Annotated in this window: 54 protein-coding genes and 2 pseudogenes (2 of these 56 only partly in view); 20 read left to right on the top strand and 36 right to left on the bottom strand. The window is 57.7% G+C overall.

What is annotated here, in order from left to right:
• The 4 genes in view from arnT to RYA97_RS06910 are tightly spaced (at most 26 nt apart) and all read left to right on the top strand, a layout consistent with a single transcriptional unit that may run on beyond the window.
• Positions 1-1,614, top strand: the 3' portion of a protein-coding gene (gene arnT / locus RYA97_RS06925) for a lipid IV(A) 4-amino-4-deoxy-L-arabinosyltransferase (protein WP_005743715.1). 36 nt of this gene lie to the left of the window's left edge; only the last 1,614 of its 1,650 coding nucleotides appear in the window; its start codon lies off the left edge, out of view; its stop codon occupies positions 1,612-1,614.
• The gene (gene arnE / locus RYA97_RS06920) at positions 1,611-1,955 is read left to right on the top strand and encodes a 4-amino-4-deoxy-L-arabinose-phosphoundecaprenol flippase subunit ArnE (protein WP_005743716.1); all 345 of its coding nucleotides are present in this window, start codon (positions 1,611-1,613) and stop codon (positions 1,953-1,955) included. The genes arnT and arnE overlap by 4 nt, the downstream gene beginning before the upstream one ends.
• 26 nt (positions 1,956-1,981) lie before the next feature.
• Entirely contained in the window at positions 1,982-2,386 is a 405-nt protein-coding gene (gene arnF, locus RYA97_RS06915; RefSeq protein ID WP_005777154.1) for a 4-amino-4-deoxy-L-arabinose-phosphoundecaprenol flippase subunit ArnF, read from the top strand.
• A complete protein-coding gene (locus RYA97_RS06910; RefSeq protein ID WP_005743718.1) occupies positions 2,364-3,758 on the top strand; it encodes a UDP-glucose dehydrogenase family protein in 1,395 nt (464 codons plus the stop codon). The genes arnF and RYA97_RS06910 overlap by 23 nt, the downstream gene beginning before the upstream one ends.
• A gap of 34 nt (positions 3,759-3,792) precedes the next feature.
• On the opposite strand, the gene RYA97_RS06905 is transcribed toward RYA97_RS06910, so the two are convergent.
• Both RYA97_RS06905 and RYA97_RS06900 read right to left on the bottom strand, forming a co-directional pair.
• Positions 3,793-5,280, bottom strand: a complete 1,488-nt coding sequence (locus tag RYA97_RS06905; protein WP_005743719.1) for an ArnT family glycosyltransferase — start codon at positions 5,278-5,280, stop codon at positions 3,793-3,795.
• A gap of 182 nt (positions 5,281-5,462) precedes the next feature.
• Positions 5,463-6,143 (bottom strand): histidine phosphatase family protein, encoded by a 681-nt coding sequence (locus RYA97_RS06900; protein WP_225231424.1) that lies wholly within the window; start codon positions 6,141-6,143, stop codon positions 5,463-5,465.
• Between the two features lie 259 nt (positions 6,144-6,402).
• Here RYA97_RS06900 and RYA97_RS06895 point away from each other — a divergent pair, with 259 nt between their 5' ends.
• A complete protein-coding gene (locus RYA97_RS06895) occupies positions 6,403-7,206 on the top strand; it encodes a phosphatase PAP2 family protein (RefSeq protein ID WP_316892022.1) in 804 nt (267 codons plus the stop codon).
• Between the two features lie 263 nt (positions 7,207-7,469).
• Here the strand turns inward: RYA97_RS06895 and RYA97_RS06890 are convergent, their stop codons facing one another.
• The 5 genes and pseudogenes from RYA97_RS06890 to RYA97_RS06870 form a co-directional block, all read right to left on the bottom strand.
• Positions 7,470-8,489 (bottom strand): hypothetical protein, encoded by a 1,020-nt coding sequence (locus RYA97_RS06890; protein WP_002553498.1) that lies wholly within the window; start codon positions 8,487-8,489, stop codon positions 7,470-7,472.
• A 373-nt stretch (positions 8,490-8,862) separates the two neighbouring features.
• Complete coding sequence (locus RYA97_RS06885) at positions 8,863-10,467, bottom strand: hybrid sensor histidine kinase/response regulator (protein WP_005777149.1); 1,605 nt, start codon at positions 10,465-10,467, stop codon at positions 8,863-8,865.
• A gap of 126 nt (positions 10,468-10,593) precedes the next feature.
• Positions 10,594-11,751, bottom strand: a complete 1,158-nt coding sequence (locus RYA97_RS06880) for a hypothetical protein (protein WP_005743722.1) — start codon at positions 11,749-11,751, stop codon at positions 10,594-10,596.
• Positions 11,752-11,753: 2 nt separating this feature from the next.
• Entirely contained in the window at positions 11,754-12,935 is a 1,182-nt protein-coding gene (gene glf / locus RYA97_RS06875) for a UDP-galactopyranose mutase (RefSeq protein ID WP_316892021.1), read from the bottom strand.
• Positions 12,923-14,112: pseudogene (locus RYA97_RS06870) on the bottom strand (glycosyltransferase family 1 protein). Before RYA97_RS06870 ends, glf begins: the two are co-directional and overlap by 13 nt.
• A gap of 414 nt (positions 14,113-14,526) precedes the next feature.
• On the opposite strand from RYA97_RS06870, the pseudogene galE reads away from it, so the two are divergent.
• Positions 14,527-15,560, top strand: a pseudogene (gene galE, locus RYA97_RS06865) (UDP-glucose 4-epimerase GalE).
• Between the two features lie 57 nt (positions 15,561-15,617).
• Here galE and RYA97_RS06860 read toward each other — a convergent pair.
• Both RYA97_RS06860 and RYA97_RS06855 read right to left on the bottom strand, forming a co-directional pair.
• A complete protein-coding gene (locus RYA97_RS06860; protein ID WP_002553494.1) occupies positions 15,618-16,166 on the bottom strand; it encodes a cupin domain-containing protein in 549 nt (182 codons plus the stop codon).
• 127 nt (positions 16,167-16,293) lie between these two features.
• Entirely contained in the window at positions 16,294-17,049 is a 756-nt protein-coding gene (locus RYA97_RS06855) for a gamma-glutamyl-gamma-aminobutyrate hydrolase family protein (protein WP_005777144.1), read from the bottom strand.
• A gap of 127 nt (positions 17,050-17,176) precedes the next feature.
• Here RYA97_RS06855 and RYA97_RS06850 point away from each other — a divergent pair, with 127 nt between their 5' ends.
• The 3 genes from RYA97_RS06850 (at position 17,177) to RYA97_RS06840 (ending at position 20,300) form a co-directional block, all read left to right on the top strand.
• Complete coding sequence (locus RYA97_RS06850; RefSeq protein ID WP_016981700.1) at positions 17,177-18,064, top strand: LysR family transcriptional regulator; 888 nt, start codon at positions 17,177-17,179, stop codon at positions 18,062-18,064.
• Positions 18,065-18,211: 147 nt separating this feature from the next.
• Positions 18,212-19,276 (top strand): aromatic ring-hydroxylating oxygenase subunit alpha, encoded by a 1,065-nt coding sequence (locus tag RYA97_RS06845; RefSeq protein WP_005777138.1) that lies wholly within the window; start codon positions 18,212-18,214, stop codon positions 19,274-19,276.
• A 73-nt stretch (positions 19,277-19,349) separates the two neighbouring features.
• The gene (locus RYA97_RS06840) at positions 19,350-20,300 is read left to right on the top strand and encodes a PDR/VanB family oxidoreductase (protein ID WP_005777137.1); all 951 of its coding nucleotides are present in this window, start codon (positions 19,350-19,352) and stop codon (positions 20,298-20,300) included.
• Here the strand turns inward: RYA97_RS06840 and RYA97_RS06835 are convergent, their stop codons facing one another.
• Positions 20,301-21,011: a GntR family transcriptional regulator gene (locus RYA97_RS06835; RefSeq protein WP_005777136.1), complete on the bottom strand. Its 711-nt coding sequence runs from the start codon at positions 21,009-21,011 to the stop codon at positions 20,301-20,303.
• A gap of 73 nt (positions 21,012-21,084) precedes the next feature.
• On the bottom strand, positions 21,085-23,055 hold the full coding sequence (locus RYA97_RS06830; protein WP_005743733.1) for a putative bifunctional diguanylate cyclase/phosphodiesterase: 1,971 nt from the start codon (positions 23,053-23,055) through the stop codon (positions 21,085-21,087).
• 247 nt (positions 23,056-23,302) lie between these two features.
• Between RYA97_RS06830 and RYA97_RS06825 the strand changes: the two genes are divergently transcribed.
• On the top strand, positions 23,303-24,301 hold the full coding sequence (locus tag RYA97_RS06825) for a nucleoside hydrolase (RefSeq protein WP_005743734.1): 999 nt from the start codon (positions 23,303-23,305) through the stop codon (positions 24,299-24,301).
• 18 nt (positions 24,302-24,319) lie between these two features.
• On the opposite strand, the gene RYA97_RS06820 is transcribed toward RYA97_RS06825, so the two are convergent.
• Positions 24,320-25,012 (bottom strand): hypothetical protein, encoded by a 693-nt coding sequence (locus RYA97_RS06820; protein ID WP_002553487.1) that lies wholly within the window; start codon positions 25,010-25,012, stop codon positions 24,320-24,322.
• Between the two features lie 138 nt (positions 25,013-25,150).
• On the bottom strand, positions 25,151-26,050 hold the full coding sequence (locus RYA97_RS06815; RefSeq protein ID WP_019741535.1) for a LysR substrate-binding domain-containing protein: 900 nt from the start codon (positions 26,048-26,050) through the stop codon (positions 25,151-25,153).
• A 138-nt stretch (positions 26,051-26,188) separates the two neighbouring features.
• Here RYA97_RS06815 and RYA97_RS06810 point away from each other — a divergent pair, with 138 nt between their 5' ends.
• Positions 26,189-27,532 (top strand): MFS transporter, encoded by a 1,344-nt coding sequence (locus RYA97_RS06810; protein ID WP_046834930.1) that lies wholly within the window; start codon positions 26,189-26,191, stop codon positions 27,530-27,532.
• A gap of 18 nt (positions 27,533-27,550) precedes the next feature.
• Positions 27,551-28,825 (top strand): glucarate dehydratase family protein, encoded by a 1,275-nt coding sequence (locus RYA97_RS06805; RefSeq protein ID WP_005743738.1) that lies wholly within the window; start codon positions 27,551-27,553, stop codon positions 28,823-28,825.
• A 16-nt stretch (positions 28,826-28,841) separates the two neighbouring features.
• Here RYA97_RS06805 and RYA97_RS06800 read toward each other — a convergent pair whose 3' ends face one another.
• The 13 genes from RYA97_RS06800 to nac form a co-directional block, all read right to left on the bottom strand.
• Positions 28,842-30,506: an intermembrane transport protein PqiB gene (locus RYA97_RS06800; protein WP_316892020.1), complete on the bottom strand. Its 1,665-nt coding sequence runs from the start codon at positions 30,504-30,506 to the stop codon at positions 28,842-28,844.
• 106 nt (positions 30,507-30,612) lie between these two features.
• Entirely contained in the window at positions 30,613-31,446 is an 834-nt protein-coding gene (locus RYA97_RS06795) for an ABC transporter substrate-binding protein (RefSeq protein ID WP_002553482.1), read from the bottom strand.
• A gap of 51 nt (positions 31,447-31,497) precedes the next feature.
• Positions 31,498-32,226: an amino acid ABC transporter ATP-binding protein gene (locus RYA97_RS06790; protein ID WP_005731847.1), complete on the bottom strand. Its 729-nt coding sequence runs from the start codon at positions 32,224-32,226 to the stop codon at positions 31,498-31,500.
• Between the two features lie 19 nt (positions 32,227-32,245).
• The gene (locus RYA97_RS06785; RefSeq protein WP_316892019.1) at positions 32,246-32,986 is read right to left on the bottom strand and encodes an amino acid ABC transporter permease; all 741 of its coding nucleotides are present in this window, start codon (positions 32,984-32,986) and stop codon (positions 32,246-32,248) included.
• A 6-nt stretch (positions 32,987-32,992) separates the two neighbouring features.
• Positions 32,993-33,694 carry an amino acid ABC transporter permease gene (locus RYA97_RS06780; protein ID WP_002553479.1) on the bottom strand — a complete coding sequence of 234 codons (702 nt, stop codon included), beginning with the start codon at positions 33,692-33,694 and terminating at the stop codon, positions 32,993-32,995.
• 121 nt (positions 33,695-33,815) lie between these two features.
• The gene (locus tag RYA97_RS06775; RefSeq protein WP_005731845.1) at positions 33,816-34,568 is read right to left on the bottom strand and encodes an SDR family oxidoreductase; all 753 of its coding nucleotides are present in this window, start codon (positions 34,566-34,568) and stop codon (positions 33,816-33,818) included.
• A 127-nt stretch (positions 34,569-34,695) separates the two neighbouring features.
• Entirely contained in the window at positions 34,696-35,466 is a 771-nt protein-coding gene (locus RYA97_RS06770; RefSeq protein WP_316892018.1) for a 5-oxoprolinase subunit PxpA, read from the bottom strand.
• A 4-nt stretch (positions 35,467-35,470) separates the two neighbouring features.
• The gene (locus RYA97_RS06765) at positions 35,471-35,878 is read right to left on the bottom strand and encodes a biotin/lipoyl-containing protein (RefSeq protein ID WP_316892017.1); all 408 of its coding nucleotides are present in this window, start codon (positions 35,876-35,878) and stop codon (positions 35,471-35,473) included.
• Positions 35,878-36,849 (bottom strand): biotin-dependent carboxyltransferase family protein, encoded by a 972-nt coding sequence (locus RYA97_RS06760; RefSeq protein WP_002553476.1) that lies wholly within the window; start codon positions 36,847-36,849, stop codon positions 35,878-35,880. The genes RYA97_RS06765 and RYA97_RS06760 overlap by 1 nt, the downstream gene beginning before the upstream one ends.
• Positions 36,846-37,511 carry a 5-oxoprolinase subunit PxpB gene (pxpB, locus tag RYA97_RS06755; protein WP_005731840.1) on the bottom strand — a complete coding sequence of 222 codons (666 nt, stop codon included), beginning with the start codon at positions 37,509-37,511 and terminating at the stop codon, positions 36,846-36,848. Before pxpB ends, RYA97_RS06760 begins: the two co-directional genes overlap by 4 nt.
• Positions 37,508-38,860, bottom strand: a complete 1,353-nt coding sequence (gene accC / locus RYA97_RS06750; RefSeq protein ID WP_316892016.1) for an acetyl-CoA carboxylase biotin carboxylase subunit — start codon at positions 38,858-38,860, stop codon at positions 37,508-37,510. Before accC ends, pxpB begins: the two co-directional genes overlap by 4 nt.
• Positions 38,861-38,914: 54 nt before the next feature.
• Complete coding sequence (locus RYA97_RS06745; protein WP_002553473.1) at positions 38,915-39,361, bottom strand: acetyl-CoA carboxylase biotin carboxyl carrier protein; 447 nt, start codon at positions 39,359-39,361, stop codon at positions 38,915-38,917.
• Between the two features lie 115 nt (positions 39,362-39,476).
• The gene (nac, locus tag RYA97_RS06740) at positions 39,477-40,388 is read right to left on the bottom strand and encodes a nitrogen assimilation transcriptional regulator NAC (RefSeq protein ID WP_010207353.1); all 912 of its coding nucleotides are present in this window, start codon (positions 40,386-40,388) and stop codon (positions 39,477-39,479) included.
• A 276-nt stretch (positions 40,389-40,664) separates the two neighbouring features.
• On the opposite strand from nac, the gene RYA97_RS06735 reads away from it, so the two are divergent.
• From RYA97_RS06735 to RYA97_RS06720, 4 genes are all read left to right on the top strand, one after another.
• Complete coding sequence (locus tag RYA97_RS06735; protein ID WP_044318788.1) at positions 40,665-41,873, top strand: aspartate transaminase; 1,209 nt, start codon at positions 40,665-40,667, stop codon at positions 41,871-41,873.
• Positions 41,845-43,443: an MFS transporter gene (locus RYA97_RS06730; protein ID WP_316886138.1), complete on the top strand. Its 1,599-nt coding sequence runs from the start codon at positions 41,845-41,847 to the stop codon at positions 43,441-43,443. The genes RYA97_RS06735 and RYA97_RS06730 overlap by 29 nt, the downstream gene beginning before the upstream one ends.
• A gap of 72 nt (positions 43,444-43,515) precedes the next feature.
• Positions 43,516-44,847 (top strand): OprD family porin, encoded by a 1,332-nt coding sequence (locus tag RYA97_RS06725; protein ID WP_316886024.1) that lies wholly within the window; start codon positions 43,516-43,518, stop codon positions 44,845-44,847.
• Positions 44,848-44,973: 126 nt separating this feature from the next.
• The gene (locus RYA97_RS06720; RefSeq protein ID WP_016981675.1) at positions 44,974-45,447 is read left to right on the top strand and encodes a hypothetical protein; all 474 of its coding nucleotides are present in this window, start codon (positions 44,974-44,976) and stop codon (positions 45,445-45,447) included.
• Positions 45,448-45,543: 96 nt separating this feature from the next.
• Here RYA97_RS06720 and RYA97_RS06715 read toward each other — a convergent pair whose 3' ends face one another.
• Together RYA97_RS06715 and RYA97_RS06710 are read right to left on the bottom strand one after the other, a co-directional pair.
• Positions 45,544-45,852, bottom strand: coding sequence for a putative quinol monooxygenase (locus RYA97_RS06715; RefSeq protein WP_316886019.1), 309 nt, complete (start codon positions 45,850-45,852; stop codon positions 45,544-45,546).
• Positions 45,853-45,878: 26 nt separating this feature from the next.
• Positions 45,879-47,063, bottom strand: a complete 1,185-nt coding sequence (locus tag RYA97_RS06710) for an L-dopachrome tautomerase-related protein (RefSeq protein ID WP_316886011.1) — start codon at positions 47,061-47,063, stop codon at positions 45,879-45,881.
• A gap of 72 nt (positions 47,064-47,135) precedes the next feature.
• On the opposite strand from RYA97_RS06710, the gene RYA97_RS06705 reads away from it, so the two are divergent.
• Positions 47,136-47,348 carry a hypothetical protein gene (locus RYA97_RS06705; protein ID WP_316886009.1) on the top strand — a complete coding sequence of 71 codons (213 nt, stop codon included), beginning with the start codon at positions 47,136-47,138 and terminating at the stop codon, positions 47,346-47,348.
• Positions 47,349-47,377: 29 nt separating this feature from the next.
• On the opposite strand, the gene RYA97_RS06700 is transcribed toward RYA97_RS06705, so the two are convergent.
• A complete protein-coding gene (locus RYA97_RS06700; protein ID WP_054079142.1) occupies positions 47,378-48,385 on the bottom strand; it encodes an aldo/keto reductase in 1,008 nt (335 codons plus the stop codon).
• A 209-nt stretch (positions 48,386-48,594) separates the two neighbouring features.
• Between RYA97_RS06700 and RYA97_RS06695 the strand changes: the two genes are divergently transcribed.
• Positions 48,595-49,167 (top strand): TetR/AcrR family transcriptional regulator, encoded by a 573-nt coding sequence (locus tag RYA97_RS06695; RefSeq protein ID WP_316886006.1) that lies wholly within the window; start codon positions 48,595-48,597, stop codon positions 49,165-49,167.
• Between the two features lie 6 nt (positions 49,168-49,173).
• Here RYA97_RS06695 and RYA97_RS06690 read toward each other — a convergent pair whose 3' ends face one another.
• The 3 genes from RYA97_RS06690 to RYA97_RS06680 all read right to left on the bottom strand — a co-directional run bounded on the left by RYA97_RS06690 (position 49,174) and on the right by RYA97_RS06680 (position 51,859).
• Positions 49,174-50,148: a biotin-dependent carboxyltransferase family protein gene (locus RYA97_RS06690; protein WP_002553463.1), complete on the bottom strand. Its 975-nt coding sequence runs from the start codon at positions 50,146-50,148 to the stop codon at positions 49,174-49,176.
• Positions 50,145-51,017 carry a 5-oxoprolinase subunit B family protein gene (locus tag RYA97_RS06685; RefSeq protein WP_004665338.1) on the bottom strand — a complete coding sequence of 291 codons (873 nt, stop codon included), beginning with the start codon at positions 51,015-51,017 and terminating at the stop codon, positions 50,145-50,147. Before RYA97_RS06685 ends, RYA97_RS06690 begins: the two co-directional genes overlap by 4 nt.
• An 86-nt stretch (positions 51,018-51,103) precedes the next feature.
• Positions 51,104-51,859, bottom strand: coding sequence for a 5-oxoprolinase subunit PxpA (locus RYA97_RS06680; RefSeq protein ID WP_002553461.1), 756 nt, complete (start codon positions 51,857-51,859; stop codon positions 51,104-51,106).
• 157 nt (positions 51,860-52,016) lie between these two features.
• On the opposite strand from RYA97_RS06680, the gene RYA97_RS06675 reads away from it, so the two are divergent.
• Complete coding sequence (locus RYA97_RS06675) at positions 52,017-52,934, top strand: LysR family transcriptional regulator (protein ID WP_005731822.1); 918 nt, start codon at positions 52,017-52,019, stop codon at positions 52,932-52,934.
• Between the two features lie 5 nt (positions 52,935-52,939).
• On the opposite strand, the gene RYA97_RS06670 is transcribed toward RYA97_RS06675, so the two are convergent.
• The 3 genes from RYA97_RS06670 to RYA97_RS06660 all read right to left on the bottom strand — a co-directional run bounded on the left by RYA97_RS06670 (position 52,940) and on the right by RYA97_RS06660 (position 55,804).
• A complete protein-coding gene (locus tag RYA97_RS06670; protein ID WP_005731821.1) occupies positions 52,940-53,401 on the bottom strand; it encodes a hypothetical protein in 462 nt (153 codons plus the stop codon).
• On the bottom strand, positions 53,398-54,714 hold the full coding sequence (locus RYA97_RS06665) for an AAA family ATPase (RefSeq protein ID WP_004667643.1): 1,317 nt from the start codon (positions 54,712-54,714) through the stop codon (positions 53,398-53,400). Before RYA97_RS06665 ends, RYA97_RS06670 begins: the two co-directional genes overlap by 4 nt.
• Before the next feature lie 154 nt (positions 54,715-54,868).
• Entirely contained in the window at positions 54,869-55,804 is a 936-nt protein-coding gene (locus RYA97_RS06660) for a LysR family transcriptional regulator (protein ID WP_117139891.1), read from the bottom strand.
• Positions 55,805-55,958: 154 nt separating this feature from the next.
• On the opposite strand from RYA97_RS06660, the gene RYA97_RS06655 reads away from it, so the two are divergent.
• Positions 55,959-56,363: a RidA family protein gene (locus tag RYA97_RS06655; RefSeq protein WP_004665327.1), complete on the top strand. Its 405-nt coding sequence runs from the start codon at positions 55,959-55,961 to the stop codon at positions 56,361-56,363.
• A 14-nt stretch (positions 56,364-56,377) separates the two neighbouring features.
• Here RYA97_RS06655 and RYA97_RS06650 read toward each other — a convergent pair whose 3' ends face one another.
• A protein-coding gene (locus tag RYA97_RS06650; protein ID WP_005743753.1) for a hypothetical protein crosses the window boundary here: on the bottom strand, positions 56,378-56,599 show its 3' portion. 123 nt of this gene lie beyond the right edge of the window; 222 of the gene's 345 nt are visible here — the last part of the coding sequence; the start codon falls outside the window, past its right edge; its stop codon occupies positions 56,378-56,380.

Here is a 56,599-nt window from a genome sequence, read left to right as displayed (position 1 = left end):
GCGGCATTCTTGCTGGCCTACCTGCTACCACTGGGTTTCCATGGTTTGTGGATTCCCGATGAAACCCGTTATGCCCAGATAAGCCAGGAAATGCTTCACAGCGGCAACTGGATCGCGCCGCACTTCATGGGCTTGCGTTACTTTGAAAAACCGGCTGCCGGTTACTGGCTGATTGCCTTGGGCCAGGCGGTGTTTGGCGAGAACCTGTTCGGCGTGCGCATTGCTTCGGCGATAAGCACCGGTTTAAGTGTCTTGCTGGCCTACATGCTGGCGGGAAAGATCTGGCGCGACCCGCGCAAAAGCTTCGCCAGCGCACTGCTGTTCATGAGTTTCGGTTTCGTCGCCGGCCAAGCCGGTTACAGCAATCTCGACCCGCAATTCACCCTCTGGACCAACTTGACGCTGGTAGCGTTCTGGTACGCCGTGCACAGCATCGGCCGAGCCCGCCTGCTAGCCTGGACGTTGGTCGGCGTAGCCTGCGGCATGGGGTTCATGACCAAGGGCTTTCTCGCCTGGGCGTTGCCGGTCATCATCACCCTGCCCTACATGCTATGGCAAAGCCGCCTGACTGAACTGCTCAGGTTCGGCCCGCTTGCAGTGGTGATTGCCATTGCAGTCTGTCTGCCGTGGGCGCTGGCGGTACACCAGCAAGAGCCCGATTACTGGCGTTACTTTTTCTGGCACGAGCACATTCGCCGATTTGCCGGGGACAATGCGCAGCATGCCCAACCCTGGTGGTTCTACCTGCCTCTACTGATCGCGGCTTGCCTGCCTTGGGCGCTGCTGCTGCCCGTGACGTTGAAGCAAGCCTGGCAACAGAAAAACAGGCCCGACACCGCCTTCCTGCTGCTATGGCTGGTCCTGCCGCTGGCATTTCTGAGCCTGAGCAAAGGCAAGTTGCCGACCTACATACTGCCTTGCCTGCTGCCGCTGGCATTGCTCATGGCTGACGCTCTGGTCGAACGTCTCAATCAAGGCCGTGGCACGGCGTTGCGCGTTAACGGAATAGTTAACGCAGCATTGACCTTTCTCGGGCTTTTAGCGCTGATCTACGTGCAGTTGAAACAGCCCGTGTACGAAAACGAACCGATGCACTTGTTGCTGGCGATCATCGTACTTACCGGATGGACACTCACCAACGCCCTGCAAGGCATCCGCCCTTTGACCTTCTGGGCTCTGCCAGCGGTGGGAAGCTGGTTGCTGATCGTATTGCTGCCTGCGGCACTACCAAACGACGTGGTGTACAACAAGACTCCCGACCAGTTTGTCGCCAGGCATCAAACGGAGCTGGCAGCCTGTACACATTTGCTGAGCAATGATCTGGGCGCTGCTTCTGCCATGTCGTGGCGCCTGAAACGACCGGACATCGCGCTTTTCAATACTTGGGGCGAGCTTGAATACGGCCTGGGTTATCCGGATGTACAGGGCCGCCAAGTCCGTCTGCAGGACATCGACGCCTGGATTACAAAAGCCCGAAGCGAAGGCAGGGTCGGCGTGATCATGCGTGGCAAGAGTGATGATGAGCTGGAGGAGCTTGAAATGCTTCCCAAGGACGGCCAGCGTTACGACGAAGGCAACCTGGCCATCCTCATTTATGAGAAGTCAGCGTTATGACCTGGCTGATGCTCCTGAGCGCATGCCTGCTGACGTGCCTGGGCCAAATCGCACAAAAGTACGCAGTGGAAGGCTGGCGCGGGACATTTCCCGGCGTATTTGCTGCACTGCGTTCAATATGGCTGTGGCTGGCGATTGCCTGCCTCGGGCTGGGTCTGCTGGTCTGGCTGTTGGTGCTGCAACGCATGGATGTAGGCATCGCGTACCCCATGCTGGGCCTCAACTTCGTGCTGATCACCCTGGCGGGACGCTATGTTTTCAAAGAGCCGGTTGACCCACAGCACTGGCTTGGTATTGCGCTGATCCTTGTCGGCGTATTTCAGCTGGGACGCCAGGCATGACCCGCCGTAGCGCAACGATGTACGCCATGACCAGTGTTGTACTGGTCAGTTCGGCGCAATTGGGCATGCGCTGGGGCATGAGCCGCCTCCCCTCGCCTGGGCAATGGCTCGACCTGCAGGATATCGGGCAGGCTCAGTCCAGTGCCGTCGCCGTCATCTGCGCCTCGATCACAGCCTATGCACTCTCCATGCTTTTCTGGCTGCTGGCGCTGCGTGATTTGCCCCTCAGCCGTGCCTATTCGCTCCTCAGTATCAGCTATGCACTGGTTTATACGCTGGCTGCAACCCTGCCATTTTTCCATGAGACGTTCACGGTATCGAAAACTGTGGGTGTCACGCTGATTGTGGCAGGTGTCTTGACCATCAACCTGCGGCGCATCTCCAGCCCGTCACTTCAGGATCTTCCCCATGAGAATCAGCGTTTTCGGTAGCGGATATGTAGGTCTGGTACAAGCGACCGTACTTGCCGAAGTCGGCCATGATGTTGTCTGTATGGACATTGACCAGGCCAAAATCGATCAACTGCGTCAGGGTCAGGTACACATTTACGAGCCTGGACTGGCCAATCTCGTGCGTGACAATCTGGATCATGAACGTCTGCACTTCACCACCGACGAGCGACTGGCGGTGGAGCATGCCGAGGTGCTGTTCATCGCGGTTGGCACGCCCTCCCGAGCAGATGGCTCGGCCGATCTCGGCGGTTTTTTTGCGGTAGGCGAAGCCATTGCCCGGCATCGCTGCGAGCCGCTGATCATCGTCGAGAAGTCCACCGTGCCGGTCGGCAGTGGCGACGCCTTGCGAGGCCATATCGACAAGGTATTGCGTCAGGCCGGTCGCCTGTTGCAGTTCGATATAGTGTCCAACCCCGAGTTTCTCAAGGAAGGCTCGGCGGTCAACGATTGCCGGCGCCCGGACCGGATTGTCATCGGCTGCGAAAATGAAGCGGTGCGCAAAGTCATGCGCGAGCTGTATGCACCGTTCAACCGCAACCATGACCGCATCATGTTCATGGACCTGCGCAGCGCCGAACTGACCAAGTACGCCGCCAACTGCATGCTGGCGACCAAAATCAGTTTCATCAACCAGATCGCCGAGCTGGCAGAACATCTGGGCGCAGACGTTGAGTCCGTAAGGCTGGGCATCGGTGCCGACTCACGCATTGGTTATGACTTCATCTACCCCGGTTGCGGCTATGGCGGCTCATGCTTCGGCAAGGACATTCGCGCCTTGATTCACAGCGCCAGAGAGGCGCATTGCTCCAACGATCTGCTGTCTGTAGTCGAAGCAATTAATGAGCGGCAGAAGAACAAGCTGTTCGAGCGGGTCAATGCGTTCTACCAGGGCGACCTGCGCGGCAAGACGTTTGCCTTATGGGGGCTGGCGTTCAAACCCAATACCGACGATATGCGCGACGCTCCCAGCCGCATGCTCATGGAAGCACTGTGGGAAGCCGGGGCCAGCGTGCGGGCATTCGACCCCGAGGCCATGCAGGAAACCCAACGCATATATGGGCATCGCAAGGACCTGATTCTAATGGGAACACCTGAGTCCGTTCTCAACGATGCCGATGCGCTGATCATCTGCACCGAGTGGCAACAGTTCAAAGCCCCGGATTTCGAGCTGATACAGCAGCGGCTGAATGCACCGATCATCTTCGACGGCCGGAATCTGTATGACACCGAACGGCTGGCAAAGCGCGGCTTTCACTACTTCCCCATTGGTCGTGGTGAATCGTGCGATCTGCCAATCCCGCAGAAACGGTGGACACCCTATGACCAGTTAACCAGCAGTCAGGCCATATGAATGGCCCTGCTCCACCCGCCGTACAGAGGGGCTGTCAGTTACTGACAGCCCCTGCCCCTGGTGCCTGACTGACGAAATAGTAGACACGATCCCCGACCTTTACGCTGTCAACAATCTGCAGAGGCGGTTCGGGTGGCTGCATGCTTTCCATCACAGCGACATTGCCGTCAGCGCTGGTAAGAAAACCAGTCAATTCAGAGTTACTATTGAGTGTTTTCAGAAGGCTCTGACTATAGAACACGCTGGCCCCCGCCAGCCGTTCGCTGGGCTGGAACAAGGCAACCTGCCGTCCCTGCACCTGCAGGGTATGGACTTTGTCGGTCAGCGGCAGAAATGACAACTGCCTGTCGGCTTGTGGCGCGAGCCATAGGGCTGCACTTAGATAGCTCACTACAACCAGCACAACGCCTGCAGCCATGAGCGCCTTTCCATTCCTCACGATAGACGCCGCAAAAAATGAGCGTCCCGACCGAGCCTGCAATCGCTCACCCAGAACAAAAGCATATTCCGCAGCAATCACTGCCGCAGCAGGTGCCAGCGACATCAGATAAACCATGCGTTTACTGGAGGCCAGCGACAACAGCAGGAACTGCGCGCCCAACCACAGGGCGAAGAACAGCAGATAACGATTGGCCATTAACTGCTTTCGAAAATGCCACAACCCCAGATAAACCAGGATATTCCATGGCAAAAATGCTTCAAGCAGCTTTGTCAGGTAGTAATAGGCAGGTTCGTAGTGCCCCGCCTCTTCGAAGGAACCACTGAAGCGTCCAACGCTGTTGGTCCACAGCACGTCCTTCAATGACTGCGTGCCACCCTGTCCGTACAGGAAACACAGCCACACGAGCAGCGGAATCAGAGCAACAAGGGTGAACATTGCCGGGCGCAACCAGTGAGCAATAGCAATGCGTTTGTTCTGCAACGACTCGCAAACGAGCCAGGCGAAAATCACCACGCCCGGCATTGCCAGCCCCAGCACGCCCTTGCTCAGGGTCGCCAGTGTGATACCCAGCGTGAACAGCAACCAGGGCCCTGTAGAGAGTCCGTCACCACGCAGGCGATTACTGGCATGGAAGAATGCCAGCAAGGCCGTGGTTACCCCCAGCGCCAGCAAGGCGTCCTCGCCCACTTGCCGCGAATTGCTCCAAAAGCTGGCCTGGGTCGCCAGCATGAAAGCAGCTACCCAGGCCACGAATACCGGCCGGCCGAAACGCCGCAGCATGGTGTAAAGCAGCAACACGCTGAGCAGCCCGGCGCAGGCAGAAGCCAGTCTCACCGCCCATGGGGCAGGACCGAACACCCGAATAGCCGCCGCATCCAGCCACACACTCATCGGCGGTTTTTCCAGGAAAGGCTGGTTGTTCAATTTCGGCGTAATCCAGTTGCCACTCAAGTGCATTTCCATGGCGATGCCAGCAACGCGCGGCTCCGTCGAATTTTGCAACTGGTGATTTCCCAGTGCGAGAAAAAACAGCAAGACACACAGCAGCAACAGCAATGGCGAACGCGCACGAGACGTCATCAAGGAAGATACCGGTTTGATGAGAAAGAGGATACCGACAGGCACAGGGCATTAAATTATAAACAGTGAGTTGTTGAATAATTGTTGAACAGCTCTTAAACACTTTTCACGCCTGCACAACCCAAGACTCACCCTTGTGTATAAATAAACAGAAATTTGACAACGCGAAAATACACCTGGGTTCAATGCCACAGCAGATGAAGCCGGGAAAGTTGCGTCCAGTCCTCCGGGTTTATAACCCCCCGGATAACCGCTTTACCCCGACTGTCGAGCGAAATGAAAAGCGCGCTGTCGTACTCGCTGGTGGCAGCATGGGGATACCCATGCAGACTTTCCAGCTGACCGATACAACCGCTGTGCGTCACCAGAATCAGATTTCGATTCAGAGACTTGTGCGCCACGACCTCATTCAGCATTGTCTCGTCACAGTTGTACAACCATTCCTGGGCCTCCACCGGATGGCCAAACATGGCTTGTGCGGTCTGGGCGGTGCGGGTCAAGGGGCTGGTTATTACATCGGTGTGTGCGAGCCCGAGTTCGCTGAACGACCGGCCGACATCTGTCGAAACGGAACTGCCGTAGCGAGTGATGCCGTCGTTTGCACCAAGGCACTCGTTGCTGGAGCGGTCGCAGCGTTCGCCGTGGCGAACCAGTACCATCACATCACCTTTCTTCCAGCTGGCATACAAACCGGACATGGCCAGATTCTCGCCCTGAACAAGCCGAACTGGCGAACGCGGCCAATAGGTGTACCCCGTCAACACGAGCAAGGAAATCACAATGGCGGCCGCCATCAGAACAGCGTTTATCCTGCCGCTCAGAAGCGAAGATGCCCTGAACGCGGATTTACCATAACTTTTCATCAAGTTGCCCCGCATGCCTGCCTGTTCAATGGACAGCCGAACACGCTGGCTCTGTCCTTATAAGGCCGCCAGCTTGATCAAGGACGCGTCATCGTCGGGTCAATAACATGTGAAAAAAATGCCAAAGCTGAATGAAACGGTTTTCATGAAACTCCCGCTAGGAATTGAACAGGCGGCTACGTATATTCTGCCTCGCAGAAGACTTGCGCACATCGATATGAACTCTCAAACCACGCAAATGACTACGGAATAAAAAAGAGTGCAAAGCGAAAAATCAAGATTCTATGCGTGGAACTTCGGCGTGCCGATGGCAATAGCGCTGTTGACCTTTGTCGTTTTTGATCTTACTTCGCTCGACGAAGCGATCAGCAACTGGCTGTACTACCCGCTTCAGGTATTTCCGTTTGAGCATGACCGCCTATTTGAAAATCTGACCCACCGCTGGCCCAGGATCATTCCCGACTGGACGGGAGAAGCCGCAGTGATCGGGCTGTTGCTGTCCTTTATATGGCCACTGCTGAAACCCGGGCGCAATGACCGAATGATTGGCCTGCTGGAAACTGTTCGGGTAGCGCCATTGTTACGCTTCACTGCTCGTCACCGTCGTGACCTGCTGTTTGTCGTGGTCTCTTTCGCGGTGATCACCGGCATGATCCACTTTTTCAAAAGTCACACGAGCATTTACTGCCCTGTGGAAACCACTCTGTATGGCGGCACAATGGAGAAAAAGGAGTGGTTCGAAAACTTCAGGCTGTTCCATGAAGCGGGCGCGGGTCGTTGCTGGCCAGGAGGTCATGCTTCGGGTGGTTTTACCATGGTGGCATTGTATTTCGTTGCACGCCGTTACTGCTGGCGTCACGCCAAGGCAATCCTCTATGCATCGACCTTATTGGGCGCAATCTACGGCACCACGCGAGTGGTTCAAGGCTGGCATTTCATGTCCCACACATTATGGGCTGGCGTGATTGTCTGGCTCAGTGCACTGCTTACCGCGCTCGCTTTTTATGGCTGGCGGCAGTTGGCGCAACCGCTTGAAACCAGAACGGATAAACCACTCAGCTGAATCTGACGGACTCATTGTCCGCATCCTGCGTTGAGATTGAATATATATCCGGCAGAACGCTGTTAGAGTATTTGCTCTTTGAAAGTTGCCCTGTTACGCAGCTGTAGAGCTTCACGATGATGAGGTAAAAGATTGAGGGATGGACTTTACCAACGTGTAGCCGAGGAGGATCTTCACCAACCTGATATCGAACGGCTGAAATAAAAACGGGGAGCGATTAACGCTCCCCGTCTGGTACTTCAGTTCAGTCTTGCTGCATTAGATCAGACAGCAGCAACAACTTTGGCTGGCGGCTGAGTACGACGACCCAGTACACCGGCACCTGCTGCTACCAGACCCGAGATCACCAGAGTGATCAACAGAATCCAGGCACCTTGCGAAACGCGCTTGGCAGTCACTTCAGCTGCTTCACGGGCTTTCTGTTCTGCCTGAGCTTTCAGTTCCTGATACTTGGCATAAGCCTGACGATAGCTGGCCTGAGCCTGATCGACGATCTGATTGGCTTCGGCATCAGTCTTGTTGCCACGCGCCTTGATCAGATTAACCAGCGCCTGACGGTCAGCAGCATCCCACGCCTGGTCACCTTTGGCTTTGATGCGGTCCATCAGGCCACCCAATTGCTCATCGGCTTGCTGAGGATTTTGTGCACTTTGTTTGGCAGTGTTCTGGGCATCTTCCTGGGTTGCCTGAGCTTCCTGCTTGACGTTGTCAGGGTTCAGCTCGGCTTTACCGGTCTGGCGCATGGCTGTTTCAATTTCACCCTGGATATCGTCCAGATTGAAATCAATACCCTGAGCGCGCAACTGATCCTGAATCTTGCCGCCGACGGCCGGCGCTACCTGAGCAATACCGCTGCCCAGTGCCGACATACCGCTGCCTGCCAGATTAAGGCCACCACGCACGACACCTGTTACCGCACTGGACACCAGATAGACAGTGATCAGCGATACGCTCGCCCATACCAGAAGACCATGAAAAGCGCCTTCACGCTGAGCCAGACGGCCAGCCGCCCAACCACCGACAAACAGCGAGATGACCGAGCTGACAACAACCCAGATACCCGCACCTGTACCAATTCCGGACAACGGATTGGCTTCCTGCATTGGATCAATACTGGCACTTCCAATGGCCGTGCCCAACAGGTTCAACAACAGCGAAACAACCATGGCCAATACAACACCGGCCAGAATAGCGCTCCAGGAAATTCGTTTAAGCAGAGGAGCCATGGCATGCGTGTCTTGATACACAGGGGAGCCTGGAGCGATGCGGTCGTCGCGAATCATAATAAGAGTCCTTTGAGTCATTGGCAGTGAACGCTGAAATGTGTGGCGTACACTTTAATGACCCGGGCGACGTTCAAGAAGTTTAAAACTTTTATAGACTTTTTTTCAGGCCTGCAAAACCACATAAAAAGGCGACGAACAGTGATCTCTATCAATGGAACGGAAGGAGACGACTATGCTCCACACGCTTTACAACTTCCCGGCCTCATTATCTGCTTTATTTTATAAGTGAAGTTGTCTGATGTCTGTTAATGCTCGACAGGCATTAACAATCACCGGCACCTCATAAAGCACAGTCAACAGTGGGTATAACCACACACTCATCGGCCTGACCGAGAACAGTCAGGCCTTCAGGTCTTCGTTAGCGGAACAATCAAGCGATACCGTTAGGTCCGTCCAGCACCTGCCTGACCTTCCGGGCAAGGTCTTGAGGCATGCAGGGCTTGGATACCACATCGAACTCGGAACCACCGATATCAGTTCGTTCGATCGAGCTTTCAGCATAGCCGGTGGTCAGCAGCACCTTGATCTTCGGGTACCTGCGCCTCACTTCCCGCGCGAGCATCACGCCGTTCATGCCTCCCGGCATGATCAGGTCAGTGAACAGCAAATCATACCTGCTGCCGGATTCGAATTTCTTCAGTGCTTCACGAGCGTTGAGTACGATTTCGCAGATATAGCCATAGTCATCCAGCACCATCTTCGCCAGCTCGGCGACGTCGGGCCGGTCCTCGACAATCAGAATCCGCTCGCAGCTGCCAATGCGTCTGTCGACAGCTTTCGGTGGCTCCGCATGGGTCAGCATTGCCTCGTCTACCGGAAAATACAGACGCAGCGTTGTGCCAACACCTTCTTCGGTATAGATCCGCGCCGCGCCGCCCGACTGTTTGGCAAAGCCATAGACCATCGAAAGACCGAGCCCTGAACCCTTGCCCTCTTCCTTGGTGGTAAAAAACGGGTCCATTACGCGGTCACGAATACTCGATGGCATGCCAATGCCATTGTCCGTTATGGCAATACTGACGTAGCGGCCAGGCAGCAAGCCGTCATAGGACATGTTGGCCAACTCATCGACGACCAGATTGCGGGTTTCAATGGATATTTTCGGGTCAGGCCGGCCGATCAACGCATCCCTGGCGTTGATGAAGATATTCAGCAAGGCAACTTCTGCCTGGGTCGGGTCGATACGGCAGTTCTTCAATGCCGGATCCAGATCGGTTTCGATCGTCACGTGCGGCCCGAACGTACGCTCGATCAAGGGCTCTGTGCTGGAAACCAGGCCATTGAGGTTGAGCACCCGTCCCTGCAGTTTTTGTTTACGGGCAAATGCCAGTAATTGCTTGGTCAGCGTACTCGCGCGTTCGACAGCAGACTTGGCGTGATGAACGCTACGCTGGACACGCTGCACATCAATGGTGGGCTTCTCTGCAGCGCTACCGATCAAATCAATATAGCCCCCCATGACTTGAAGCAGGTTATTGAAGTCATGGGCGATGCCTCCGGTAAGCTGCCCCAGGGCTTCCATTTTCTGCGCCTGACGCAAGGCATCCTCAGCATCCCGACGTCGACTGATATCCAGTTGCGACGCAAAGAAATAGATCAGGTCTCCGGCATCGTTATAAACCGGAGAAATAAACAAGGCATTCCAGAACGTAGAGCCGTCCTTGCGGTAATTGAGAATTTCAGTGGAGATATCGACACGCTCGTCAATCGCTTCACGAATGGACTGCACCACGGCCCGATCCGTTTCCGGCCCCTGAAGAAACCGGCAGTTGGTACCGATGATTTCTTCTGACGAATAGCCCGTCATTTCCAGAAACGCGCGATTGGAAAAAATGATCGGGTTGTCCGCACGGTTGGGGTCCGTCACGATCATTGGCATCCGTGTCGTTTCCACCGCCGCAAAAAAGATATCTTTTCCCTGATGCTGGATATCTCCCGTTGCAGCATTGTCGACACGGGCTTTTTCTTCCGACACTCCAGAAACTCCACACATATTGGTTGGGTGTAATACACGTTCTCAAAGCTAGGACTGGCGGAGCCTTGAAAGGGTTCTCAGATTTTGGACAAAAAACGAATTATATTCATATGAGGGGCTAAACACTCAAAAAGCGTTCACGCCGAGAGCCGATTTTTCGTCCTTTTGTCGAATGAGAGCCGCAAATTCACTCGCACTCTCGCGTAACGCCACCTGCAAAGGGTGAAAGGAGGCCCGTTTGCCCTGCCCGTCTGCATAACCCAACAGGCCTGTCGGGCAGTATCGGGCGTCGTCCCAGCCCGGATAATCGAGAATGGGGTACCAGCAGATGCCTTCTACCGGTAAGCCTGCCCTGACAGCCTTGCTGACCTCGGCACAAATGTAATTGAACCAGGGCAAACGCTGAACATCTTCGGCACCGGTTTCAGAAATCAATATCGATCTTGCGTACCGTGTATGCAGCTCGCTCAACATGCCCTGAAAAGGCCTGTATTGCGGGTCGTCCTGAGTGAGCTTTCGACCCTTGAATTGCCATTGGTTATGAGGGTAGAAGTTGACGCCCAACACATCCAGATACTCGGATCGGCCGCCCAGCCCAGGCAATTGCCGCCCGGATAAAAGATCCCAGGCTTCAAACTGCGCTTGCCTATAGCACTCTGCTGCCGCTATTTGCGCACTACCGCGCGTAGCCGGTACGACATGAATCAATGGTTCGGCCTGAATAAAACGCGCGCCTGGCTCTATTGCACGTATCGCCTCTATCGCCGCAATGCTGGCCCGGACCAGTTGCTGTTTGAGTTCCATGCCGCGCTGCCGACTACCGGGGTTGAAATAAGCAACTTCACCTCCCGCCCAGCTCCAGAACGAAATTTCATTGATTGGCGAATAAAAAGGGGCGGTCTCCCCTTCGTCTTTGACTACCTGAGCCACTGCAGCGGCAAAACGCGCAAAGCGCTCGACAAACTCCGGCCGCCAGATATCCAGATCATCAGGATAACCGTAATGGCATAAGTCCCAGATAACCTGAGTGCCCTGACGCCGCGCGGCTCGTAACATGGGCAGAAAACTGCTCCAGTCGTAACAGTTCGGGCTGGTTTCAATCAGGTGCCAGCGCATACCGTCACGCACGGTACGTATTCCGTGCTCCGCCATTGCGGCAAAATCTTCCGGTGCCCATCGGTCGTGCCCAGTGGAGCCAAGCAGATCGAGTCGCACGCCGTCGCGTCGTCGATGGCTGGCACACTCGAATCCGCCTATGAAGAAGCTGTCAAACAGACCGCCCATACTCAACCTCGCGCAGGTTGTTCAATCGGTTCGGCAATCTGCTCCGGCAACTCATGAGCCAGCCGCTGGTACAGCGCCAATGCCTGACCGACAACCTGGTCCATGTTGTAATACTTGTAAGTACCGAGCCGCCCAAGAAAAGTCACCTGATTCGACTCATCGGCCAAGGCTTTGTAACGCTTGTACAACTCCGCGTTTTCCGGTCGCGGAATGGGGTAGTAAGGGTCGCCCTCGGCACTCGGGAATTCATAGCTGATACTGGTCTGGGCATGCAGTTGACCGGTGAGGTGCTTGTATTCCGTAATACGCGTATGAGCAACTGCCTCATCCGGATAGTTGACCACGGCCACGGATTGAAACTGTGCCTGATCAACGGTCTTGTGCTCGAAACGCAACGACCGATATGGAAGACGGCCATAGCAATAATCGAAGTATTCATCGATCGGCCCGCAGTAGATCAGGTGCCGATACTGCACGGCCCCGCGTATATCGGCAAAGTTGACCCCCAGTGCCACGTCGATAAGCGGGTGATCGAGCATCCGTTCAAACAGGTGCGTATAGCCATGCAGCGGCATTTTCTGGAAGGTATCCGTGAAGTAGCGATTGTCCGAAGTGGTAAGGGTAGGCACTCGAGAGGTGACCGACCTGTCCAGTTGCGACGGGTCCAGCCCCCATTGTTTGCGGGTGTAGCCACGAAAAAACTTCTCGTACAACTCCCGGCCCACCTGATTGATCACAACGTCTTCGGAGGTTCTTATCATCTCCACCGGCTCGGCCCGGCTGGCAAGAAAGGCTTCGGCTTGTTGCTCATTCATCTGCAAACCGTACAAGCTGTTGAGCGTATCGAGGTTGATCGGAATAGGTAGCAATTGGCCATCCACGCTGGCAAGCACACGGTGTTCGTAGTCGCGCCATTCGGTAAATCGCGAAAGGTATTCCACAATGCGCTCGGCATTGGTGTGAAAGATATGCGGCCCGTATTGATGAACCAATACCCCGGCGCTGTCCAGGTGATCGTAAGCGTTACCCGCAATGTGTGGACGTCGGTCGATCAGCAAAACGCGTTTACCCAACCCGGCTGCCAGCCGCTCCGCCACTACACTTCCCGCAAAACCTGCACCGACGATCAGAAAATCATAATGCGTCTCTGCAAATGCGGCTGATTGAGGATTTATCCGAGGCATTGGGTTTGCTCCCCGATAGTTACCAGGCCGATTTGCGCCTTCATGGCAGCGCACGTGTTGTCCCAGGACTCACCGGCCAGCACTGCATCAACCTTACGCAGAAAATCAGCAGGATCCCTATGCGCCAGTGCCTCGCGAATCGCGCGCACAAACGCATCGGTATCATCGGCAATTGCGACGACACCGGATTCACCATAAGTTCTGACAACGTCGGCAATCCGGGTTGATACCACTGGACAACCGCCAGCCAGGTACTCTGGCGTCTTGGTCGGGCTGATAAAACGTGTGGAATCGTTCAGGGCAAACGGCATCAATGCTACATCCCAGCCAGACAGATAGGCTGGCAAATCGCGATAAGGCTTGCTGCCCAGATAATGAACATTGTCCATGTGCGGCAGGGTTGCCGGATCGATTTTCACCACGGGGCCGATCAAAATGAAATGATTTGCCATGTGGGCTGTGATTCCGCCACTTCTCGAATCAGTTCAATATCGAAACGCTCATCAATGACGCCAAAATAGCCCAGCCTTGGGTGGGGAATGCAGTGTTGATCCTCCGGAACGGCAAGCACGTTGCGGGCGGCTGCAAAATGCCCGATATCGACGCTGCTGGGCATGGAGTGTGCATTTGCATGCTGTAGGCGCTTGGCCTCCCAGAGGCTGAAGCCGCCGGTAAAGACAACATCTGCGCGCTTCATCAGCGCTTGCTCCTGCTCGACAAGCTCTGGCGGCGCATCTTTGAATGCAGACAGCTCGTCCATGCAATCGAAGATCGTCACTTGCGCACGGAGGTGATCGGTAAATACCAGGCTCATCGGGGTGAAATACCACAGCAGCAGGTCGCCAAATTGTTGCGCATCCATAAAGCCATCCAGCAACGTGCGCTGTGCAGCTATGACCTGGTCAGGCTGCATCTGCAAAGGCAGGTGCGGCACCAGTACGGTGACACCGCATGCTTGCGGCAGTGACTCAAGCCAGATGCGAGGCGAGTCTGAAAGAGCAGGCTCCTCAAGAAACAACACCTGATAATCCTGCGCCATGCGCGACATGATGTGCTGCGGGCGCTGATACACAAACCCCCACCTGAGGTGGGACAGGCACAGCAGCAGCGGTCTGACTGCTGCCTCGACCCTGGTTAAGACTGACGTTGCGGATTGAATGTCCTGGACACCGTTCATGAAGTTTCCCTTTTGCTAAAGTCCTGGATGAAACTGAAGGGCTCTGTAAAGGGCTGAACTTCGACGGCATTCATGATGAGGATGTGAGTTGGCGGCTGTTGCATGCATGGACAATCACGTGCATAGAGCAACTATAGATATTCTCATTGGTTTCGAGCACGCGCTCGGACCGCTGTTCACTGATTCCGATAAAGGGTATGCGCCGTCGGGAATGAACCGTTGAACTCGGCGGTACAAATACGCCCCTAGTCTTGAGCGAATGTTTTTTGGCACCTGCGGTACGTTTTCCCCACGCGGTGGTCTGGTCCTGATTTTCGCAAGCAAGGCTCCTCTGTCGTCCTGTTGATAAAGGTCACGACGTCGAGCCCTCAGCGCGCCTCTTACCTAGGCGGCGAACATCCAGGAAGGATAATCATGATTCTGGTTACCGGTGGTGCGGGATACATTGGCGCTCACGTTGCGCTTGAATTGCTTGAAGATGGCCACGATGTCGTGGTGCTTGATAACTTGTGCAACAGTTCGCGAGAGACGTTGAGCCGGGTGGAGACACTCAGCGGGCGACAGGTGGACTTCATCCACGGCGATATACGCAGCAAAGCGACGTTGAACCGGCTATTCGCCCGCCACCCTGTGAACGCTGTGGTGCATTGCGCCGGGCTCAAGGCCGTGGGCGAAAGCGTCAGAGAGCCGTTGCGCTATTTCGAGACCAACGTGAGTGGCAGCGTAAACCTCTGTCAGGCGATGGCGCAGGCAGGCGTGTTCAACCTTTTGTTCAGCTCATCAGCGACTGTATACGGCGACTGTGAACAAATGCCGCTGGATGAGAACTGCCCACTGGGTTTACCGACCAATCCTTACGGGCATTCCAAACTGATGGCCGAGCATGTGATGAAAAGCGTCGCTCGCTCGGATCCACGCTGGTCCATCGGGCTGCTGCGCTACTTCAACCCCATTGGTGCCCATTCTTCCGGATTACTGGGCGAGTCGCCCTGCAACACGCCGAATAACCTGCTGCCCTTCCTGCTGCAGGTTGCCAATCGACGACGCCCTGCCCTGCACATTTTTGGCACCGACTACCCCACGCCGGACGGCACAGGTGTGCGTGATTACCTTCACGTAGTGGATCTGGCCGAAGGCCACTTGAAGGCGCTGGACAGAATACGCAGCGAACAAGGCGTATCCGTCTGGAATCTGGGAACCGGACAGGGTTATTCAGTCCTCGAGGTGGTGCACGCTTTCGAACGTATCTCCGGCAAAACCGTGCCTTTGATCTTTGAGCCGCGCCGGGCCGGGCCGGAGACATTGCGGTGTGTTGGTCGGATCCGGGGAAAGCATTGCGTGAGCTGGATTGGCGCGCCAGGTTCAACCTTGATTCGATGCTCACTGACGCCTGGCGCTGGCAGTGCATGAACCCACAGGGTTATATGCCGACAGCACTGGTCAGTTGAAGTGCGGCCAAAGGTGTAAAGTGGCGGGGAATTACCCTCGCAGCAGGCTGCTGTGCGCTAAAAATTGGCCGGTGTGTTGGAACTGATGATCTCGGCCTCGTCCTGGCCAATGTTGCGGAAGCGGTGTGGCAAGGTGGTCGGGAAGTAATAACCGTCCCCGGGACCGAGAATATTGACCTGCCCATCGATGGTCAGCTCCACGGTGCCGCGCGTCACCAGCCCGCACTCCTCGCCTTCGCTGTGGACGATGGGCTCTTCACCCGAATCTGCGCCCGGCGCGTACTGCTCGCGCAGAAAACGCATCTGGCGGCTCGGCAGGGTTGCGCCGACCAGCAGCAGGCGAACACCGTTACGCCCCAGGTCAGGCTGGTCGCCGGCGCGGAATACATACTGATCCTGCCCCGGTGGCTGGTCGAAGGTGAAGAAATCCGCAAGCGTCATGGGGATGCCCTCAAGCAGCTTCTTCAACGAGCTTATAGAGGGGCTGACACGATTTTGCTCAATCAGGGAAATCGTGGCATTGGTCACACCACTGCGTCTGGCGAGTTCGCGCTGTGACAGCTTGTAGCTTTCACGCACCAGTTTGAGTCGTGCTCCCGTATCCATAATGGCCTTGTGTGAAAGATATCCGATGAGTGAAGCAAAGCCCAGTTGGAATGGATTGTCCATCGCCCAAGGCCGCAAAGCCGGATATTAAATCACGTTTGCCAGCAACACTCAGCAGCTCATCGCACTACCTGCCCTGACGGTTCCGGGCATACGCCAGGCAGGCTTCACGGAATGCCGTGAACAGGTTCAGCGACACAGGGTTGTTCATGAACTCCCACTCCGGGTGCCACTGCACACCCAGCACAAAGCCTGGCGCACCGGGCAGGGAAACCGCTTCCACCAGACCGTCGGGTGCCAGTGCTTCCGCGCGCAGATCCGATGCCAGACGATCGATACCCTGACTGTGCAGGCTATTGACCTCGAACCCCGGCGCCAGCCCGAGCGCCTCCAGCAACCCGCCAGATTGCACCTGCACCGGGTGTTGCGGCGCGTACTGCACGGCCAGCACATCGCTTTGCGGCTCACGGTGATCCAGATAACCGGGCAATTCCTGGACCCGCTGATGCAGGCTGCCGCCCAGTGCAACATTCAGCTCCTGAAAACCACGACAGATGCATAACACCGGCACACCCTGGGCGATAGCGGCCCTGAGCAGCGGTAATGTTGTGCGATCCCGAAACACGTCGTGGGCAGTGCCTTCCACGCTTGCCGGGCCGTTGTAATGATGCGGCTCGACATTGGACGGCGAGCCGGTAAACAGCAAACCGTCCAGTGAGGCCAGCAACTGCGCAGGCTCGGTGGGCACGTCGAGCGCGGGCAGAATGACCGGGACACCCGCAAACGCAGCCGCCTCGACATATTTATCGCCTGCGGTGTGAGAGGAGTACTTGCCCAACTGCTGACGGCAGGCAGTAACGCCGATCAAGGGAGGTCGTGACATACATTGAGTCCTTGTGAATCTGGTGAGCCAGCACGTCAATATGACGCTATCCAGGCGGGATAAAACCAGTCTAGGATAGTCATCTACGCAACAAACATAGGCATTCAGGCAAAGGAACAATGCAGCGATGCAATATGAAATCACCCATGCCGATCTTGCCCTGGTATTGGCGCTGGTACGCGGCCGGACCTTGGCGCGTGCTGCAGATCTGCTGCACGTTGATATTTCGACAGTGTTCCGCTCGATCCGACGTCTGGAGTCAGCCCTCGGTGCTGCGCTGTTTGAAAAGAACCGCCGCGGCTACATTCCGACGGATGCCGCCCAGGCCATGGCCGAGCAGGCGGAACACGCCGAACAGGCACTCGCCGCTGCCCGTATTGCCTTGCAGCAAGGCGAACAGGTGGTCAGCGGTACGGTACGCCTGACGTGCACCGACGCGGTATTGCACAGCCTGCTGCTGCCAACGCTCGCGGACTTCATGCCGCAGTACCCTGCCCTCACGCTGGAACTGGCCACCTCCAATGCGTTCGCCAACCTCAGCCGTCGTGACGCCGACATTGCGTTGCGCCTGACCAATACCCCGCCCGAACACCTGATCGGACGATGCCTGGGCAGCGCGGACTACTTCATTTGTGGCCGCCCAGAATACCGCGACGCACTGACGCACAGCCCCGCCTCCATTCCCTGGATCAGCCCGGACGACTCGATGCCCGACCACACCTCGGTGATCTGGCGTAAACAGGCGTTCCCGGCGGTGAGCCCGCGCTATCGCTGCAGCAACATGTCGGCGGTCTCTCAATTGGTCGCTGCCGGCCTGGGCGTGGCGGCCTTGACCGATTTCACGATTCAGGGCCTTGGCTCAGTGGAAAGGTTGAGTGAACCACTGCAAGGGTGCAGCACCGATCTGTGGCTACTGACCCGTCCCGACTGCCGCGCATTGCGCTCCGTGCAGACCCTTCTGGAAGCACTCGCGCCCCGTCTGCGAGCAGCATTGCTGGCGTCCAGATCCGCCTGATCGCCAGCCTGTGGATCCATTAAACAATAGTTAATAAAATTAATCATTGGATTAATCTCGATCCTGTGGCATTAATAATCACGAGGAAAAGAACATGATTCATTCTGTGGATCCATAAGACCAATAATCGAACCGTGGAGAACCGTCATGCACCCGAAAAATGCGTGGTACGTCGCCTGTACAGCGGATGAAGTCGCCGACAAGCCTCTGGGCCGGCAGATCTGCAACGAAAAGATGGTCTTCTATCGCGACCAGAACCAGCAAGTTGTCGCCTTGGAAGATTTCTGCCCGCACCGCGGTGCTCCGCTGTCGCTGGGTTATGTCGAGAACGGCCAACTGGTATGCGGTTATCACGGGCTGGTGATGGGCGGCGATGGCAAGACCGCCGCGATGCCCGGCCAGCGTGTTCGAGGCTTCCCCTGCAACAAAACCTTCGCAGCGGTCGAGCGCTACGGCTTCATATGGGTCTGGCCTGGCGACCGGGAGAAGGCCGATCCGGCGCTCATCCACCATCTGGAGTGGGCGGTCAGCGACGAATGGGCCTACGGTGGCGGTCTGTTTCATATTCAGTGCGACTACCGCCTGATGATCGACAATCTGATGGACCTCACCCACGAAACCTACGTGCATGCGTCGAGCATCGGCCAGAAGGAAATCGACGAAGCAGCGCCTGTCACGACAGTCGAAGGCGAGGAAGTCATTACCGCGCGCCACATGGAAAACATCATGCCGCCGCCGTTCTGGCAGATGGCGCTGCGTGGCAACAACCTGGCCGATGACGTGCCAGTCGATCGCTGGCAGATCTGCCGCTTCACCCCGCCCAGCCATGTACTCATCGAGGTAGGCGTAGCACACGCGGGCAAAGGCGGCTATCACGCGCCTCACGAGTTCAAGGCCTCGAGCATCGTTGTCGACTTCATCACGCCAGAGACCGACACCTCGATCTGGTACTTCTGGGGCATGGCGCGCAACTTCAACCCGGCTGACGAGCAACTGACGGCCACCATCCGCGAGGGGCAGCGCAAGATCTTCAGCGAAGACCTGGAGATGCTTGAACGCCAGCAACAGAACCTGCTTCAGCACCCGCAGCGCAACCTGCTCAAGCTCAACATCGACGCCGGCGGTGTGCAGTCGCGCAAGATTCTGGAACGCTTGATCGCTGCCGAACGAACCAGCACAGCTGAACAGATTCCAGTAATGGCCACTAAATGACCGCCTGCTGCCAGCCCGAATGCGTTGAAAACAATCAGAAGTGACCCGTGCTGCGGTCACCCGAGGACATACCATGATCGACGTGACCGTGTTATCACGTAACGATGAAGCGCTGAATATCTGCAGTTTCGAGCTAGTGCGAGCCGATGGCGAGTTGCTGCCGCCTTTCACGGCAGGCGCACACATTGACGTGCACTTGCCTGACGGGCTGATCCGCCAGTATTCGCTGTGCAACGCACCGAACGAGCGTCATCGTTACCTGATTGGTGTCCTCAACGATCCGGCTTCACGCGGCGGCTCGCGCAGCCTGCATGAGCAGATTCAATCAGGCGCGCAACTACGCATCAGCGAGCCGCGCAACCTGTTTCCGCTGGCCGGGAACAGCCGTCGCACGCTTCTGTTTGGCGGCGGCATCGGCATCACCCCCATTCTGTGCATGGCTGAACAGCTTGCGCTGGAGGGTGCCGATTTCGAATTGCACTACTGTGTTCGTTCCGTCGAGCGCGGCGCGTTTATCGAGCGCCTGAAGCGTTCATCATTTGCCGACCGGGTCACGCTGCACCTTGATGAACAGCCCACTACCGCGCTGGATGCTGCCAATGTACTCGCCCAGCCGCAACCCGATACCCATCTGTATGTGTGCGGACCGGGCGGTTTCATGCAACACATCCTCGACAGCGCCCGTGCTGCCGGCTGGCCTGAAGACAATCTGCACCGGGAGTACTTTTCTGCAGAGCCGGCGGACACCAGCAATGACGGCAGCTTTTCTATCGAGATTGCCAGCACCGGCCAGGTACTTGCCGTTCCTGCCAACAAGACGGTCGCCCAAGTGCTCGAAAGCCACGGCATCGATATTCCGCTGTCGTGCGAACAAGGTGTGTGTGGCACATGCCTGACGCGCGTCCTCAAGGGCATTCCGGATCATCGGGATCTGTTTCTGACTGAAGACGAGCAGGCGCTCAACGATCAGTTCACGCCATGCTGCTCACGCTCGAAAACCCCATTGCTGGTGCTCGATATCTGATCAGTCCGAGCGCTGGATGACCTTCATGCGCTCGTTCAAACCGGCACCGAAAATCTCCGCGTAGCGCAGGGTAGCATTGGCATGCTCACGCATGATCGCCTCGGCACGAGCGCCCTGCCCGCTCACTAACGCATCCACCACCGCGTGATGCTGCATGTGGGCGAAATTGAAGCGCCGGTATTCGCGAATCAGGTTATCGCGATCCACTGCCAGCGCCGTCACCGAGGCAAAAGGCAGGTGGTCGTTGCGTGCCAGCGCATCGGCAATGGCGCGATTACCGCTGCCCGCCACGATCACTCGATGCAGGCGCATATTCATGTCGTGATAGACCTCAAGATCATCCTCAGTGACATAACCCTTTTCGAACAGCGCATCGCCCTGCACCAGGCAGGCTTCAAGCTCGTCCCGAGCCTCCTGCGTCAAGCCACGTTCGGCCATCTGCCGCGCCGCCAGACCTTCCAGAACACCACGCACGTCGACCGCACCGGCGATTTCCATCGGCGTGATCGAGCGCACCTGAAAACCGCGCCCGCCAAAGGGCACCAGCAGGCCTTCCTGCTCCAGGGTACGAAACGCCATACGCACCGGCATGCGCGACACGCCGAACAGCTCGGCGGTCGGCACTTCCATCAAGCGCTCGCCGGCCGCCAGCTCGCCTGACGCAATCATCTTGCGCAACGCAACAAGAATGGTCTGCCCGGGTTTGCTCATTGACAGGATTCCGTGGAGATCGAAAAACGCATCTTACTCCACGTACACAGGGGAATGGTTCAAGCGCAGTCGATCAGATCCGGCACGAGGCTGCATAACCGAAGGTGCGCTCCTCATCCGGCGTTTCGATCCACACCAGGGTTTGTTCAAAACTGATCGGTGGACTGTAGAAATAACCCTGCACCATCGTGCACCCAAGGCTGGTCAGTGCATTCAGCTCATCCTGCGTCTCGACGCCTTCAATCACGCAGCCAAGAGACATGTCCAGACTCAAGGCAACCAGCGATTTCACGATCTTGTAGCTCGCCGGATTGTCATGCACACCGGTTACAAAACTGCGGTCAATCTTCAGCTTGGTCAGCGCCAGCGCGTGCAGCTGACTGAGGCTGGAGTACCCGGTGCCGAAATCATCCAGCGAGATACCGCAACCCAGTTGCCGGAACTGTGCAATAGCCTGCTGTACCTGGGCAATGTCCTGCATGACCGCCGTTTCGGTGATTTCCAGATCGAGCCGTGAGGCATCAAAACCGCTGTTTTCGATGATCTCGACAATGGTACTGACACTTTCCCAGGTCGCGCAGTCGTGCGCCGACAGGTTGAACGACAGTCTGATGGGCGCCGGCCATGACAAGGCCCTCTTCAATGCATGAGTCAACAAGGGTGCGGTGAGCTTGTTGATCATGCCGATTCGCTCGGCAATCGGAATGAAATGCGCAGGCGATACCGAGCCCAGTTCCGGACTTTTCCAGCGGGCCAGAGCCTCGAAAGCCACCGTTTCGCGTGTGCAGCTTTCAATGATCGGCTGAAACAGCACGTAGAACTCGGTCTCCAGATTCGCACGCCGCAATGCCTGCTCGGTTACGCCATCGGCGTGCAACTGCTCGCGGTGGCTGGCGGAGAACAGGCAGGTAGTTCCGGGGTTATGGTCTTTGCCCTGATAAAGCGCGTAGTCGGCAAACTCGAACAGTTGGGTGGCATTGTCTGCAGTGGCCGGAAACGTAGCGAAGCCCAAAGTTGCGCCAATCTGGATGGGCATGTCCGACAGCTCGAAGCTTTCATGCATCAGTTCACACAGGTGTTTACCAAACGCCAGCAATGCATCGTTGCTGATATCACCCTTGATAACCAGAGCGAACTCGTCACCGCCCAGTCGCGACACATGCACTGTATCGCTGGAGGCACTGGTCAAACGTTCGGCTACCAGCATCAGCAGACGGTCGCCGGTACGATGCCCATAAAGGTCATTGACTGGCTTGAACCCGTCCAGATCCAGCACGCCGACCGCCAACCCGGTGCGCTGCGCCAGCGCCTCCTGCATGGCCGTGTCCAGTGTCTGAAAGAACTGTCGGCGGTTGGGCAGCCCCGTCAAACTGTCCTGATTGGCCAGCAGAAGGTTCTCATTGCTCAGTTGCTCGGTTCTTATCTGCACATTCACCAGGCTGGTGAAATCGCGGTATTGATACTGAAGAATGATCAGCATGCCAATCGACACCAGCACGATGTTCACTGCTGTGGCGATGAAAGTAATGTTGTGCGTCGACGCGAAAAAAATAACAAACGCAGTGTTGACTACAACTGCAGTGGTCAACGCCGCAGGCCGCAAGTGCATCATGCAGAAGATGCAGACAATCACGGTGATGCCCATGAAAAATGCCACGTGCGCCTGGGCATAGGCATCGCCATAGGGATAAAGCGACAGCGACCAGGCGGCGAAACCGGCAGCGATCACGCCTGCCAGTCCGTTGGTCCCGCGCAGCGTCGCCAGAATGGTGGTTGGCGCGGGTGGCGGCCGGTTTACCGTGAGCAGCCACTTGCGCGCACGAATAGCGCAAACAATAGTGAGCAGCGCCGGAACCAGCAGGGTCAGCCACATCGGAGCAGTTGCCCAATGGGTGAATGCCAACGCCCAGGTGTTGACCAGCAGCACGAAATACATCAATGGCAGCTGTCGGGACAACGCAACGTATTGGGCCTGCAACAGCCTGGGATTATCAGCGGGTACAGACATCACGGTGCGCAAGGCACTCACTAGTTTTTTCAGCATCGCAAGGCTTCTCTGTCACTACAGTCAAAGCGCACGTGGCTTGCTGCTCATCATGTGAGCCAATTAATGATCGGCCCACTTGTCATGCTCTCGGCAGGTGTGATTAATTCTTTACGGTAAAACCGATCCATGCGTCGGTTTAATGGAAATAAACAGGCGATACCCTTTTCGAGCAGGTGCTCGGGTATATCTAAAACGCTTGCAAACTCCTCTTTTCAATCGTCCCCTATGGGCAGGGAGCATTACCATGAACAGGAAAGTCATTATCGATACGGACATGGGCTGGGACGACGTACTGTCCATCGCCTACCTGATGAAAAGGCCGGACATCGACATCGTCGGTATCACGGTCACTGGATGTGGCGAAACGGATCTCGGCTGGGGCGTCATCATCGCGCAGCATTTACTGGGCATTGGCAACCGTCTCAGTACTGTTGTGGCAAAAGGCACCGATAAGCCACTTGAGTACGACAACCGGTTTCCACAACCATTCAAAAACGATATGAATGACATCATGGGCCTTCTGGGAACGCTCAATCCGGCTGCCTTGCCGGCGTTATCAAACCTTCCCGCGTGGGAGTTCATGTATCAGGCCGTGAAGAACAGCCAGGATAAAATCACTGTTCTTTCGCTGGGTGGCTTTACCAACATTGCGAAGATGCTCTCACTGAGTAACCAACCCGCAGACTTCCAGATGATCGAGCAGATCGTCGCCATGGCTGGGGCTGTCTATGTTGACGGTAACGTCGCCGCCTTGAACGGCGCTCAAAAGGAATGGGATCAGGGTGAGGCCTACAGCAGTAACCACTACGCAGAATGGAATGTGTTCGTCGACCCTGTCGCGGCCGATACCGTTTTTCAGTCGAGCCTGCCATTGACCCTGGTCCCGCTGGACGTCTGCAACCAGGTCATTCTCGACGCGAGCTACTCGCAAAAAATTACGGCGAGCGACCCTGTCGCCTTGCTGGTCAAGCAAGTGCTTGAAACCAAATCAGGCACGCACGCCGAAGGTTATCCGGTACCGATATTCGATCCGCTGGCAACGATGCTGATGGCAGGCGGTATTGAAGCGACGAAAATTGATGAGCAGTTTCTGTCCGTCAACACGAGCATTACACCGCAGGACAATCACTGCGGACAGATACAACTACAAGGCAGCGGTTCGCGAACCATCACCTCCGTGCTGGGTGTGTCACAGTTCGCGTTCAGCGCGAATTTTGCTCAGGTCATCAACAACCGGACATGAACCAGGCGCGACCTAGACTCAGTTCGCCGCCACCTGAGCCCTATCGGCTTGCATAACCAGCGCTTTGAGCGATGCATCGAATTGTTTCAGCGCATTGACCTGCAGCTCACGCTGCTGGTCAATCTGTGCGGCAATTTCTGGAGCAGCTTTGCCCTGCACCCAGACCGAGGTCATCTCCTTGACCACCTCACCTTCTGCCTTGCCGATGTATTGCAGATTGGTGTCATAAAACCGGGCCATGAACCGCGCTTCGACCTGACTATTGCGCTTGCTTACCAGACGGTTGTAGGTATCAAGCATCACCACCACGTCGGGGCGCGCTTTCATCAGCGCGTCGAGGTTGTCGTAAACGGTCACCGAGGCGAATTCTTTCTGCAATGAGCCTACCAGCCAGTCGGTTGCCAGTTTCGGGTCCGAACTGCTGATGAATGCATTGCGGATACGCGAATCGAGCGCGCCGTTCTGTCCGCTCCTGAGCGCTACCGAGTGATAGTTGTTCAGGTACTGGAGGTTACTGACGGTGTTTTCGCTGTACAACACCCCCACTGACTGAGTGTGTTGCAGACTGGAGGCGCTGTCGGCCACCGGCATGAAGTGGCAAGACTGCTCTGAGACCGTAGAGACTGACGAGACGGCAGCATTGGCTGGCGCAGTGAGCATCATGCTGGTGCTTAGCACGGCAGCAAACGTCAACAGGTTAAACATTCTCATCGCGTCGTCTACCTTTGGAGCAGGTGGCTATGGCGCCATCCTCCTCCTTTGCCGGAAAAACAGAACTTGCCTTGCTTGATGATGACTATCGACTGAATGAATGATAGTTGATGCCAACGCACTGCAAGGTTTTTCGCGTCAATTTTCATCCACCCTGACAGCCGCGCGAATGGCCTTTAGCAGCATCCGGCACGCTGGATTGTCATTGTCGGCACGCCAGACCAGATGCAACTCGCTCTGCACACCCTCGCCCAGGTCAATGTCACGAAATACGACGTCCTTGAACACCACATTGGTCGCACAGCGCGGCACCAGTGCCAGGCCCATGCCGGCGTTGACCAGTGCCAAAATAGTCAGTGACGACCCAAGCCATTGGACATACTCCGGCGCAACTCGTGCGGAACGAAACATACCGGTCAGCAGTTCGTTGAACGGTGGATAGGCCGAATGCGAATACATCAGAAACGGCGCGCCTTCCAGGTCCGCCACCGTAACTGAATCAGCGTGAGCCAGCCGATGATTGCCCGGCACCGCCAGCACGAATGGCTCTCGCACCAGGCATTCGCTCTCGTAGCCGGGCTGAAACAGCGGCGCTCGCACGATCCCCAGGTCAATGCGTCGCGCCCTGAGCGCTTCGTGCTGCTGATAGGTGTTCATTTCAGTCAGGGAAATCTTCACCTGCGGCTGCTTGAGCCGCGCCTCGGCGATCACTCTGGGCAGAAATTCGTACACCGCGCTGCCGACAAAACTGATGGTCACCGAACCAATATCGCCTTCGGCAAAGCGCCGCGCGGAGATGGCTGCCTGCTGCGCGCGCTCCAGCAACGTCTGCGCTTCAATGAAGAACGCCCTGCCCGCTGCGGTCAGGGCCACACTGCGGGTGCTGCGCGTGAACAGCTCGACACCCAGATTGTGCTCCAGTATCTGGATTTGCCGGCTCAGCGGAGGCTGGGTCATATTCAGCCGTTCGGCAGCGCGCCGGAAATTGAGTTCCGTGGCCACCGTGGTGAAGCAGCGCAGTTGAGAAAGCTCGAACATTGATCCACTCCCGGTATCAATCAAGTCATTAACTGGATTGGACGGGAATAATACACCCCCTCATGATCGACTCATCCCCAAAAAAACAATGAATGGGAGTCGCCCTTGAATACCGTCCCTGGCACTACGGACCCCACGGTGCTTGCCCGTGCGGCCTCCAAGGTGAAACGCCACGTGTTGCCGCTGTTTGTGGTGATGTTCATCGTCAATTACATCGACCGGGTCAATATCGGTTTTGTACGCAGTCATCTGGAAACCGATCTGGGCATCGGTGCGGCGGCCTACGGGCTGGGCGCCGGATTGTTCTTTGTCGGCTATGCACTGTTCGAAGTACCTTCCAACATGCTGTTGCAGCGCTACGGTGCCCGCGCCTGGCTGACCCGCATCATGTTCACCTGGGGCGCGGCCGCGATGGCCATGGCGTTCGTTCAGGGTGAAACCAGTTTCTACGTGCTGCGTTTCATTCTGGGTGCCGCCGAAGCTGGCTTCTTTCCCGGCATCATCTATTACTTCACCCAATGGTTGCCTTCCAGCGATCGCGGCAAGGCCATGGCGCTGTTTCTCAGTGGCTCGGCAATCGCTTCGGTAATTTCCGGCCCGGTATCCGGCGCGCTGCTGGGCATCGAGGGCCTGAGTCTGCACGGCTGGCAGTGGATGTTCCTGATCGAAGGCTTCGCTTCCATAGTGCTGTGCGGATTCGTCTGGTTCTGGCTGCAATCACACCCGCATGAAGCCACCTGGCTCAGCGATGAAGAAAAAACCGCACTCAGCACCGCCATCGCCGAAGAGCAACGTCTGCGCGAAGCAACTCAGACCGTCAGGCCATCGGTGTTTCGCTTGCTGGCCGACCGGCAGATCCTGCTGTTCTGCTTCATCTACTTTTCGGTGGCGCTGACCATTTACGGGGCTACCTTCTGGCTGCCAAGCATGATCCGCAAGATGGGCAGTTTCAGCGACTTTGAGGTCGGGCTGTTCAACTCGGTGCCATGGATCATCTCGATTGTGGCCATGTATGGCTTTGCCGCACTGGCGGCACGCTTCAAGCACCAACAGGCCTGGGTCGCTGTCACGCTGGTGATCGCCGCCGTCGGCATGTTCATGTCCACCATTGGTGGTCCGGTGTTTGCTTTTGTTGCCATCTGTTTCGCGGCAATCGGTTTCAAGGCCGCGTCTGCACTGTTCTGGCCGATCCCTCAGGGCTATCTGGATGCGCGCATTGCCGCAGCGGTCATTGCGCTGATCAACTCCATCGGCAACCTGGGCGGTTTCGTTGCTCCCACTACGTTCGGTTTTCTGGAGCAGACCACCGGTTCGATTCAGGGTGGTCTTTATGGACTGGCTGCCACCTCGTTGCTCGCTGCCGTCGTGATTTTCTTTGCCCGCACCACCCCGCGTGGTGACCTGCGCCGCCCGTCCAGAGATGAGCCAGCCAAATCCCACCGCGCCGTCGTACCTGGCACACCTTCCAGCCTCAAACCCTGATCACCGGGAGACCGCCCTTTGAAAATCATACGCGTGACCGTAACCCCTATCGCCTTTCGCGATCCGCCGCTGCTCAACGCCAGTGGCATCCATGAACCTTTCGCACTGCGCTCGATCATCGAAGTGGAAAGCGACAACGGTTACATCGGCCTCGGCGAAAGCTATGGCGACGCCCCGGCGCTGGCCATTCAGCAACAGGTGCAGAACCAGTTGATCGGGCTCGACCCGTTCAACCTCAATCAACTGCGCAGCATCGTTCAGGCGACGGTTGCGGCACACAAACCTGCCAGCCTGGCCGGTGCTGAACTGGCACCGGGCTCGCACGCCAGCAAGGCGGTAAGCAACGCTTATTCAGCATTCGAGGTGGCGTTTCTGGACCTGCAGGCACGTTCCATGAACCTGCCGTTGGTGGACCTGCTCGGCGGTGCCATTCGTGACCAGATACCCTTCAGCGCCTACCTGTTCTTCAAATACGCGCAGCATGCCGATGCGCCTTACGCACCCGACAGCTGGGGTGAAGCGCTCAGCGAAGAACAGATCGTCGCCCAGGCACGGCGCATGATCGAAGCCTACGGGTTCAAAAGCATCAAGCTCAAGGCCGGTGCGCTGGAGCCGGAACATGAGGTGTCCTGCATCAAGGCATTGAAAAAAGCCTTCCCCGGCTACCCGCTGCGCATCGACCCCAACGGCAACTGGTCGCTGGAAACCTCGATTCGCATGGCCGAGCTGCTGGGCGATGACCTGCAGTACTACGAAGACCCGACCCCTGGTCTGGATGGCATGTCGGAATTGCACAAGCGCACTGGCCTGCCACTGGCGACCAACATGGTCGTGACCGATTTCGATGAATTCCGACGCAGCGTGGCCCTCGACAGCGTGCAGATCGTACTCGCCGACCACCATTACTGGGGCGGCCTGCGCGACACCCAGGCGCTGGCGAAGATGTGCGACACCTTCGGCCTCGGTGTGTCAATGCACTCCAACTCGCATTTGGGGATCAGCCTCATGGCCATGGCCCACGTCGCTGCGTCCGTGCCCAATCTGGACTACGCCTGCGACACGCACTACCCGTGGCAGGAACCGGACGAGGAAGTCATCAAGGGCGGCAAGCTGCCGATTGTCGACGGCTGCGTCAGCATCACCCGCGCGCCGGGCCTTGGCCTTGAGCTGGATTACGACCAGCTCGGCAAGCTCAACGATCAGTACCACAGCTGTGGCATTCGTCAGCGCGATGATGTGAAGCAGATGCAGAAGTACCAGCCGCAATGGAGGGCTGTAAAACCAAGATACTGAGTACGTCCGGGCTACGTCAGTCAGGCCTTGGCGCAGAATTGGCCGGCGGGTAGACACTCGGCACATCCTGCCGGGTGCGACCACGGATCAAGGCTTCGGGGTTGCGGCTTATATAATCGGTCAGGACCCTCAACGAGCGGGCCGTACGTTGAACCTCGTCCATCGTCCGGTTGACCTGCTGGCGTACCGGCGAGTCTTCTGCAAGGGCCGCCCCGGCCATCTCCATCGTGCTTCGGGACTGCCCCAGAACAGTGTGAAGTTCGGGCACTACGTCTGCGTTGAACAGCTTGAACGTCTTGTGCGCTTCGTCAAGGCTGCCATTCAGATTGCCGGCGATCTCCTGCACCGGCAATTTGCTGACCTTGTCGATGATCTGCTGTACCTGCTCCTGCATTTTCTCCAACTCTCCCGGTACGGTGGGGATTATCAGCGGCCGTGCGTTGACATCGAATTGAACCGGCGCAGCGTTGGCAAAGAACCCCAGAGAAATATAAAGCTGGCCGGTCAGCAGACTCGCACTGCGAGGCTGTGCGCGCAGGCCCTGTTTGACGAAGTCGGCGATCAACTGCGCGGTACGCGAATCGTCGGGTGTACCCAATGTCTCTAGGATCTTTTCGTTGGCCTGCCCCAGGCGGTAAGGGTAGATCACCGCCCCCACAATGCTGGAAAAAGACTTGCTGGCTGCATCGTAGTCAAGATCGACAGAGACCACTCGCCCCAGATTTATGCCCATGAACTCGACGGGCGAATTGACTTCAAGACCACGCAAAGACTGCCTGAACATCATGCGGATATAACCCGGCTCGCCATCGGGAGGTGACAGCGCCTTTTGCTGATCCTCGAACAGCTTGAAACGTGCATGCTCTGCAGCCCTTGGCGCGCTCGAACCGTATCCTGGCTCAACGAAGGCCACACCTCCGGCCAGTAACGTCGAAACCGATTCAGTCTTTATCTTCAGCCCATCAGCATCAACCGTCAGGCCAATACCGCTGGCGTTCCAGAACCGTGTATCGGTGGTCACAAACCTGTCGTTGGGGGCATTGATGAAAATTTCCGCATCCACACCTTTGCCATCCTCGGACAAATGACAGGCAACCACTTGACCGACTTGAATGCGCCGATAATAGACAGGAGAACCGACATCGAGTGAGCCCATGTCCTCGGCGTGCAGGGTAAAACGTGTGCCTTTTGCGCCAAACGTAAGGGGTGGTGGGCTTTCCTGACCAATAAAGTGTTTTTTCGGGTGCTCGGACGTCCCGCTGTCTGCCGCGATATACGGCCCGGAAAGCAGGGTATCCACGCCGGACACGCCCTTGGCCCCGATACGCGGGCGCACCACCCAGAACATGGAATCCTCGGCAGTGAAGGCACGGGCGTCGGCATTCAGATCCACTGTCGCCACAACACCGGTACGGTCTTTGCTCAGGGTGACGGCCGACACCTCGCCGATCACGACATTTTTGACCTTGACTCTGGTCTTGTGGGCTTCAAGCCCTTCGGCGCTTTGAAAACTGATAAAAATTCTCGGCCCTTTCGACAGTGAGCTGCTAATCAGCAGCGATACGCATACCAGGGCAGCAATCACCGGAATCAGCCATACCGGCGAGGCACCGAATCGCCTTTTTCCAGTGATTGAAGCGCCAATTGTCGATGCAGAAACGGAACCTGAGCGATCAGACATTTTTTCCTCTGAGGCGCCCACACGGGGTCATGCCGACGGTTAATACTGTCGGCAGAACTCTGAACGTCGACTATCAATAAACCCTCAAGGAAATATCAAGATTTGATCAAGGCAGCGGGTCGAACTTCAATTCACTGAGGCTTTGCACCTTGTCTTCACGAACCATTTTGTATTCGGTATTCGGGCCGATCCACTGCGCCCAGATCGCGTCGATTTCACCTGCTGCTTCCATAGCACGCAGCGATTCGTTGACCTTGGCCAGAAATGCCGGCTCGCCCTGACGCATACCGGCACCGATAGGCTCCAGCGCCATCGGCTCCTTGGCGATTGCCAGCTCCACACCACTGGCCTTGGCCTGCCCGACCAGCTTGATCGCGGTCATGGTGTTGGTCACCAGGCCCACCACCTTGTTCTGTTGCAGCGCCATGTAGGCAGAACCGGTGTCCTGGAAGGTCACAGGCGTGGCATCAGCCAGCCGAATCGACTGCTCGGACGTAGAGCCTTTGGTCGAGCTGATGCGTTTGCCTTTGAAAAAGGATTTCGGTTGATCGGCATTGGCGGCGCGCACTACCAGCGTTTCCTTGGCGATGTAGTACGGATCGCTGAACTGGATCTGGTCGGCGCGGCTCTTGGTGTAGGCCAGGTTGGCAAAAATCACGTCAACGCGGCCCATTTTGACTTCAGGAATGCGCGCTTCGACCGACAGCGGCTTGAGCTCCAGCTCGACGCCCATATGTTTGGCCAGCGCCTTGCAGAGGTCGACGTCCATGCCTACCAGTTCACGGGTTTTCGGGTCCGGTGCCGAAAACGGCGGGACGTCAGCATAGACGCCGCAACTCAGGCTTTTCTTGCTCATCACATCACTGAGCTGATCAGCGTGAGCAACCGAAACAGCCAATGGCGACAATGCCAGTGCAACCAGCAAAGACTTCATACGCATGGTGAGACTCCTGGAAATAAATGGAGGGATTGCTGAAACAGGGGCCTGTGCTCAATGGCTGCGCAGGTCGGAAATGAAGCGTTGGGCACGCGGGTGGTCCGGCTGCTGAAAGAAAGCCTCAGGACTGGATTTTTCAAGGATCTGCCCCGCATCCATGAACCAGATGGTATCGGCCACTTCACGGGCAAAATTCATCTCGTGGGTGACGCACATCATGGTCATGCCCTCTTTGGCCAGGCCTTTCATGACGCTGAGCACCTCGCCGACCATTTCCGGGTCGAGTGCGCTGGTGGGCTCGTCAAAGAGCATCACGGGCGGTTCCATAGCCAGCGCCCGGGCAATCGCCACGCGCTGCTGCTGGCCGCCGGACAACTGCGCCGGGTAAGCGCCGGCCTTGTGTGCCAGCCCCACCCGATCCAGCAGTTCCATGGCCCTGGCGCGAGCCTCACTGTTTTTCAGGCCGCGCACTTTGGTCGGGGTCAGGATGATGTTGTCTAGCACCGACAGATGCGGGAACAGATTGAAGCTCTGGAATACAAAACCCACCCGACTGCGCAAACGATTGACGTTGGCGTCGGTGCCGTTCACGTCGTGGCCGTCAAACAGAATCTGGCCCTGCTGAACATCTTCAAGACGGTTGACGGTGCGGATCAGTGTCGACTTGCCCGAGCCCGAGGGCCCGCACAGCACCACCACTTCGCCGCGCTGCACTTCAGCGGTGATATCGGTCAGGGCCTGGTACTCGCCATACCACTTATTGATCCTGGAAAACATGATCATCGGATGCATTGGGCAACCCTCAATTATCGGTAGTCAAAGGCCGGGGAACAGGTGCAGGCGACACGCTGCCCTCCCGTTTGCGGGCAATCCGGCGTTCCACCACTGCGGCCAGCCGGGTCAGGCCGTAGCACAGCACGTAGTAGGTGATCGCCAGAATGAAGAACACCTGAAACGGCTTGGTCAGCAGCTGGTTGTTGATCTGATTGGCGGCGAAGGTCACTTCCTGGACGTTGATCACGTAGCCCAGCGACGTTTCCTTGATGATCGAAATGAACTGGCTGATCAGGCTTGGCAATGCGTTGTACAGCGCTTGCGGCAGAATCACCCAGACCGTGGTGCGCATGTAGCCGATGCCCAGCGCGCGTGACGCTTCGTACTGACCAGCCGGCAGCGCCTGAATGGCACCGCGGATGATTTCGCACAGGTAGGCGCTCTGATAGACCACCAGCGTGCAGAGCATGGTGGTGAAGCCGGTGATGTTATGACCGATCAGCAGCGGGACCAGGAAGTAAGTCCAGAAAATCACCATCAGCAGCGGAATGCCGCGCATCACATAGACCCAGACCGTGGCCGGGTAACGCAGCCAGCGCCACGGCGAGACCCGTGCCAGCGACAGTAGCAGCCCTAGCGGGAACGCCAGCAAAAGCGCCAGCGCAGCCAGAATCAGCGTTGAAACCAGCCCGCCCATCGGGCCGTGAGGGTATTGGCCGACCAGCAGCAAGGTCCAGTTATCGCGAACAATCGTGAACACATCGAACATCGCCGCCTACCTCGCCATGGCTTTGCTGAAATGCCGGGCCAGCAACGCACCCAGGCCCATCAGCATCAGTGAAATGGCCAGGTAGACCACAGTTGCGACCAGGTACGCCTCGAAGGTGCGAAAGGTGTAGTTCTCGACCTCGCGAGTGGCATAGGTCAGCTCGACGACGCCGATGGCCATGACCAGGCTGGTGTTCTTGAACAGCAGCACCGTGTGATTGATCAATGACGGCAGGCAGTTGCGAACGCCTTGCGGCAGGATCACGTAACGCATCGAACGCACATAACCCAGGCCCAATGCGCGCGATGCTTCGACTTGCCCGGCTGGAATCGCGCGTAACCCGCTGCGAATGTCTTCACTGAAGTAAGCCGCCTGGCAAAGGCCCAGCGCGATCACCGAAAACAGGTACTCGGTGCTGTAGTTGGCCAGCCAGAGCTGCGTGCTTTCGGTGAGCAACGTCGGAATACCGAAATACCAGAGCATCAGTTGCACCAGTGTCGGCACGTTGCGGTGGTAGGACACATAGCCCGCCACCAGACGCTCGGCGTATTTGTTGCCGGTCAGGCGAATCGACACCAGCAGCAGGGCCACGGCCATTGCCATGCACCAGGCAACGAACGCCAGTTGCAGGGTTGTCTCTATGCCCTTGACGATCAGCTCGGCATACTCGCCCTGCAGGATCGCCGAAAGATCGAATTTACTCGTCATGGTTGTTCCCATTGACATTCAGCCAGGGCAGAAGCAAGGCGCCAGGGGTACTGGCGCGGGTGTCGCATGGCGGCTGGTGCCGCTCTCGTGATGGGTACAGCGCTTGCAGCGAGGCGCAGCCTCAGCCTTCATAGTCCTGCGGGCGCGCGGTCGACAGCCCGCCGGGTACCTGTAGCGTCGGGGTGATTTCCATATGGCCAATGTTGACCGCGATGGGCGCAGCGATCACGTAGGCGATTGCATCGGCAATGTCCTTGGCCACAGGCAGCTCATAGCCCTCGATGAAGCGTTTGCGCACTTCCTCGGAATCGCCATGCACATGGGCAAAAATGTCCGTGGCCACACGCCCGGGGCAGATTTCCGTCACCCGCACGCGCTTGCCGAACGCATCGATACGTAGCTGGCGAGAAAGCATGCTCACGGCAGCCTTGGTGGCGTGGTACGTCGAGTTGCCGCCGAAGTTGTAGGCGGCGGCAATCGAGCTGATGTTGATGATGTGCCCGCTGTCACGCTCGACCATACCCGGCAACGAAAGCCTGGCGATCTGCAATACCGCGCGCAGGTTCACATCGACCAGCAGATCAATCCCTTCTGCGTCGGCCTTGAGCAGCGAACCGGGCCGGTCGACTCCGGCATTGTTGACCACAACATCGAACTGATGGGCCTGGAACAGTGCCGTCAGACCGGCCAGATCAGTCACGTCGATAGCATGTGCGATGCAGCCGGTGCGCTGCGCCAGTGCCGCCAGCTTGTCTGCACTGCGCGCCAGCGCATGAACCTGCAGACCTTCGGCACACAGCCGTTCGACGACGGCTTCGCCAATGCCGGAAGAAGCGCCGGTCACCAGCGCAGTTTTGTAATCGGAAAAAGGCATGTCGGGGTTTCCTTGAATAAGCGTCGATCAGCCGCTTGGCTGTTAATGCTGATCGCCTTGTACTGGACTTTAACGAGCGTCATGGGCAGCGACCAAGACACAATGGTTGTGTGGCAATAAGCTGCGCTTATGACCCGAGCAGCTGTGAAACCGGGGTGATGACACCGCCCTGCTCTTCGATGCTCTGGCGAATGCTGCGCGCCAGCTCCACGGCGCCCGGCGTGTCGCCATGCAACAGGATCGATTGGGCATTGACCGCCACGCGCTTGCCGCTCAGGGTCGTAACCGTACCGTCCTGCAACAGTTGCGCAACCCTGGCGCGAACCTGCTGCGGGTCCTTGACCACCGCCCCGGCAATGCCACGCGGCACCAGCAGGCAGTTTTCGTCGTAGGCACGGTCGGCCAGAAACGTGGTCGCGACTCTCAGGCCGCACGCTTCGGCGGCCTGTTCGATGGCCGCGCTGCTGGATGAACTGATGATCATCTGCGCATCGAAACTGGCGACCGCCTTGACCAGCGGCCTGGCCAGTTCGGCATCGGCCGCGGCCATATTACCCAGCGCGCCGTGGAAGCTCATGTGCGTCACGCGGTAACCGGCAGCGGCTGCAATGCCTGCCAGAGCGCCCAGCTGATACACCACCATGCTGCACAACTCGTTGAGTTCGATGTTCATTCTGCGCCGCCCGAACCCCTGCAGATCAGGAAAACCGACATGTGCGCCGAGATCGATGCCCAGCGCTTTGGCGCGGTGCACGGTGTTGTTCATTATCAATGGATCACCGGCATGAAAACCACAGGCCACGTTGGCCGAGGAGATCAGTTGCATCAGTGCCTCATCCTCACCCATGGTCCAGGGGCCGAAGCCCTCACCCAGATCAGCGTTCAGATCGATGCGCATCGTGTCACTCCTCCAGTTCAATCAGCGGCTGGCCGTAACCGACCCGTTCATGCTCGGCAGCCAGAAAACGCGTCACACGCCCTGCCTGCTGGCTGCGCACCGGCAGATAAAGCAGGCCGATGCGCAACAGGCCCAGCAACTGCCCGACTGCAACGGTGTCGCCGGGTTTTACGTAGCTGTTTTTTTCGTCGGGGTGTCTCGATACAAAAACGCCGGGGTTATCCGCAGCTATTACAAGCGCAGTGGCTGGCGACTGTTCGACTGCGACGTCCACGTCAGGTCGCGATGCAGGGTTATCCGCACGTACTCCGCGTCGGATCAACAACTCGAACCCTGGTCGTTTCAGTTCAAGAACCGTGAGCCCGGCATCACGAATCCAGCCTGCCAGTTGGCGAATTTCATTGATGTTCATCAGCGATGTCCTTGCAGGCCGCGCAGCGCAAGCAAGCGCCGGGCGTCTTCGATGAAGGCGTGATTGGTGTCCAGTGCCTCGACGGCCTCCTCGTAGCTGCATTGCACGAAGCGCACCTTGCTGCCGATGGGGGCCTGACCGAGACGCCATAGGTCGGCTTCGATAACCGTCGCAAACTTTGGATAGCCGCCGCTGGGCTGGGCATCGCGCATTTGCACAATCGGCTGGCCGCCGTGGGGCACCTGAATCACCCCGGGCACAATGCCGTGAGAGCGAATTTCCAGCGCCTCCCTTGGCAATAGGGGCGTACCTTCCATGCGATAACCATAGCGATTGCTTTGCGTGGTGATTTTCCATTCGCCGGCAAAGAATGTTTGTTGGGCTTCAACGCTGAAGCAGTCGAACTCGGCGGCAGGCAGTACGCGTATGGCCGGTAGCTCATCGATAATCAACGGCAAGGCCGCCGCAGCAGATTGCAGACCAAAATCACCAGCGCGCGGTTGATTAGCCGCACCGGCGGGAATCAGATCGCCCTGCTGCAAGGCGCGGCCCTGCCAGCCACCAAATGCACCGCGCAATTGCGTGCTGCGCGAGCCCAGAACCTGCGGCACATCCACACCGCCCGCAAGGCATAAATAGGCGCGACTGCCCGTCGTTGGGTAACTCAGCTTCAACACCTGATTCTTGCGCGCCTGAGCGACCCAGTTACCCGGCAGTCGCTCGCCATCCAGCCGTGCAGAACAGGCAGCACCGGTGATAGCAAAAGTGCAGTCCTCGACAAAACGCACTTCGAACGGGAACAGTGGAATCTCGATGCCTGCCGCGTCTTCGTCGTTGCCCAGCAACAAATTGCCGAGCTGCAACGACAGCGTGTCCATTGCGCCGGAGGTGCCGACGCCGTAGCCCAGGCTGCCATGCCGACCCAGATCCTGGACCGTCGCCAGTGCGGTGGCGCTGATAACTTCGATCATCGAATGATCCTCTCGATACGCAAGCGCAGTTGATCGCCGGGCTGCATCAGCGCCGGAGGGTTCTGATCAGCGTCGAAAAACACCATTTCCGTGCGCCCTATCGTGTTCCAGCCACTGGGGCCGGCCGAAGCGGAGATACCCGTCTGCACGCCGCCGATGGAAACCGAGCCGGCACCGATATCGAGTACCGGCACTTTGCGCCGAGGCGTCGCCAGACGCTGATCCATGCCGCCCAGATAGCAATAACCGGGGTGGCTGCCCAAGGCGTACACCGGGTAAAGCGGTTCGCAGTGCAGATTGGCGATGGTCTCGATATCCAGTCCGGTATGGGCGATGACATCGGCCATGTGCGGTCCGCCGTCACCGCCATACACCACCGGCAACTCGATGATCCGGCCTTGCAACGGCAGCGGCTGGCATTGCTCCCAGGCCTCCAGCAAGCGGGTTTTCAAGCCGGTCAGGTCGCGTGGCGGCGCTGCGAAGGTCAGCATCAGGTTGTTCATGCCCGGCACCGATTCGCGCACCTGCGGCCAGTCCTTGCTCAGGCTGGCCAGCGCCCATATGCGTTGCTGCGCTGCCAGCTCAAGCTCGCCGGGTGCTTCGAACAGCAAGGCGGTGGTTCCCAGCAAAGTGATTCGTGGCGGCAACTGCTGGAGGGTCATGGGTGGCTCCTTGTCTGTAACCAGCGCTCCAGGTGGTGAATGTCCATGCCACCCTTGCAGAACACCGGGTCCTGCAAAATGTCGCGATGCAGCGCGATGTTGGTAGAGATTCCCTCAACGTGCATTTCGCTCAGCGCCAGGCGCATACGTGCCAAGGCCTCATCGCGACTGGCACCGTGAGTGATGACCTTCGCCACCATCGAATCGTAATAAGGCGGAACGCGATAACCGTGGCTCACATGCGAGTCGACCCGTACGCCAAAACCACCAGGAATCTCCCAGCGGGTGACTTGCCCCGGCGTAGGCATGAAGCTGCGCGGGTCCTCGGCGTTGATCCGGCATTCCAGAGAATGGCCCGACACGCTGACGTCGGCCTGGCTGAAACTCAGGCGCTCACCCATCGCCATGCGAATCTGCTGCTGAACGATGTCGATGCCGGAAGTCATTTCCGTGACCGGGTGCTCGACCTGCAGGCGAGTATTCATTTCGATGAAATAGAACTCATCGTTTTCAAACAGGAATTCGAACGTGCCTACGCCCTGGTAACCGATCTGCCAGCAGGCCAGTGCGCAACGTTCGCCCACCCTGGCCATCAATTCCGGGTCGATGCCCGGTGCAGGAGCCTCTTCAAGCACCTTCTGGTGGCGGCGCTGCATCGAGCAATCCCGCGAGCCAAGCCAGACGGCATTGCCATAGGCATCGCACAGCACCTGAATCTCGACATGGCGCGGCTGGCCCAGAAACTTCTCGATATACAACTCGGGATTGCCGAAGGCCCGGCGGGCTTCTTCGCTGGTCAGCGCAATTGCATCAAGCAATTGCTGCTCTTCCTGAACCACGCGCATGCCCCGCCCGCCGCCACCGCCAGCGGCCTTGACGATGACCGGGTAACCGATGTCACGGGCAATTTTCAGGATGCCTTGCGGATCGGCAGGCATGCTGGTGTCCGGACCTGGCACGCACGGCACACCGGCCTCACGCATTGCTCGCTTGGCCGCGACCTTGTCGCCCATCACCCGGATGCAGGCGGCACTGGGGCCGATGAAGGTCAGGCCAGCCTGTTCGATGCGCTCGGCGAACGCGGCGTTTTCAGACAGAAACCCGTAACCGGGATGGATCGCCTGAGCACCGGTCAACTGCGCAGCGTAAAGCACGGCAGCCTGATTCAGATAACTCTGCCCCGGCGCGGCCGGGCCTATGCACAGTGACTCATCGGCCTGGCGTACATAGCTGGCATCGCGATCCGCTTCGGAATAGACCGCAACCGTGCTCAGGCCCAGGCCTTTGCAGGCGCGCTGGATGCGCAGGGCAATTTCGCCGCGGTTGGCGATCAACACTTTATCGAACATCAAAAACCCCTGATCTGTGAACCCGGAAGGCAGCCGCACGGCCACCCAAGACCTTCAACCGATGCTGAACAGCGCTTGTCCGGCCTGAACCTCTTCGCCGTTGGCAACCAGAATGGCGGTCACGACCCCTGCCTTTTCAGCCGTCACCGGATGAAACATCTTCATGGCTTCAACCACTGCCAGGGTCTGCCCCACGTCGACTGACGTGCCGACTTCAACAAAGGGCGGCTGGTCGGGCGCCGGGGTCAAATGCAAGACCCCATACAGCGAGGCGCAGGCCTGAGCCTCTTGCGCATTGGCAGTTGCACTTGCCTGAGAGGAAGCAGCAGCGTCGGTTGCAGGCGCTTTCAGCGACGTTGATGCAGATGGACTGACGCCGCTGGCGGCCTCGACCGACTCACGCAGCAAACGCAACTGCGTATCGCCTTCAGACAGGCTGAGTTCACTCAGGTCCGATTCGGCCATCAGGTCGATAAGTGCTTTGATACGTTCCGGTTTCATGCAAGAGCCCTTGCCTGGCAAAAGAAATGTGGCTGAGGGCAATGTAACGAGAGCGATCTTTGACCGCCAAGACGGTTTGACTGTGGGGTGATAAGCGCCCCTTATGACGCCGGGGTTACTCTGTACGGCGATTGCCGCGCATCTCTGCGACCAGTTCCAGTAGGATGGCCTTGACCGCCTGGGCCGGAACCGAAAGCGGCAAGTGGCCTGACAGGCACAGGGCCAGCGGCGCTTCGATCTCGGGTTCGACGATCCGGCTCAGATTGACCGCATGCGTATCGGCCAGCACCCGCGCAGCAGACTCGGGAAGAATGGTCGAGCCGAATCGATCCGCTACTGCGGCGGCCAGAGTCGTCGATGACTCGACTTCTGCCACCACCCGGGCACTGCGCTCGATGCGCACAAACGCCTCGTCCACCAGACGGCGGATGGTGTTGTAGGTGCGCGGCAACAGCAGGTCGATATCGGCCAGCTCGGCGAGGGCTATTTCCTCGCAGCCCTGAAGCGTGTCCTGGGCGCTGACCAGATACAGTTGCTCGCGAATCAACGGCACAAAACTGAGGCCATGCACCTCACGTCCGCCATAAAGAACGGCCATGTCCATGCGCCCGTTCATGATCAGCTCGCTCAGCGTGGTGCCAAAGTTCTCGTTGAGGTACAGCAGGATACCCGGATGACGCTCGCGCACCCGTTTCAGCAACGGCAGCGACAAGGTTGACGCAGCAGTGCCCGGGGCCAGCCCTACCGACACCGGCCCCGACAACGCCAGGCCGCTGGCGTTGACATCACTTTGCGCCTGCTCACACTGACGCAGTATGACCTGAGCATGGCCATACAAAACCTTGCCCGCCTCGGTCGGGGTAACGCCGCGCTTGGTGCGGATCAGCAACTGCTGCTGCAACTCGGCTTCCAGCGTCACCAATTGCTGGCTTAACGCAGGTTGTGCGATGTGCAGTACATCGGCGGCTTGGGTCAGGCTGCCGATGTCGACAATTTTCACAAAGTATTTCAAGCGGCGAAGGTTCAAGGTGTTGCACTCCAGAGTCACGACCCCGATGCCTCAGCAAGACACAGGCCAGCTCTGAAAAAACCAGACATAAGCAATTGCTATGTCAGCAACTGCCGAGCGTGATTGCAACGCATGGATGCCCCCGCAGGCATTGCTCGCCCGCTTTTGGTGCAGCATTGGTTCATCTGCGGTCATAAGCGCTGCCTATCAACCCAGAACAAACTCGTCTTATGGCCTGCCGTCAGCAGGCTCGTAACGTATTCCCCGTCAAGGCCATCAACGAGGAATGCCAACGTGACCGCATCTCGCATCGCTGCCCGCGTGCTCCGCATCAAACCATCGCCCAGCAGCGCTGCTGCCGATCGGGCCAATGAACTGCGGCGCGCAGGGAAGTCGATCATCAATCTGGTGGTTGGCGAACCCGACTTCGATACGCCTGCCCACATTCGTCAGGCCGCCTCTGCCGCCATCGAAAACGGTGAAACCCGCTACACGCTCAATGCGGGTACTGCAGCGCTGCGCGACGCGATTGCCGCCAAACTCCAGCGCGAAAACGGCCTGAGCTACGCCCCCGGCCAGATCGTAGTCACCAGCGGTGCCAAGGCTGCGATCTTCAATGCCTTCGCAGCGACGCTGGGCATTGACGACGAAGTGCTGATCCCCGCACCGTACTGGGTGTCGTACCCGGACATGGTGCTGGCCTGCGATGGTCGCCCGGTGACCTTACCGTGCCCCGAAGACAATCAGTTCAAGCTCACCGCCGAGCAACTACGCCACGCAATCACGCCGCGTACCCGCTGGCTGCTGCTCAATTCGCCGAGCAATCCGACCGGCGCGACCTACAGCGCAACTGAATGGCGGGCACTGGCTGACGTGCTGCTCGACTACCCGGACGTGCTGGTCATGACCGATGATATTTACGAACACATTCGCTATGACGACACCCCGCTCAGCCATCTGCTGACTGTCGAACCCGCCCTGCGCGAGCGTGTGCTGATCATCAATGGTGTATCAAAAACCTACGCCATGACCGGTTGGCGCATCGGCTATGCCGCAGGCCCCAGCGATATCATCAACGCGATGGCTACCCTGCAATCGCAATCCACCAGCAACGCCTGCTCGGTGAGCCAGGCCGCCGCAGTGGCGGCCCTCAATGGCGACCAGTCGTTTGTCGGCGAGAGCGTCAAGGTCTACAAACAGCGCCGCGACCGCTGCCTGGAGTTGATCAACGCAATTGACGGCCTGAGTTGCATCCAGCCACAAGGCGCGTTTTATCTCTACGTCAATTGCGCAGCGCTGATCGGCAAAACCACCCCGTCAGGCTCGGTACTGGAAGCCGACACCGATGTGGTTCTGTACCTGCTGGAAAGTCAGGGTGTTGCGGTTGTAGCAGGCACCGCTTATGGCCTGGCACCGTTCTTCCGGATGTCTACGGCGACGGCCCTCGAAACCCTTGAAACCGGTTGCACACGCATTGCGACTGCTGTCGCTGCGTTGCGCTGAGCGCCTGGCCATGACCACGCCGAGCCACCCGGCCCTGACCTTCAAACAGGCCCTGCTGGCCATGCTCGGCATTTCCCTGGTGCTGATGCTGTCCGCACTCGACCAGACAGTGATCGGCAACGCATTGCCAAGCATCGTCGCGGAACTCGATGGTTTCGAGCTGTATGCCTGGGTCGCCACCGGCTACCTGCTGGCGTCCATTGTGACCATTCCGATCTTTGGCCGACTGGGCGATTTCTACGGGCGTAAACCGTTCGTGCTGGCCGCTACGGTCATTTTCACCGTTGCTTCGCTGGTCTGCGCGCTGGCCGACAGCATGCTGGTGCTGGTCATTGGCCGGGCCCTGCAAGGCGTCGGTGGCGGGATGCTGATCGGTACGGCATTTGCCTGTGTGCCGGAGCTGTTTCCCGACACCCGTCAGCGGCTGCGCTGGCAGGTTCTGCTGAGTGCGATGTTCAGCGTGGTCAATGCCATCGGCCCAGGGTTGGGCGGTTACCTGTCCGGCGAGTTCGGCTGGCGTTCGGTGTTCTGGCTGAACCTGCCGCTGGGCGTGATTGCGTTGTTTTTTGCCTGGCGCTTTTTACCCTGGTATCGCCCGCCAACAGCCGGTGCGATCAGGCTCGACTGGATCGGCGCAGTGTTGATTGTCCTGAGCCTGGGCAGCCTGCAATTGTTCGTTGAATGGCTCGGTCAGCGCTCTCTGGCGATCAGCCTGCTGTGCGGCGCTATCACTGTTATTGCCTTGACCGGACTTTGGTTCAGAGAGCGCCGTTGCGCGTTCGCCTTGCTGCCCGCCGGGCTGTTTGCCAATCGCAGCATCCGCCTGCTGTTCATCATGTCGCTGCTGGCCGGTGCGATCATGTTCACCCTGCTGTTTTACCTGCCTCTGCTGTTGCAGGGCAGCTACGGCTACTCGCCGCAGGACGCCGGGCTGCTGCTCACACCGCTGGCCCTGAGTATCACTTTGGGCGCAATCGTCAACAGTCGCATCGTCACGCGTCTGGCAAACCCCAACTGGTTACCGATTGGCGGATTCATTGCCCTGTCGATTGCCTGCATCGCCTTGGCACTGGTCGGACTGCACGCCGGGTTCACGACCTTGCTGGGACTGATTTTGCTGGCGGGGTTGGGGCTTGGATTCATTCTGCTCAACCTCACCGTATTCACCCAGACGCTTGCCGAGCGGCAGTTTCTCGGTATCGCCACAGCACTCACTCAATCGTTGCGCCTGGTTGGCGGCTTGCTGGGCACCGCGGCCATGGGTGTGCTGGTCAAGTTGCTGTACGTCGCCAATCTGCAACATGCGCTGGCAGCGGCAGGCCAGATGCAGGCAATAGCGCGTCTGGCCGACCCTCAGGTCCTGCTGCAGCACACGCCCACAGATATCGACACCACGTTGCAGCTGGCTCGCACTGCCCTCGCCCATGCAGTCGGTACGGGGCTGTTGATCTGCGCCGCACTGGGCGTACTTGCACTGGTGGTTCTTTCCCGTTTACCTCGCGTCGCGCTGTATCAAGCGCCTCGCACAACGACACCTGAAACGGATTCAGCTGCAAAACACGCCTCTTAAAACAACAAGAAACCTGACTGCCGCCCGACCCTGCCTCTCACAACACTTAATGACAGCATGAGGATGAACCCGATGGAGCGTATCAATCGCGCCACCCCTTTCGTTGCGGGCTTTTGTGGCCTGCTGATCGCGCAGCAGAGCTTTGGCGAAGGTTTTCTGGAAGACAGCAAGGCCAGCATTCTGGCGCGCAACTTCTTCAGCAACGCGGACAATCGCAGCGGTGCTGCTGACCCGAACTACACGCAGGAGTGGGGCCAGGGCTTCATGCTCAACTACCAGTCCGGCTACACGCCCGGCACCGTCGGCTTTGGCGTCGATGCGCTGGGCCAGTTGGGCATCCGCCTGGACTCGGGCAAGGGCCGCCATTACAACCCGCAAAGTACCGCATTCAACGGCAACATATTCCCCACAGACAGCGACGGCCGCGCGGTCGATGAGTTCAGCAGCCTGGGCGCGACGCTCAAGGCACGCGTTTCAAGAACCGAGTTGAAGTACGGCACGCTGGTGCCGATGCTGCCGGTGGTCATGTCCACTGATCGCATGCTGCAACAAACTTTTCGCGGCGGCCAGATTCAGTCTGGCGACTTGAAGGACTTCACTTTCACCGCAGGCCAGCTGGAACATGTCATGGGCCGCGGTTCGACCAACCAGATGGGCATGTCGATTCCGGGTGCCAACAACCCGCTGACCGGCGAATTCGTCAACAAGTTCTACTACGCAGGCGTCGATTACAAACCGACCAAAGACCTGACCTTGCAGTATTACTACGGCAACCTGGAAAACTTCTACAAACAGAACTTTCTCGGACTGAAATACGACATGCAACTCGGCCCGGGCACCCTGCGCACCGACCTGCGCCACTTCGACAACCGCTCGGACGGTGCAAACGGTCACGATCCGGCGTTCTACACGGTAGGTTATTACGGCAACGGCGTTACCAAGGGTGAAGTCGACAGCCGCCTGTCCAGCGCCCAGTTCACCTACCTCATCAACGGTCATACCTTTGCTGCCGGTTATCAGGCAGTGACCGGCGACAGCGACGCGGTATGGTTGAATCAGGGCGATGGATCAACCGCCTACTTCATGACCGAATCCATGATCGGCAAGTTCCAGCGCGCTGGAGAACGCACCTGGCAGGTCCGTTACGGCTATGACTTCGCCAGGCTTGGCGTTCCCGGGCTGAACTTCCTGGCCATGTATGAAAGCGGTTCGAACATCCAGGCGTCCGACGGCGACAAGAAGGAATGGGAACGCAACGTTACCCTGAGTTACGTGGTGCAGTCCGGCCCGGCGAAAAACCTCAGCGTTGCACTGCGTCATGCACAACTTCGTACCGAGTTCGCCAGTCAGCGTGATGCCGATGAGCACCGGATCATTGTCAGCTATCCGATTAATATTTTTTAAAACCTGGGCGGGTGGCAGATACCGGGTGTATCTGCTACCTGAGGGTTGGTTGACGGCGTGCACAAGCGCTCGTGCTGGTCACAACATTCGTTATAACCTTTGCACCTTGCAGAGGAAGCGAAAACAATGGATAAAACGATCCCGGAAGCCCCCACCGACCACGACCGCCCCAATGTCTTAATGGTTGTTGAAACCGACCCTGGCAAGCCTGACGTCATCGGTGGCCCTGCTACGCCATTAAAAGCAACTCATCCACACTTCGATGACACGCCAGCAGACCTTTACCCCGTAATGGAAAACCAGACGGGCATGCCTTTCAGCTCGTTCTATCGAAGCAGGTACATCGGTTTTGCGTCCATCGCAGTTGTCGTGATCGGCATCGGTGTCGCCCTCTTTTTTCTGAGCCTGCAAAGTGACTGGTTTCAGGTTAAGAAAGTGCTGGCGATTACCATGCTGTGGTTCGCCAACCTGATCTCGACAGTGCTCAATGCAGCCTACTGGTTTATTCGCAGAGGCCCGAAGTGGCTGGCAGTACTACTAGGCATTCAGCTGATAATAGTGATGTCCGGGGTATTGTCTGCCTTGATAAATGACGGATGATGATACCTGTCTCTTGAGAGGGGGTTCCCATCATGTGTTAGAGCGTGTTTGGGGTAGCCGTACAGGGGCTCGAACGTGTGGAGCCCCTTATCCAAATCAGCCAGACACCTGATCCAGAAATATCAGCTGCGGTGGCTCTGCCAGCCACTCGCCGCTTGCAGCTGCAAACTGTTGGTAATGCGGCGTGGCAACGTGCGCATCCAGTGCTGCCTGATCATTGAAGCATTCACGCATGTAAAACGTGCCGTGCTCATCGCGCGCCTCGAACAGTGTGTACTCGATATTGCCCGGCTCTGATCGGGAGGGCTCCACCAGTGCTGATAATGCTTCTTTCAATGCGGACTCTTTGCCGGCAACGGCTTTCAGAACGGCGATCAAGGCCAACGGCTTTGCAGGTGTATTCATTATCAATGCTCCGGTATTCAATTAGATCAATGAGTGGGGGCAGGCGCAGCGTCGACTTTCACGCGTAGCAGGCTATAAGGTTTTGCACGCTTGTCGTGGCCCGAATTGAAACCGGCCTGACGGTGCAATTGGTTGACGATGAAATACAGGTAGCCATCCGGACCGATAGACAACGTATCAGGCCACAGCATGCGAGGATCGTGCGCCACGGTTTGCCAGTTTCCGCTCGGCAGGCGTTTGCGAATTGCATTGTGCTCATAGTCACCTGCATACACAGCACCGTCTGCATCAGCCTCAAGACCATCGGAAGCGCCCTTTTCACCGAGGTCCTGAACAGCCGCAGCCAGTTGCTGCTCACTTACACCGCTGTCGCTCAGCAGCTCGGTCGCGACGGAGTACAGGTGGCGGCTGGACAGTGGCGAGAAATACAGCGTCTTGCCATCAGCCGACAACGCAATGCCGTCTGCGGCTACGTGAACCGGTTTGCGCGATCCGTCCGGGCCATCACCCAGCACGGGTACGCCCTCGACCACGGGCACGAAATCCGGGTCGGCAGACGTCGCCTTCGCGCCGCTCAGGCGACGTACGGCATGCCCACTGGCAATGTCCATGACAATGATTGCGCCCGGTCCGCTTACCGAAGAGTCAGTCACATAGACAGTCCCCTGCGATCCTTTGCGGAAGTCGAAGCGCATGTCGTTGACATAAGTGCTGGGCAAGATGACGTTATCCGGAAACACCAGCCGCTTGACGATTCGGTTGGTGGCCAGGTCTACCGCAACCAGCTTGGCACCACCCGGACGCGGAGCAGCAAACTGCGGTGCGGCAGTGTCCAGAAGCCAGACGCGTCCTTTGCCGTCAGCCACCACACTCTGCACGCTGATCAGCCCGTCGCCGGGGTCCTTCGGATTCTCGTGGTTGACCGCCAGATCCGGGTAGGCAACCACTTTGCCGTCACGAATCTCGCCCACCGTAAAAGGCACCTTGTCGCCCCAACGAGGGAAGTTGACGAAGATTCGCCCGGTTTCAGTGACTGTCACACCGGTAGGCATCGCATCGTAAAAGGCATGCACTTGTTCAAGCTTGCCTACCGACCTGTCGGCAGGGGCGCTTGCAGGGAGCCCGGTGATGGTTGCGCCGTAGGCCAGTGAGGTGGTGAGTGTGGCTGCGGACAGGATGGCCAGTGCTGCGCAAATTGATTTTCGATGCATGGTGCTCTCCTGATGGGACAGCCAAGGCTGCTCATCGGTATTCAGTAATACGGGCTGTGCGCACGGAAGGTGATGACGTTCATCACTCTACGTGGCTCAAGGACGATGGATAGACAAGACTGCGAGTATTTTGGTCTTTCTCATTACAAAGAAAAACGCGGGGAATACGCTAACACTTTCAACGCCAAGGCGAAGATCACCGCCATTGCCAAGACACGCAAGCACCGTGCTCATGCGGCAACGCTGCGCCTGGAAGGACTCCAGCCGCTCATTTGGCGGCTATAAACAAATATCCGAGCCAGGCCAATAACAACTCAGGCCACTCCCCTTGCACGAGTCTCATCCGACCAATCAGCCGCCGACCTTGGCCCAGCGGAGGGATCCAGACTGCTGACCGCATCCAGGCGTTGAATCTGTTCGTCAGTCAGTGTCAGCGACAAGGCGCCCAGATTATCGGCAATCTGCTCATGCGAACGAGGCCCGATGATTGGAACAGCGCCGTGCGAACCTGCCCAGGCAATGGCAACCTGACCCGCGCTTACGCCAAGCTCACCGGCAACCTCCAGAACAGTATCGAGAATCCGTGTGCGCTGCGCCGAGTTCTCAGGCTGGAATACCTTGCCGCCAAACCCCTCAGCGCGCCCGCTCTCCCCTTTGCGATATTTACCGGTCAGCATGCCACCCCCCAGAGGTGACCAGGTGACGACGCCAAGGCCAAGCGCGTAAGAAGCCTGAAAAAGATCAGCCTCAGGCTCGCGATGCACCAGGCTATGTTCGAACTGAGCGGCTGCAATCGGTAATGCACGGCTGATTTCGGCCAGCGTAACCGCGCGAGCAAGCCGCCATGCAGGGAAATTGGACAGGCCTGCGTAGAGGATTTTCCCTGCACGCGCCAGATCTTCAAACCCTCTGACAATTTCCTCGATGGGTGTAACAGCGTCTGGATGGTGCGCCCAATAAATGTCGATGCGATCCGTCTTCAAGCGCTTGAGACTTGCTTCCACCGAGCTGACCATTGCCTTGCGATTGTTGCCGATGGCCAGTCGGCCGGGATTGGCCGAGGCACCGTTGGTAAATTTGGTCGCCAGCACGAAATCATCGCGCCGGCCTTCCAGCAGCGTACCGAGTAACTCTTCGGACTGACCGAACTGATATATGTCTGCAGTATCGATGAAGTTGCCACCCGCCTCTGCATAGGCGTTGAAAATTGCCTTGCTGGCAACCGGGTCTGCGCCGTAGCCCCAGCCCGTGCCGAAGTTTCCTGTGCCCAGCGCCAGTTGCGAAACATTGAGCCCGGTTTTGCCAAACGTTCTGTATTTCATGGTTTTGCTCCTGCCGATTGAGGATCGCCCATGGTGCGATCCTGTTGCCGAGAAACAAGGTGGACAGCTAACAGTCAGCTTTGAGCGGTTATGATTACGATCAGCATCTTAACTGTCAATCATTTTGATGATGGTCAGCATCAATGCTATATTCACGCCCTGCCGAACCCGGACGGGTAAAAACCAAGCAGGCAAGAGAGGCAACTCACATGAGAGTCACCAAGGCGCAGGCCCAGGCCAACCGGGCACACATTGTCGAGACGGCATCCGTCCAGTTTCGCGAGCACGGCTTTGACGGTGTCGGGGTGGCAGACTTGATGGCAGCAGCGGGTTTTACCCACGGCGGGTTCTACAAGCATTTCGGCTCCAAGTCCGATCTGATGGCCGAATCGGCTGCCTGTGCCATCTCGCGCACCGTGGAGCAATCGAAAGACGTCGATCCTGCGCAGTTCATCGAGTACTACCTGTCCAGAGAGCACCGGGATACCCCAGGCACAGGCTGCACGATAGCCGCACTCAGTGCTGATGCTGCACGTCAGTCAGACGACGTCAAGGTAACCTTTGCCGAGGGCATAGAGAGCATGCTTGCCGCCCTGGCTCCGGCAGGCACGTCTCCTGGCGACAACGAATGGAAACAGGCGCGGGCAAACACCATCGATATGTTTGCCCATGCACTGGGCGCGCTGCTGCTATCGCGCAGTTGCCCGAACGACTCGCTACTGGCAGACGAAATACTCGATGTGTGCCGTACGAAAATGCTTGAGCAACTGCAGGCTCTTTGACCGCTTCTATGAAGGAAACAGTTTGCTCAGGCACGCCAACTTCTTTTTGTACGACTTTCGCGCTTCGAGAGCCTCCTCCAGCGTTACCGCCACGAATCGCGCTTTCTGGTTGGGTTGCATCTGACCGATCAGGTCGAGGTCGGCACTGATCACCGTACCGATCATCGCGTAGCCTCCGCCGGACACCGCGTCACGGTGCAAGACAATGGGCTCAAGCCCGGCAGGCACCTGAATCGAGCCGATCGGGTAGCAGCTGTCGACGATATTTGATGGATCGGAGCCTGCCCCGAAAGGCTGCTCCCTGGGCTGGAACGTCAACGCCCTGCCGCCCTTGAAGCGATAACCGATGCGGTCGGCTTCCGAGCCTACGCTCCAGGACTCGGAGAAAAAGCTGGTGGCTGCGAATTCGGTCAGACGCTCGTAATACAGGCCAGGCACCACACGCAGATACACTTCCCCGCCCAAAGACTGTCGCAAAGCCATCGGCAGGCTCGCCCCGGCCCGGCCTTTGCCGCCAGGAATACCTATCGGCAACTGATCATCAGCCATCAGTCGGCGGCCCTGAAAGCCGCCAAGCGCACCCAGCGTGTAAGTCGACCGACTGCCCAACACCAGCGGCACATCAATCCCCCCGGCAACCGCCAGATAGGTGCGCGCGCCGTCCTTGGGGAAGTCGAAACGCAGCACCTGTCCGGCCTTCACCGCAAAGGCAGTGTCGTGGTGCATTTCCACACCGTCGAGGCGCGCCGTCATGTGGGCGCCACAGACAGCGGCCAATGTATCGCACTGAAACTCCAGCTCCGGCCCCAGCAATGTGCATTCAAGCCCGGCGGCACCGGGTGGGTTGCCGACCAGTTGATTGGCAGCGCTGAGCGCATACTGGTCCAGCGCACCCGAGGGCGGAATGCCCAGGTGGTAATAGCCTTCGCGGCCAAGATCCTGCACCGAGGTCGCCAGACCGGGTTTGAGCACCTTGATCATGCCAGCACCTCCTGCAACGACTTGGGATAACCAGCGGGATCAGCCAGAAAGGCATCCAGGGAAAACTTGACCGGACGAATCCGCAAATCGAAGCGTCCGGCTTCAACCTCTGCAACGGCCGTATCATAGGTGTCCCGATCAACCGGTTTGAACTGGACGATGTCGCCTGGCCGGAAAAACACCATGTGCTCTTTCAGATAAGCCAGCCCCTGCTGCGGATCGTAGATCGGAGCGGGCGTAACGCCGAACATCTGGTAGCCACCCGCTCCGCGCACCGAATAGATGCAGCCGAAGCAGCCACCGTGACCTAGCGTAAGCTTGGGTGTATCGGTACGTGGCCGAAGGTATTTGGGCACTTGCAGTTGGCGCTCGCGTTCGACCATCTGAAACATGAACGGCAGACCGGCCACAAAACCGACCATCGAGACGAACCACGGCGCGCCGCTATGAGCAGCAATGAAGGCATCGACATCCGCCAGGTTATTGATGCGCGCAGCGTATTCCAGGTCCGTCGAACCCGGGTCCTGATGGCGGTCACGAAAACGCATCAGGGTTTCATGGGTCCAGGGATCGTTGTAGAGCACCGGAATCTCGATGATACGGGTTTGCAGCGTACGTTCGGCCACCGCATCGACCTCGGCAGCTCTCACCGCTTCGAGCAAGGCATGCGGTGCGATACGGTCTGGGTCGAAGCGGATCTGGAACGACGCGTTGGCCAGGCATACGTCCAGTACACCGTCCAGTTCCAGACGCTCGACTGCACGGGTCACCGCCAGCCCTTTGAAAAATGCCTCCAGCGACATACTCTCGCTGACTTCCGCGAACAGGTGTTCATCAGCGCCAAAGCTGTAGCGAATCGGATCAGCCATGTCTGTTCCTTGTTGAATTTGTTGTAGAACGGCAGGCAAATATCAGTAACGTGGCTCGTGTGTCTGTGCACACGATGCCATTTGACTCAGCGCGGCTTACGTACCGTGATTCCGGCAGCGTCCAGCGCCTTGCGGGTCGCTTCGGCAAGGGCCAGAGCGCCCGGCGTGTCGCTGTGCAGGCAGATCGAATCGAATTCGATGCTCAGGTCCTCGCCCTCGACGGTGCGCACCAGACCTTGCTGGCACGCCCGAACCACGCGTGCCGCGACCTCGGCCGGGTCATGCGCGCGCACATTACGAGTGAAGACGATGGAACCGCTAAGGTCGTAGTCGCGATCAGCGTAGAACTCGCGAATCACCGGCTGACCGAGCTCCTGAGCGATCTTGCAGATAACCGAACCGGGCATGCAGTAAAGCAGTAATTCGGGCTCCAGGCGCTGAAGGTTTTCCACCAGCAGACGGGCAGCGGCTTCATCCCGGGCGAGGTGCATATATAACGCCCCATGAGGTTTGAAATGCTGCAATGCCACGCCCTGAACCCGGGCCAGCTCACGTAATGCACCCAGTTGGTAGAGCATGTCATCGACCAGCTCCTGCGGCGCCGCGTTGATGTGCCTCCGCCCGAAGCCGACCAGATCGCGGAACCCTGGGTGCGCGCCAATGGCAACGCCCAGCTGTTTAGCCTGTTCGATGGTGCGGCGCATGGTGCCGGGGTCACCCGCGTGAAAACCGGTAGCGACGTTGGCGGAACTGATGAAGGCCATCAATTCGTTATCTACACCATCACCAATGGTCCACGCGCCGAAGCTTTCACCCATGTCCGAGTTGAAATCCACCTGCATGGCTTTTGCTCCTGGGGTTATCGGGTTAAGGGTCAGTCCGGAAAAGAAGCTATCCGGCTTCATGCAAAACACGTTAGATTCGCTTGCACCCCTTGGGTAGATCTATTTACAGATACATCATCTTCTGAAAAACAGATACCCGCCGATTGGAGTGCTTATGTCCCTGACGTTGCGCCAGGTTCGTTATTTCGTGGCAACGGCCGAGATCGGGCAAATCTCGCAGGCGGCCATTCACCTGAACATTTCCCAGTCTGCGGTGACCACGGCCATCAAGGAACTGGAAAGCATGCTCGGCACGCTGTTGTTCCAGCGCTCGGCTCAGGGCATGAGCCTGACCGAAGCGGGTCGACATTTTCTCAACCGGGCCTACGTGATCCTGCGCAGTGTCGATGACGCGCTGAACAGCCCGCTACCCGATATTCGCGCCAGCGGCGTATTGCGCCTGGCCGCTAGCTACACCGTGATTGGCTACTTTCTGCCTCACCACTTGCAACGTCTGGAACATTGGCACCCTGATGTAGCCATCGAGGTTCATGAGCGCGAAAGGCAAGCCATCGAACAGGGTCTGTTGGAGGGGCGCTTCGATATGGCAGTGGTGCTGACAGCCAACATCACTCACCCGGATATCGTCTCGGAGACGCTGTTCAACTCCGAACGCCGTCTATGGCTGTCCAGCCATCACCCGCTGTGCCAACGCGCCGCCGTGAGCCTTGCCGATGTGGCACAAGAGCCCTATATCCTGTTGACCGTCGATGAGGCGGAGCAAAGTGCAATGCGTTACTGGGAACTGGCCGGCCAACGACCCAATGTCAGAGTGCGCACCAGCTCCGTGGAAGCAGTGCGCAGCATGGTCGCCAACGGCAGCGGCGTGGCGATTCTCTCCGACCTGGTACATCGCCCCTGGTCGCTGGAAGGCAAACGTATTGAAACGTTGACTGTCACCGACTCGGTAACGCCAATGAGCGTCGGCCTGGCCTGGCACCGCGAGCGTGAGTTGAGCCCGGCAATGCAGGCGTTTCGTAACTATTTTCACGATGCGTTTCTGGCACCGCAGCAGCTGTCGGCGCGGCGTTGAGGATATTACAACCGGGGCAGTTGATCGAACGCACCGAGATGTACATCTTCAGACCAGATATAAACCCGTCTCGATGGATTCAGAGAACAGAGTCGTCTCCAGTCATGAATGATGGAAAGATCACCAAGCCCGCTGCCACACATTGCATGCTCTGGAAACTCGCGCAACCAACCGCTCATTTCATCCTCTTGCAGGAAGCTGATGGCTTTGAACGGGGAACGCCCTTTCAATGCATCCTGTACCTGCCTGACAAAACGCTCTGCACATTTACGTCGAGCGCCTCCGTCTCCATTCTGTCCAATATGATTGCCGGTTTCGAGTATCGTAGCCATCGGCAAAAACAGCGACTCTCCAGCAAGTATGCGTTGTTCTAACTGACGAAGGGTTTCAATGTGTTGTTGCGCCTTGATGGGCACATTGAGAATTTCGACGAAGACAGAGGTATCAATCAAGCAGACGGCTGTCATTCTGCTCCTCCATCTGTGTTTTGGCGCAATTCAGCCAACCAGTCCAGCGCTTGTGCCTTGCGCTCATCTTCCGTTGTATCGTCCTTCAAGAAACGATCCAGGACCCTCCGCGTCATGAGTTGCCCCAATGGCCCCTGCGCGACCAGTTCCGGATAGCGACTCAGGTCTCCCAGGCGCACCAGACGGCTGTCGCCGTGTTCAGGATCGCGATAGCAGGCAACCACATCAGCCAGCGCACTATCAGGCAACGCATCCATCAAAGCAGGGTTATGTGATGTCAGCAGGACTCGCAGCTTTCTTTCGGCAGCGGTAGCTCGGAGTTGTCTTACAAGGGTTTCCGCACGACTGGGATGGACACCATTGTCAATCTCTTCGATAACCACCAGCGCTCCTTCAGGAGCGGTTAAAAGCGTTGCGCCGACGGCTAAAACGCGAAGGGTCCCATCGGAGAGCAGCGGTGCGTCCACGGTTCTGCTTTTCTGTCCGAAAGACTCCACCAGCCTCACCATGACGTCGTTGCGATCAGTCTTTATAAACTCTATGTCGGTGATGTCCTGTTCGGGCAAGGATTTGATAAAGGCGAGCAGTCTGGTTTTCTGTTCCGGCTCTTGAGAAATCCTGTATAGGACCGCAGACAGATTGCTGCCGTCCTCTTTGATGAGGTCGTCCTTCACATAAGCATAGTCACGCATCAGCGCAGGACGCGGATCAAGAAACACCACATTGCGCAAGGTTTCACGTATGGCTTTTGTAACAGCAGGAATGATGCGCTGTGAGTCATGATGAGCCGACTCAAATCGACCTGGCGTTTCGAGCTGATAGAAAATGGCTTGTCGGTTTGAACAAGGAATATGAGGCTTGTTTTTTCCTCGTTTGAAGTTGTTGTAGGCAACCCTGATCTCATCGGTATGGTCATTGGCGCGACCGTCGACCTGGTACAGAGGAACCGCTTCGCCCGGTTTCACTACGCTTTCCGCTGTGACGACCAACTGATCGGCTACCAGGCCAATCGATATTTCAAAATGCCCCCACCCCTTTGGCATGCCCTCAAACCGGCCCCCCAAACTGAAACTCGCAAGAGGATCGCGCAGCAAATCATTTGCCTGCCCACGAACAACCGCATCGCCACTCTGAATTGATCGTGTGATGTCTTCAAGACGGCTGCCTTTGGCCAGCCAGTTGAGCAAACGAATAGCTTCAAGGACGTTGCTCTTGCCCGAAGCGTTGGCACCGATTAAAAAGGTCATGGCTGCCAGCGGAAGACTTGCACTCTCGTAACTCTTGAAGTTTTTCAGTTCAATCGAAATCAACATGCTTTCGAAACTCGCACACGCGTCATCAAGTCGTTCTCCAATAATCGATGTTGCCCAAGTGCATGGAATCCCCGCCGCCTTGAGCTTTTCATACTCAGGTCAAGAATTTAACACTATTCCTGACATGGCAAGTCGCCAATGCTGCGAGCGCAGATTACGATTGTTCGGCTCCGTGACGCTGACTGACAGGCGCATGCTCGGCCATCAGCTCGGTAATCCAGTCAATGAACACACGCACCTTGATGCTGATATGCCGGTTCGGCGGGAATGCCACGTACATCGGCATGCTGTCCAGCTGCCAGTCTTTAAACAGCGGTATCAGGTCGCCGCGCACCTGATGCTGCCTGGCCATGTAGTCCGGTAGCCAGAGAATGCCCATTCCGGCCAGACCTGCGGCAATGTAGGCATTGCCATCATCTACCGCCAGCGCATAGCGGCCCTGCACATGGACCTTTTCACCGTCGCGGTGCATTGCGTATGGCAGCGCCTTGCTGGTGCGCGCCCACAGGTAGCCAACGATACGATGGGCAGAATCTTCAAGTTCGCGCGGGTGAACAGGCGTGCCCATTCGCGTTAGATAATACGGCGCGGCGTACACACCCAGTTGCAGGTCGCCCACCCGCCGCGCGATCAGTGACTGATCGGTTACTTCACCACCGCGCACGACGCAGTCAACATTTTCGCCAATCATGTCGACAATACGGTCGCTGACACCCATGTCGATCTGGATGTCCGGATAGCGGGCATGGAAACCAGGCAGCGCAGGCATCAACAGCATGCTGGCAAACGGGCTCGGCACGTCCACGCGCAATCGACCTCTGGGCAGCGACGTCGCGTCGGAAAGGCTGGTCTCCGCGTCATCCATGTCGGCCAGCAGCCTGACCACGCGCTCGTAATAGGCTGCGCCGTCGGCAGTCACGTTCACCTTGCGTGTGGTGCGGTTGAGCAGCCTGACCCGCAGGCGTGCCTCCAGTTGCTGCACCAGCTGCGTCACGCTGGTCTTGCTCATGTGCAGCGTGGCGGCAGCTTTGGTGAAGCTGCCTGTTTCCACCACTCGGGCAAACGCTTGCATCGCGTCAAAACGGTCCATTCTCGCCCTGCCTGTCTCGTCACGCTGGCCTGCCGGATTGTTTGGGTTCTCCAAACAGTGCTGAGTACGGTTGCTCGTTTATCGGTTCGGCGCAAGTCCCTACAGTGGCCTCACCACTGATTTCAGGTCACTCGACCCTTTGATGGAGGCACCCATGCCACACCGTGACGTCGTTTTCCCCGCTGGTCGTCAGGCGCTTTACGAGCGCAATCGCTATTCGCCCGCCGTACGTTCCAATGGTTTTCTGTTTGTTTCTGGACAAGTGGGCAGTCGCGAAGATGGCTCACCGGAGCCGGATCTCGAAAAGCAGGTGCGCCTGGCGTTCACCAACCTCAACGCCATTCTGCTGGCCGCTGGCTGCACGTTCGATGATGTGGTCGACGTGACGGTGTTCATTGTCGACCCCGAAGCGAAGTTTGAGCGTATATGGAAGGTGGTCCCGGAATTCTGGGGCAACGCGCCGCACCCGACCCTGACGGGCGTCGGCGTCACCTGGCTTTATGGCTTTGATTTTGAAATCAAGGTGATTGCCAGGTTACCGGAAACTGCACGCGACTAGCCGCAGCCGGCAGCTCAGTTGCTGCGAATCGGTACCACGCGGTCGCTGGCATAAACAGCCGCGGGCTCTTCAAACTGCTGGAAGAATTTTCCGGACACCACATGATCAAGAAACTGTGCTTGGTCTTCAGTGGTCTGCAGCATCGGCGAGTAGCCATCGGCATCGGGCACTGCAAAAAGACGAGCCTTGCGTTCATGCGCCACAGCGATGAACGCTCTTTTCTCTTCGTCGGACAT

This window comes from Pseudomonas syringae group sp. 26L6 (genome assembly GCF_032587815.1).
Lineage (GTDB): Bacteria > Pseudomonadota > Gammaproteobacteria > Pseudomonadales > Pseudomonadaceae > Aquipseudomonas > Aquipseudomonas amygdali.
The sequence above is the reverse complement of the archived record's forward strand: the minus strand, read 5'-3'. Positions and strand labels throughout refer to the sequence as shown.

Excerpts from the sequence above, each read along its gene's own strand:
- arnE (WP_005743716.1), top strand. The coding sequence starts at position 1,611 with ATGACCTGGCTGATGCTCCTGAGCGCATGCCTGCTGACGTGCCTGGGC.
- arnF (WP_005777154.1), top strand. The coding sequence starts at position 1,982 with ATGACCAGTGTTGTACTGGTCAGTTCGGCGCAATTGGGCATGCGCTGG.
- RYA97_RS06910 (WP_005743718.1), top strand. The coding sequence starts at position 2,364 with ATGAGAATCAGCGTTTTCGGTAGCGGATATGTAGGTCTGGTACAAGCG.
- RYA97_RS06905 (WP_005743719.1), bottom strand. The coding sequence starts at position 5,280 with ATGACGTCTCGTGCGCGTTCGCCATTGCTGTTGCTGCTGTGTGTCTTG.
- RYA97_RS06900 (WP_225231424.1), bottom strand. The coding sequence starts at position 6,143 with ATGAAAAGTTATGGTAAATCCGCGTTCAGGGCATCTTCGCTTCTGAGC.
- RYA97_RS06890 (WP_002553498.1), bottom strand. The coding sequence starts at position 8,489 with ATGATTCGCGACGACCGCATCGCTCCAGGCTCCCCTGTGTATCAAGAC.
- RYA97_RS06880 (WP_005743722.1), bottom strand. The coding sequence starts at position 11,751 with ATGGGCGGTCTGTTTGACAGCTTCTTCATAGGCGGATTCGAGTGTGCC.
- glf (WP_316892021.1), bottom strand. The coding sequence starts at position 12,935 with ATGCCTCGGATAAATCCTCAATCAGCCGCATTTGCAGAGACGCATTAT.
- RYA97_RS06860 (WP_002553494.1), bottom strand. The coding sequence starts at position 16,166 with ATGGATACGGGAGCACGACTCAAACTGGTGCGTGAAAGCTACAAGCTG.
- RYA97_RS06855 (WP_005777144.1), bottom strand. The coding sequence starts at position 17,049 with ATGTCACGACCTCCCTTGATCGGCGTTACTGCCTGCCGTCAGCAGTTG.
- RYA97_RS06850 (WP_016981700.1), top strand. The coding sequence starts at position 17,177 with ATGCAATATGAAATCACCCATGCCGATCTTGCCCTGGTATTGGCGCTG.
- RYA97_RS06845 (WP_005777138.1), top strand. The coding sequence starts at position 18,212 with ATGCACCCGAAAAATGCGTGGTACGTCGCCTGTACAGCGGATGAAGTC.
- RYA97_RS06840 (WP_005777137.1), top strand. The coding sequence starts at position 19,350 with ATGATCGACGTGACCGTGTTATCACGTAACGATGAAGCGCTGAATATC.
- RYA97_RS06835 (WP_005777136.1), bottom strand. The coding sequence starts at position 21,011 with ATGAGCAAACCCGGGCAGACCATTCTTGTTGCGTTGCGCAAGATGATT.
- RYA97_RS06830 (WP_005743733.1), bottom strand. The coding sequence starts at position 23,055 with ATGCTGAAAAAACTAGTGAGTGCCTTGCGCACCGTGATGTCTGTACCC.
- RYA97_RS06825 (WP_005743734.1), top strand. The coding sequence starts at position 23,303 with ATGAACAGGAAAGTCATTATCGATACGGACATGGGCTGGGACGACGTA.
- RYA97_RS06820 (WP_002553487.1), bottom strand. The coding sequence starts at position 25,012 with ATGAGAATGTTTAACCTGTTGACGTTTGCTGCCGTGCTAAGCACCAGC.
- RYA97_RS06815 (WP_019741535.1), bottom strand. The coding sequence starts at position 26,050 with ATGTTCGAGCTTTCTCAACTGCGCTGCTTCACCACGGTGGCCACGGAA.
- RYA97_RS06800 (WP_316892020.1), bottom strand. The coding sequence starts at position 30,506 with ATGTCTGATCGCTCAGGTTCCGTTTCTGCATCGACAATTGGCGCTTCA.
- RYA97_RS06795 (WP_002553482.1), bottom strand. The coding sequence starts at position 31,446 with ATGCGTATGAAGTCTTTGCTGGTTGCACTGGCATTGTCGCCATTGGCT.
- RYA97_RS06790 (WP_005731847.1), bottom strand. The coding sequence starts at position 32,226 with ATGATCATGTTTTCCAGGATCAATAAGTGGTATGGCGAGTACCAGGCC.
- RYA97_RS06785 (WP_316892019.1), bottom strand. The coding sequence starts at position 32,986 with ATGTTCGATGTGTTCACGATTGTTCGCGATAACTGGACCTTGCTGCTG.
- RYA97_RS06780 (WP_002553479.1), bottom strand. The coding sequence starts at position 33,694 with ATGACGAGTAAATTCGATCTTTCGGCGATCCTGCAGGGCGAGTATGCC.
- RYA97_RS06775 (WP_005731845.1), bottom strand. The coding sequence starts at position 34,568 with ATGCCTTTTTCCGATTACAAAACTGCGCTGGTGACCGGCGCTTCTTCC.
- RYA97_RS06770 (WP_316892018.1), bottom strand. The coding sequence starts at position 35,466 with ATGCGCATCGATCTGAACGCTGATCTGGGTGAGGGCTTCGGCCCCTGG.
- RYA97_RS06765 (WP_316892017.1), bottom strand. The coding sequence starts at position 35,878 with ATGAACATCAATGAAATTCGCCAACTGGCAGGCTGGATTCGTGATGCC.
- RYA97_RS06760 (WP_002553476.1), bottom strand. The coding sequence starts at position 36,849 with ATGATCGAAGTTATCAGCGCCACCGCACTGGCGACGGTCCAGGATCTG.
- pxpB (WP_005731840.1), bottom strand. The coding sequence starts at position 37,511 with ATGACCCTCCAGCAGTTGCCGCCACGAATCACTTTGCTGGGAACCACC.
- accC (WP_316892016.1), bottom strand. The coding sequence starts at position 38,860 with ATGTTCGATAAAGTGTTGATCGCCAACCGCGGCGAAATTGCCCTGCGC.
- RYA97_RS06745 (WP_002553473.1), bottom strand. The coding sequence starts at position 39,361 with ATGAAACCGGAACGTATCAAAGCACTTATCGACCTGATGGCCGAATCG.
- RYA97_RS06725 (WP_316886024.1), top strand. The coding sequence starts at position 43,516 with ATGGAGCGTATCAATCGCGCCACCCCTTTCGTTGCGGGCTTTTGTGGC.
- RYA97_RS06720 (WP_016981675.1), top strand. The coding sequence starts at position 44,974 with ATGGATAAAACGATCCCGGAAGCCCCCACCGACCACGACCGCCCCAAT.
- RYA97_RS06715 (WP_316886019.1), bottom strand. The coding sequence starts at position 45,852 with ATGAATACACCTGCAAAGCCGTTGGCCTTGATCGCCGTTCTGAAAGCC.
- RYA97_RS06710 (WP_316886011.1), bottom strand. The coding sequence starts at position 47,063 with ATGCATCGAAAATCAATTTGCGCAGCACTGGCCATCCTGTCCGCAGCC.
- RYA97_RS06705 (WP_316886009.1), top strand. The coding sequence starts at position 47,136 with ATGACGTTCATCACTCTACGTGGCTCAAGGACGATGGATAGACAAGAC.
- RYA97_RS06700 (WP_054079142.1), bottom strand. The coding sequence starts at position 48,385 with ATGAAATACAGAACGTTTGGCAAAACCGGGCTCAATGTTTCGCAACTG.
- RYA97_RS06695 (WP_316886006.1), top strand. The coding sequence starts at position 48,595 with ATGAGAGTCACCAAGGCGCAGGCCCAGGCCAACCGGGCACACATTGTC.
- RYA97_RS06690 (WP_002553463.1), bottom strand. The coding sequence starts at position 50,148 with ATGATCAAGGTGCTCAAACCCGGTCTGGCGACCTCGGTGCAGGATCTT.
- RYA97_RS06685 (WP_004665338.1), bottom strand. The coding sequence starts at position 51,017 with ATGGCTGATCCGATTCGCTACAGCTTTGGCGCTGATGAACACCTGTTC.
- RYA97_RS06680 (WP_002553461.1), bottom strand. The coding sequence starts at position 51,859 with ATGCAGGTGGATTTCAACTCGGACATGGGTGAAAGCTTCGGCGCGTGG.
- RYA97_RS06675 (WP_005731822.1), top strand. The coding sequence starts at position 52,017 with ATGTCCCTGACGTTGCGCCAGGTTCGTTATTTCGTGGCAACGGCCGAG.
- RYA97_RS06670 (WP_005731821.1), bottom strand. The coding sequence starts at position 53,401 with ATGACAGCCGTCTGCTTGATTGATACCTCTGTCTTCGTCGAAATTCTC.
- RYA97_RS06665 (WP_004667643.1), bottom strand. The coding sequence starts at position 54,714 with ATGTTGATTTCGATTGAACTGAAAAACTTCAAGAGTTACGAGAGTGCA.
- RYA97_RS06660 (WP_117139891.1), bottom strand. The coding sequence starts at position 55,804 with ATGGACCGTTTTGACGCGATGCAAGCGTTTGCCCGAGTGGTGGAAACA.
- RYA97_RS06655 (WP_004665327.1), top strand. The coding sequence starts at position 55,959 with ATGCCACACCGTGACGTCGTTTTCCCCGCTGGTCGTCAGGCGCTTTAC.